Source organism: Bradyrhizobium sp. USDA 4510, assembly GCF_054059095.1.
Map to the genome: position 1 here is coordinate 6692595 of NZ_JBSSBT010000001.1, position 55393 is coordinate 6747987.

Here is a 55393-nt window from a genome sequence, read left to right on the forward strand (position 1 = left end):
CTGCCGCGCCGTCGCTCACGGGCGAGCACATGGGCAGCGTCAAAGGCCAGGAGATCAGGGTCGCGGCGAGAACTTCCTCGACCGTCATGTCCGTCTGATACTGCGACAGCGGGTTCATCGTGGAATGATGATGGTTCTTAGCGGCGACCGCCGCGATTTGACGCTCCGTCGTACCGAATCGAGCCATATGACCGCGAGTCATCGATGCATAAAGTTCCATGAAAGGACTCTTCACGCCCTGCTCTTTCCCAGGAGGCGGCGGCATTCGGTCGCCAATCCGAGCCAAAGACCGGATGACCGCGTCGACGTCGTGCACATCCCATGCGCCGTCAAAGATGGCCGAGGATTTGCGCTTGTCCTGCAAGTCCACCATCTTCTCGACGCCGACCGCCAGCGCCACGTCCGTGACTCCCGCCTTGAGATAGGCCGCGGCCTGGTTCAAGGCGGTGGAGCCTCCGGCGCATGCGTTTTCGACGTTCACGATGGGTATGCCAGCGAAGCCAAGTGGCCGCAGCGCCATCTGCCCTCGCACTGCGTGCTGACCATCCATGATCGCCTGGGTGCTGTTCGCAAAGAAAGCCGCGCCGACGTCTGATACCTTGGCGCCGGCATCCTGCAGCGTCTGGTCGACGGCTGTTGCTACCAAGTTTTTCAGCGACTGATCGGTGAGCTTACCGAATCGGGTCATCCCCACGCCCACGATGTAGATTTCGGTCATCTGTTCGCTCCTGCACCTAGTGGGGGACGCCCTAGCGGCCCTGAAATTGCGGTTTGCGTTTCTCGGAAAAGGCGGCGATGCCCTCGTTGCGGTCGAAGCTGTGCGCGTGCAACTCGCTCATCATCAGCTCGTAAGCGATCCCGTTCGGCGTCGACTTGTCGAAACTTTCAAGAGCCATGTTCTTCATGCGTGCCAAGCCGAGCGGGCTCTTGGTCGCGATCTTGCCGACGAAATCGTCGACCGCGTCGTAGAGAGCGTCATCTTCGACCACGCGATTGACGAGCCCCGCAGAAGCCATCTCTTCGGCCGAAAGCAATTCGCCGCTGATGAAGAGATACATCGCTCGGTTGAAGCCGACCTTCCGCGGCAAGCGCACGGACGCTCCCGCGCCGGGGACGAGACCGTAATTCGAATGACCGTCCCCGATCCTCGCCGAGCGGGCCGCGAAGACGATATCGCATCCCAAGAGCAGCTCCATGCCTCCGGCCGTCGCAACGCCGTTGACCGCGGCGATGACGGGCTTCGGAAAGTCCTCGACCTTGTCGATCATCGACGCGGCCTTCGCGATGAAATCGCAAGTTTCGGCGATCCGTCTTTCCGGCGGAAGTTCGTTCACGAATTTGAGGTCGGCGCCGGCGCAAAAGGCCCGGCCGGCCCCGGTGATCACGATCGCCTTGACGTCGCGGTCATGTTCCGCGGCATCGAGCGCGATCGGCATTTCCCGGACGATCGCGAGACTCAGCGCGTTGAGCTCGGCCGGTCGGTTGAGCGTGATCCACGCCGCAGCGCCGCGCCGTTCGTACTTGATATCGGAGTAGTTCATGAGGTCACCTCTTTTTGCTCCTTAACGCAAGCTCCCGACCGAGCGGATGCCGCCGCGGCCATTGCTCGTGTTCCTCGACCCGCAAGCGGCCGACCGGTTAGCTGTTCGGCTACGCTCTCAGCTTCCGGGCGATGATGAGCCGTTGGATATCGTTCGTGCCCTCGTAGATCTGGCAGACGCGGACGTCGCGGTAGATCCGCTCCACCTGATAGTCCGCGAGGTACCCGTAGCCACCGTGGATCTGGATGGCGTCGGAGCACACGCGCTCCGCCATCTCGCCTGCGAAAAGCTTCGCGATCGACGCCTCTTTGACGCAGTCCGCGCCGGCATCGAGCAGACGGGCAGCATGATGAGTGTATGCGCGCGCGACCTCGATTTGGGTCGCCATGTCCGCGAGCCGGAACGCCACAGCCTGGTGATCGATGATCGCCTTGCCGAAAGCCTGACGCTCTCGCGCGTAATCGAGGGCGGCTTCGAAGGCGGCTCGCGCCATGCCTACCGCCTGAGCCGCGATCGAGATTCGGCCGTCCGACAATAGTCCCATGGTTGCCGGCAAGGCCTGCCCGTGCTCGCCCATCATTGCGGCTTCGGGAACGAAGCAGTCTTCGAGAACGATTGGAACCGTGTCCGATGTCGTCTGCCCGAGCTTCTCTTCAGGATTTCCGACCCTGAAACCCGGCGTGTCGGTCGGCACGAGGAAGAACGACATGCCCCGACTGCCCGCGTCCGGGTCGGTCACCGCGAGAATGACGGCGACGCTGGCGTGACGACCGTTGGAAATGAATTGCTTGGCCCCGTCGAGCCGCCAGCCACCGTCGACTTTGCGCGCCCGCGTCTTGATCCTGGAGACGTCGGAACCCGCATGGGGCTCCGTCAGCGCGACACATCCGATCGCTTCGCCTGCTATCATGCGAGGCAGCCATTGCGCCTTCTGTTCGGCATTTCCCAGATTGGCGATAACACCGGCAGTTCCGAGCGCATGAACATGCATTAGGGTGGAGATCCCGCCATTCCCTGCCGCGATCTCTTCGAGCGCCACCGCCCAGGTGAGATAACCACCGCCCAAACCGCCGTATTCCTGCGGCGCTAGAATGCCGAACAATCCCAGTTTCCCCATTTCGGGCAGAAGGCTGCGCGGAAACGCGCCGGTGCGATCCCATTCGCGGCCGAACGGCAGCAACCGTTCTCGCGCGAAGCGCCGCGCCACATCTCTGATCATCAGATCGTCTTCGCTAAGCACGGCGCCTCTCTGATGCGGCCGAACTGCAAACAATCGTTCGGCGTATTTTGATTACGTCGTCATTATATTGACTTTGTATTCAGTCCTGTCAAGGATGTATTGCGCCCTGGACCAGGCGCTTCCTCGATCGCGGGGTACAGGAGCGGGACATGAAAGCCATCTTCGAGAACGTAAGGATCTTGTCCCTGGCGGAGCAGTATCCAGGGCCATACGCGACGCTGCTTCTTGCCGACTTGGGCGCCGACGTCATCCTGGTCGAGCGCCCGAACGGCGGCGACCCTGCCAGGGCGTATCCTCCGTTCTTCCGCGCCCTGGCGCGAAACAAGCGCAGCATCTGCCTCGATCTAAAGAGCATCGAAGGCCGGGAGCGACTGCTGGCGCTCGCCGCGGAGTCCGACGTCGTTCTCGAGGGATTTCGACCGGGCACCATGGATCGCCTCGGCGTCGGATACGACGCGATGAAGGGGGTCAACGAACGTCTGATCTACGTGTCAATATCGGGTTTCGGACAATCCGGCCCTCTTCGCGGCCGAACCGCCCATGACCTCTCCTATCTCGCTTTCGCCGGTCATCTGTTCGACCGCGCGAGAGGCGAGCGCGCGGAGTTTCCGTATATCTCGTACGGCGATCTATGCAGCGCGATGTTCGCCGCGTTTTCAATCGCTTCGGCGCTGTTCGGTCGCGAACGCAGCGGACGCGGCACGAACATCGACGTTTCCATGACCGACGGCCTGATCTCGTGGATGTCCACGTATCTCTCGCCCGCTATGGAAGGTATGGCGCCCTTCGAAATTCTGGGAGAGCCCGGATACGGCATATTCAACGTGAAGGGTGGCCGCCGCATCACGCTCAGCATCGCTCACGAGGACCATTTTTGGCGTGCGTTGTGTCAGCTCCTCGATCTTGCCGACGCGGCCGAACTGCGTCAGGCGGAACGGCTTCGTCACAGAGATGCGCTTCGGGTCCGCATCGCGACTGCTCTTTCGTCGCAAACGCTCGATCACTGGCAGCCCCTGCTGGACGCCCACGCTATTCCATGGTCGCCGGTCAACGACCTCGGCAACGTCCTCGACGACCCTCACGTGCGCTCCCGCGAATTATTCCGCACGGTGCCGCGGGCGAACGGCACGAGCGAAGCTCACGTCATCCAACCGGTGCGCTTCAGCGGCTGGTCGAGCGGCATCCACCGGCCGGCGCCGGCTCTCGGCGAGCACACGGACGATGTCCTTCGCAGTGTTCGTGACCGAAAAGCTCCGGATCCCTATTGACATATGTCATGACTTTATCGTCATTTAGTTGACGTGAAATTTTTTTTGGCGATACAGTTTGCGAAACAATAAACGCCCCGCGGCGCCGTCCTATCGGATCGCGATTGGCGAGGGAGAGGACGGGCGCCGGGACACCGAGCGCCCGGCGCAAAAGGAAGGAAACCATGCGCAGGTCGATTCATCGCCTAAACGCGGGGACCATCGAGGTCGATTCCGGGGACTTCGTGCAATACCGTGATTTAGGAACAAGGATCCGGGTTCCTATATACGCGTACCTGATCGAGGATGACGGAGCCACAGGCGCAGTGCTCGTCGATACGGGCGCAGAGGACACGGACGAGATCGTTACCGAGCTCAAGCGATTGGGACTCGCTCCGGCGGATATCCGCACCGTCATCTTTACCCATCTGCACTTCGATCACGTCGGAGGAGCCGCGATTTTCCCATTGTCGACCATCTTCGCGGTGAATCGACGAGAGCTCGAGTTCGCTGCCGGCGGCATGACGCGGCAGGAGTATCGATTGGCCGATATCGAACTGCTTCTCGATCGCACGCACATCCCGGGCGCGATGTGGTTCTTCGACCTCCAGGGGTACGAACGTCAGCAAATCCTGCCCGGTGTTTTCGTAGCGCGGGCCGGCGGCCACACCGAAGGATCGATCAACGTATTCGTCGAGACCTCGGACGGAATAGCCTGCCTCTGCGGCGACGTCATTCAGGACGTGGAGGCGCAAGTCGTCGCGCCGCCGTTTCAAGTGAACCACCGAGAACCGCGCATGGCTGGCAACAGCGCAGTGAGCCAAGCCGACGACCGGTGTGCGATGAAGGCATTGCTCGGCCACGCATCCTGGTTGCTGCCGGCGCACGAGAAGGGCTTCAAAATCGAGCAGGGACGAGTGGTGGGCCGACTTTCGGGCGCAAGAGCACCGGGCCCGGTTGAACCGCTCAAGTGACTGGAAGGAGCATGAAGGAATGGCGCTAGACATCGAAATACTGAATTCCGGGGACGTCACCGTCGATACCTCATTCCTGGCGAAATACCGCACTCCCGGTACGCCGGCGCCGGTATGCGTCAATACCTTCCTGATCCGCGGACTGAGCATCGGGCCGGTTCTCGTCGATACCGGCTTCCGTTCGCCGGAAATCATGGCGGCCGTCGGTATGGCGGCGACCTATGCCGTCGACGGTACGCTCGACGTCCAGCTTCAAGCGCGAGGCATCAAACCCTCCGACGTTGCTATGATCGTCCACACCCATCTTCACATCGATCACGCGGGCAAGACCGATCTTTTCCCCGATTCCACCCGCGTCGTCGTGTCGCGCCGCGAGTTGGAGGTCAGTTGCGGCGGGTCCGGCGGGCCCGGCTATCCGGCGCCCGACATCAAGCATATTCTCGGCAGGGTATGGCGACGCGATGCCGTCCAGCTGCTCGACGCTGAAGACGGAGACATCGTCGAACTGCTGCCGGGATTGGCTGTCGAACGCTCGGGAGGTCATACCGAAGGTTCGCTCAGCGTCCTCGTCGAGACTCACGATGGACTCGCTCGCATCTGTGGGGATGTCTTCTACAACCTGGAGCATCAACTCGGGAATCCCTTCGACGAAGTCCTTTTTGCCGAACCACATCTGTCTGGGAATACGGCCGTGAGCGAGAGGCAGGAGCGGCGGGCGATGAAGCGGGCCACTCAGGGCTGCAAATGGCTACTTCCCTCTCACGATGCACCAGGACGTCTGGAAGGAGGTCGGCTGATCGCTCGGACGGTAGGATCCACAGTGCCCGACCGTCCCTCGGCGAGCTAAATCGCCCCGACAGCCACGACTGGAACTGACAGGAGCACGCATGCGGTCGGGCGTCCATCGCTTCCCACGACAGGATAGGGTTGTTTTCGGTCGACCGGCTGCGAGCGCACTCGTCGAGGAAGCCGATCGCCTGGGCTGCTCGCGCCTCTTGCTCGTGTGCTCGCCCTCGGCGCGGGCATCCTCTTATGTCGACAAGATCGCGGGTGCGTTAGGTGCTCGCCTCGCCGGAAAGCATTTCGAGATGCTTCCGCACTCGCCGCGCGAATGCGTGATCGGCGCGGCCGATGCAGCTCGTGCCGCATCTGCCGACCTCATCGTGGCGATCGGCGGCGGGTCAGTGATCGATGCTTGCAAATTGGCGCAACAAGTTCTCAGGCTGGATCTCGATCGCGAAGAAGATCTGGATCGACTCCCCAAGGGTATCGATCCCGATAGATCCGCCGATCTCGCGAACGCATCGGGAGCGCTCGTTCGCTCAATCGCCATACCGACCACCTTCTCGGGCGCGGAATTCACGAGCTTCGCTGGAGTGACCGTAAGCTCGACGCGCGTCAAAGAGGTTTTCGACCATCCGCTGCAAGTTCCCTGCACCGTCATTCTCGACCCTGAAGCGACGATAGGCGTCCCGGACTGGGTGCTGATGTCGACCGGCATCAGGGCCGTCGATCACTGCGTAGAGACGTTCTGTTCGCCGGCGTCTCTACCCTATGCCGACGCGATGGCCGTCGAAGCGCTTCGTATCCTTCTTGAAACGCTGCCGAAACTGAAGGCGCATCCGCTCGACCTCGATCTCCGCCTCCAAGCACAGCTCGCCATGTGGCTCGCCATACTCGGGCCGTCGGGCGGTGTCCCGGTCGGGGCGAGCCACGGCATCGGCCGCGTGCTGGGCGGAGCCTTCGGTGTTCCTCACGGCCGCACCTCTTGCATGCTGCTGCCGTCGGTACTTCGATGGAATGCGGAGACGAACGCGGAACGGCAGCGCGAACTGGGCGAGCGCGTCGGCTACCCCGATCGGCCACTCGCGCAAGTCCTCGAAGAGCTCGTCGAGGCTCTCGAAGAACCTACACGGCTCCGTCAAGCGGGTCTCGGCGAAAGCGACTTGATCGAACTCGCTGAACGGTCCGTTGCCTCCGGCTTCTTGTTGGGCAATCCCCGACCCGTCCGCGGAACGGGAGACGTAATGGAGATCCTTCGGCTCGCTTGGTAGTTCGGCCGGCAAGGTACCGGTCTTAACACTGGAGTCGTGCGCGGCAGAGCCGCTCGGCGAGACCCCACGGATCACCGGCCAACAGTTCGAAGTCGTCGGCGCGCAGATGACCACAACACCACTAAGGAGACCCGCGACATGCGTGCTGCATTCTACAATCGGCTTGGCGCTGCCCGTACAGTGTTGGAGATCGGCGACAGAGAGATGCCCACCCCGGGGCCGGGAGAGGTACGGGTGCGAGTTGTTGCTTCCGGCGTCAATCCCTCCGACGTCAAAAGTCGGGCCGGAATAGTCCCGCGCCCCTCTTTCTCCGAGCCGATCATTCCGCATAGCGATGGCGCAGGAATCATCGACGAGGTAGGCGAGGGCGTCTCTCGGCAGCGGATTGGCGAACGAGTATGGATATGGAACGGTCAGTGGAAGCGCGTCAACGGCACCTGCGCCGAGTTCGTCGCACTCCCCTCGCAGCAGGCCGTGAAACTGCCGGACAATACGTCATTCGAGGCGGGCGCCTGTCTCGGCATTCCCGCCACGACGGCGCACCGCGCGGTCCACATCGGACCGCCGATGGAAGGACAGAGCGTCTTGATATCGGGCGGCGCGGGTGCGGTCGGCGCCTATGCCGTGCAGTTCGCGAAGGCAATGCGGGCGACGGTGATCACGACCGTGAGCTCTCCCGAAAAGGCCGCGTACGTCCGAAAGCTAGGCGCCGACCATATCATCGACTATCGAACCGAAGACGTCGTAGAACGGGTTCGCGAAATCACGGCTGGCGCCGGCGTACACCGCGTGATCGAGGTTGATTACGCGGCAAACTTCGAAATCGTGCGGCGTTCGCTCCGCTCGCATGGCGTCGCAGTCGTCTACGGATCCCGGTCGGACGAATCGCCCATTTCGATCATGGCGTATTCACGGAAGAATCAGACGATACATGGGATCCTCTGTTACGAACTTCTCGACGGCGATCGTCGAAGCGCGATCGAAGACTTGACCACAGCTATGGAAGCTGGCGTTCTCACGCATACGATAGCGGCTCGCTTTCCGCTCGAACTCGTCGCAGACGGACATGAGGCCGTCGAGTGTGGGCGCGTCATCGGTAACATCGTAATCGACATCGCACATCCATCCACCAGATGAATGCTTTGCACGCTTGTGTATCGCGTAGGGCGCTTGATGCGTAGAGGCCTCTGACATTTGCTCTTTAGCGCGAAAACGCGCGCTCGCGCGCGACGGTCGGCCGCCAGACCGGCGTGCTCTTCATGTCTGACATCGATCACGCTTCGATTGAGCAGATCGTCAAGACCAGCAAGCGCCACAAGACCGAGGACCGGATGCTGGGGGACATCTTTGCTGGGATCCCCTCCGAAAAAAGCACTTTGGCGACAGGGTCAGTTTCCTCCACCGTTTCCAGTACCGGAGCGAAACAAAAGGCCGGAGAAATGCGTGAAGGCCAGCGTCTGTCGATCCGGAGGCAACTCGAAACACGATACTGAAGCATGCAGCGGCTGCGCTCCCTTAAACACCGCGGAACTAGCCGCAACAACGTTTGTCGCGTTACTCATTGTTTTGCTGCCCGTTCGAACAATCGGATACAAAGGAGAACGTGAATCGGCGGAGAGAGTGTCAGTCAATCCCCTCTGAAAGATAAGGCGTTTTACCTCTCTCGAGATCAAAACCTACCAATTAAGCTACCGTAGAAAAGGCATTTTGGCCATCCAAGTACAAAGGAGTAATCGCGCGGCTTCGAAGGGCGGCGCACCATAGAGTAGGCGGATTGGGGTGCGCGCTCGTCGGGCTCCCCCGTGCTCACGATTAGCTAATTGCGTATCCGAATTCCGAGGCCGCAGTGTTGCCCTCCGAAGGCAACGATCTGGCTGACGCGCATTTCGCACTGTTCTCTTGTGGTGGCCACCCGACTCTAGACGCGTCTGGCAAATCTAGCCGGCAGCTAAGACGGTCGCTCCTCAACAGGAGTCAAAAAAGTCTCACCGCTCGCTACCACGGTCGCTTGGCCGTCGCGCTCCGCAAACAGTTCCGCCGAGAGCGGAATCCAGCCGCGTGTCGCCCGATGGTTACACCCTCGATATCGCGTATATGGAGAGTCCGGGCGCAGATGAGGTACAGCTAGACTTGATATTGGATTACAGGACTGACGGCTCGCGATGTCCTTCTGTTAGGATCGATCACGCTTCTCGTCTGCGCAGCCGGCGGCTCAGAGGTTTCATTGTGGCGTTCAGCAGCGCAACAAAACGCTCAAGTGCCGGCGAGTTATTCTGCGAACTCCACGCGAAGTCGATGCGGATGTCCATGTCGCAGTCGTCGATCTCCACCAGTGTGACATCCGGTGGCGTACGGAAAGTTGCCGCTTGAGGGACAAGCGCGCAACCGAGCCCTGCGGCGACGAGAGCGATGATCGCCGAGTGGTTGCTGCCCTCGAGCATGACACGCGGAACCACGCCATGACTATGCAGCAAACGGATCAGACCATCATAGAGCCATGGCGTTTGCTCCCGCGGGACAAGAATAAGATCGGTGCCGTGAATCATCGAAAGCTTGAATGGTCGTCGTCGCGCGACATCCGACGTCGAGCTGGCCGCAAGCACCAGCCTATCCTTGAGGAGTGGCAGGGAACGAAGTGTCGAAGCTGGTGACGGCATGCCGAAAATGAAGCCGCCGTCGAGCAGTCCGGCATCTATCTGCCTGACGATGTCGCCAGAAAGGAGCGGCGAGAGCCGAAGGCGAACGCCCGGATAACGGGATCTGTAGCCGCGTATCAAGGTCAGCACATCCGGATGAAACGCATAGACCTCCGATACGCCCAGCGCGAGATTTCCGAATTCTCCACGGCTGGCATGGATCGCGTTCTCCACCATTCTTGCGCTCTCTTTGAGCAGATGGCGCGCACCATTCAAGAATTCCTCGCCGCCGGGCGTCAGCCTTACCCCGCGCGGTAACCGCTCGAAGAGCACCAGCCCGACCTCCTCCTCGAGCAGTTGCATCTGCCGGGACAATGCCGGTTGCGCGATGTGAAGGATCGTGGCCGCCCGGCCGATGCTGCCCGCTTCAACCACAGTAATGAAGTTCTTCAGTCGGTTGAGATCCATCGAGATCCGACCCATCTAATCTTGGCATGGGACACCCCATAATTATTATATTTGTTGCATGGTTCGCTGGCCACTAGTTTGCCGCCCACGTCACTGACGGGACGGCGATCTGCCGCACCAAATTCACGCGCTGGACAACCGCCGTCGAATAACCGGGAGGAAGACATGGTTGTTTGGGAAGCGCGCTGGCAGTCCGCGCTGGATCACCTCTGTGGCAGGGTTCGTACGATTCACGATCGCGTCGGCGAAGCGTGGCCATACCATTGCTCGCCCGGTGAACGCCAATGGGATACGACAGCCGACGGCGACTGGTGTGGCGGCCATTGGGTCGAATGCCTCCGCATCGTCGGAGAGCTGACCGGCGACAGCGCGCTGCTGGAGGAGGCCCTGCGGCGCACGGAGCGCCTTCGATCCTATCTCGAGCGAGACGACATGTTCAGGGGGCACCGCTTCTATTATTCGGCCGCGCGTCAGTATGCTTGGACCGGCCAGGAGCGCTATCGCACGCTCGCACTAGCTGCTGCCTATGCCGTGCGTTCGATGGCCATGCCTGGTTCAGGAATCATGCCGATCGGCACGCAGGTTCAGGTCCGCTCGACCAACCTGTCAGGCCGCGACAAGGCCTGCATCGACAATGTTCATCCGAGCTTGATTCTCGATTGGTGGGCGTATGCCCGGACGGGGGACGAAACATTCGTTGCCGGCGCGCGTCGCCACCTGGACGCCACCATCGACGATTTTGTTCTGCCCGACGGCTCCACGATCGAATTCGCCGACTACGACACCGTTTCCGGTCGGAAGGTGCATCATTTCACTCTTCTCGGCGCGCATGACGACAGTTGCTGGTCGCGTGGCCAGGCCTGGGCAATTGCCGGGTATCTGCGCGCGTATGAAGCCCTGAACGACGCGCGCTATCTCGCGACGGGCAAGAAGCTCCTGAACTACTGGGTCGGGCACTGCGATGAAACGCTGGTGCCGCCGTATGACTTCAAGGATCCGCAGCTCGCTGACAATCCCGGCGCGGTGCCGGTGGATACGTCAGCGGCAGCAGTCGTGGTTGAGCAATTGGCACGGCTGGCGCTCAAGCGTGATCTCGGGCCTCCGGCCACAGATGCCCTGAACTATCTCGTTCCGATGATCGACGGTTTGTTGACGCATCTCACGCCTCGTCACGTTGGCGATCTTGGTGAGCCCGGCATACTGCTCAACGGGTGCTTCAATTATCCCAAACGATACGCAACGCAAAGCGAGCTGATTTGGGGGACGGCATATCTGCTGTTCGCTTTGTATTATCTGAAGACCGGCCGGATTGTCGAATAGACCCCTGCTCGTCTCATCGACACAATCATTGGCGTCCAGCGCGGCCCGACGATTCGTGGGGCATGGCGAAGTCGAACACGCTTAGAGGTCATGTATGCAATCCACTCGTCAGGGCGATGGGACCAGTCTCGCACGCGTCGGCTTTGCCGTTATCGTCGGCAGCGCCCTCGAATGGTACGATTTCTTCCTCTTCGGGGTCGCCGCGGCCACGATCTTCAACAAGGTCTTCTTTCCGTCGGGGGCGCCGCTGTTGGGCACGCTCGCGGCCTTTTCCACATTCTCGGTTGGCTTCATCGCGCGGCCGCTCGGTGGCATTCTCCTGGCAGCCTGGAGCGACAGATACGGTCGCCAGTCGGTTCTGGTGCTCTCGCTTATTCTGATGGGCCTAACAAGCTCGTTGATCGGGCTCGTTCCATCCTACGAACAGGCTGGCATTGTCGCCCCGGTCCTGCTGGTCATTTTACGTATTGTGCAGGGGATTGGCGCCGGCGTGGAGTATGCGATCGCGGCGATCTATGCGCTCGAGCATCACGATGAACGGCGCCGTGGTCTGGCCGGCTCGTTCCCCGGGATCGGTGTATATCTTGGAATGGCACTCGCGACGCTCGCCCTTCAGATGACCGCTTCGGTGACCGGTGAGCACTTCTTGACCTGGGGATGGCGCCTGCCATTTTTCGCAAGCGCGATACTGCTCGTGTTCGGCGTGTACATCCGGCGTTCTCTGAAGGAGAGCCCTGAGTTCGAGCAGGCCAAAGCCAGGGGAAAGATCAGCGAACATCCCCTTGCCGATCTGCTGCGTCATCAGCGACGTGGCGTGCTGACGGTCTTCGGCGCTCAGTTGGCACAGACTGGGCTCGGCTATCTGTTCTCAGTGTTCGGGCTGTTCTATCTGACTGATGTCCTGGAGTTGCCGCGCAGCATGGCGCTGCAGACCAACCTAATCGCGTCGATCGTTGGGATATTCATGGTCCCCGTCGCGGGTTGGTGCGGGAGCAAGATAGGCTCCAGGCGCGGCTATCTGATCGCGTTGGTGCTGAGCATCGTGATATCGATCGGCTTCTTTCCGATGCAGGCCACCCGCGAACCGGCATGGATCTACACGTCGGGCATCCTGGCAGTTGGTGTGGGCGTCGCGTCTCTCGTCGCCATCCAGGGAGCGTATTTTGCGTCCTGCTTCTCCACTGCTGTTCGCACCAGCGGATTTGTCCTTGGACGCGAGTTATCGGTCGCCATGGTCGGAGGCTTCACACCGTTAATTGCAACGTTGTTGTACGGATGGGGCGGTACACCGGCGGTCACGATGTTCGCCGTCGTGCTTGGCGTAGCCTCACTGCTGACGGTGCTGCTATCTCGCGCGGAACTACACCGCTGACGATTCTTTGAGTGTACCCCGGCTCCAGGGCGTGACACGCATGACATCGGGCTGGGTGCCCTCGGTCGTCGTCCGATGGAGGAGCAGCGCACGTAATGCAGCTTGTTTCCGGTCATCGTGGTGGTGGCTCGAGGGGCGCGCCGAGACCGGGGTGTTCGGGGAGCAAGCGCTTATTTCGGCGCCGGCGTCCGCCGGCGTGCATCCGATGATGCGCAATGCGGTTGCACCGAGCGACCCAACGCGGCGTGCAACGAATGCCTACGGCGTGGGCCGCCTTGTCTGACGCGACGGGGCGGTGAAGACATAGGCGTATGACTGGTCATACGCCTATGTTGAAGGTCGCGCGGCTCGACGTAATTTCGTCGGGTGCGCGGCGCCGTTAGACGCTGGACGAGAAGCAACGGGTCGTGGCGGAGAGTTACGCCGCGCCGCGGCAGGTGTCGGCGACAACGCGGAGCAACGGGCTGTCTGCGAGCCAGCTGTTCACATGGCGTCGGCTGGCCCGGGATGATCGGCTTGCGGAAGCGGACGGGGGGACGACATTTGCACCGATAGTTATATCGCCGGAACAGCCTGAAGCTGCGGATCGGAGCCTGTCACCTCAGGCATTTGCGCCGGCGGTGGCGGGTCGGATCGAGATCGTGCTGATGCGCGGACATCGGGTGATCGTCGACAATGGCGTCGATGCGGCCGTGCTGGCGCGGGTTGTGGCGGTGCTGGAGCGGCGATGATTCCGGTGCCGAGCAATGTTCGGCTGGGCGATCTAGCCACCGCGCCCAAGTTGCCACCACCTTCGTCCGCGATCTCGCAGGTCGGAAGACGCCGGCGGACCGGCAAAGGGGGCGCCAGCTCACAGCCCCAGCCCGCGCTTCCGACCGAATCCCCATTCGATGCCACCGCTGTCGCGCATCACACCGCTGATGTGCTGGCCGATGCGCTTGTCGAGCACAGGCTGCCAGGGCACGAGCTGGAAGCCGAGGCCATCCTCGATCATGGCGAAGCGCCCGCTGGCGAGCGTGGCGACGCCCGCAAGCTTGCCGGCGACGAACTCGCCCGGCCTGCCCGGCAGGTAAGTCAGCCCCCGCTCGGCCGCCATCTGCCGCCCGACGCGACCGATCTCGGTCGCCTCAAGGCGAGCGATGAGGTCTTTCGGCGCGCGAACACGGCCATCGTCGAGCCGGGTGGCGTGCCCCTGATCGACGAGGGCCTGGCGGCGACGCTCCATCGCGTCCGTGACCTCCCGCCCGAAGCCTGCCGCCGAGAGCGGCGTCCGGTTGGGTGAGGCCAGTTCGCGGTCGAGCCAGGTCGCGCCGTCGCTGCCGATCTGGCGTTCAAGATCGAGGGTGGAGAGCGTGCGAATGGCGAAGTCCTTCGGCCGGCCGGGGGCGTCATAGGCCATGCCGCGTTCGGCGATGTCGTGGGGGATTTTCCAGTGGTCGGCGTCGATGCGCTCGACATGGCCGGCGCGGCGCAGGGCTTCGAGCCGGCGAACGTGAGAGCGGATGAACGCGTCCGGATCGCCCTTGAAGCGTTCGATCTGCGGGCGCGCGGCCTCCAGATGCTCGCTCGGCCGGTAGAGGCCACCGTTCATGGCCGCCATGTCGCGGATGTTCTGGTCCGCGGCCCGTGGCTCTGCTGTGGTCAGCACCGGATCGAGCGCGACGATGTGGCCGCGCTTGATCTCGTCCAGCCTGGTCGGATCGGCCGTCTCGACATAATGGGTGCGCCCGTCCACGCCGTCGATGACGAGATGCAGCCGGTCGCTCATCTCGTCGCCGGCCAGTCCCTTGGCCAGCACCCGGCCGACGACCGGCTCGGCGATCTGCCTGCCGTGGGTGACGTACTGGCTGGGCCCGCGCTCGTCGGCGATGCCATGCTCGGCGAGCGCCCGGTGCATGGTCTTGATGACGTCGCCGCGCTCGCCCAGCTCCCGCAAGGTCCGCTCGGCCTTGTCCGAGAGCGTCCAGCGTCCCGACTCGATCTCGCTGGCGAGCCCGTACCGCCCAAGCTGGCGGACGCGCCCGATCAGGTTGGCGCGGTTCTCGCGGACGAGATAGCTCGCCCCCTCGCCGGGCCTGAGATCGATGACACCCTGGTCGCGCTGCTCGGAGGCCAGCATCCTGTCGAGCCGGGTCCAGCGCTCGGCCTGCACCTCGTTGTGGAGCTTGTTCTGAAGCTCGATCTCGGTCTGTGGGCCAAGTTCGAGCGTGACCAGTTCACTCGCCCGATGGCGAACGCCATGAGCGATATAATCACCGGCAATGTTGAGGATGCGGCCATCATCGAGCACCCCGCGGACGATGACATGGGTATGCGGATGGCCGGTATTGTGATGATCGACGGCGATCCAGTCGAGCCTGGTGCCGAGGTCGGTTTCCATCTGGCGCATGAGGTCGCGGGTAAAGCCGCGCAAGTCAGCCATCTCGAGGGAATCCTCCGGCGCGACAATGAACCGGAACTGGTGCTGGTCCTCACGTCCGCGTTCGATGAACGCCTTGCCGTCCGCTTCGTTCTCACTGGCTGAATAGGCGCGGCCTTGCTCGCCGTCGCGGGTGACCCCGTCGCGCTCGAGGTAGCGCAGATGCGGGTCGGCGGCCTTGCTCGCCGCGCCGCGCATCTTTGGCCCGCGCGAACCTCGTTGCGGGTTGAGCTTCACCACCCGCGCCTTGACCACGACCCGACGCGCGCGGAAGCGACCGCTGGAGTCCTGCTGCCAGCCGCCACCGTCCCGGGCAAAGGACGCCACAACCCTGGCACCCCGGCCCCGCGCGTTGAAACGGCCGCTGCCCTGCCCGTTCCGGCTGCCCGCCGATTCCGGGCCGCGGCCGATCTGCCTGGGGTTGCCGCCCGCCTTGCGCACGGCGATCTGCACCTCGGTCAGGAAGGGCAGATCGCGCACGACGCGCGAGCCCCGGTTGCGCGCGCGGCCCGGCCTGATGCGGAAATCGTCGCGCTCATCGCTTGCCATGACGCGACGATCCGCGCGGGAATCACGCCGCGCAAGACCTGAGCATCATCGATCGGAGAGCGTCGCAGAATGGGTTGCGGCAGTGGAGAGATGGCGGGGCCAACCACGGTGCACATTGCAGGCGGCAACCGTCTTGGGCTTGAAAACAAAGGAGAACGTCCTTGAGGCCGCCGCATGCGCACATTGCACAACGCCGTCAGGCCGCCCTCGCAAGGTGCTAAAAACAATGTGCAGACAATCACTTGCCGAGCCCGCGAGGTGCGAACGACAGTTCGCTTTATCTTGCCATCGCTCGGTCGTCTTTAAGCGTCCGGTCCCTGCACAACTCTTCCACAGTGTGTTCTCGTTCCATTTCGGGTTCTTTGCTGCAGTGGAGGATGTCAGACGGCGCTTCGCCGTTCGTGGGCAAAGGCCAACACCCACGCACGTTGAGAGCCGGTACCGCAGCGACCAGGATGCGGAGGAATATTGCGGCCGGCGCATGCTTTCGATGGCAACGTTTGAGCGTGGGTGTGCCATCTGATGAGTCCGGAAGACTTACGCAAACATGCGGAAAAGCTGCGGAATTTGTACCAAGCAACGGCAGAACGTCAGCGCAAGAAGCGGCAGCCGAAGCGACGCAAGAGGTCACGCGCTATCGCCATAGCGTGCGCACGAACTGCGGTCCGATCGCGCTTCGAGCGTTCTGGAGCATGCATGTCGAGGCGACGAACTGGAGCTGCATCGGGCATGCCAAGCATGCCGCGGCGCTCGGCCTTTCGCCCGATTCGTTGCGGATCTGGCGCGATCGTCTCGAAGACTCCGACGACGAGACGGAGTGGCGATTGTTGCTTCATCCGAGTGCCTGGGCTCAAACAAGCAGCGCTGCCAGTTGCGCGCCATGCAAATGCCGCTTGACGCCGGAAGCGGTGGACGGGCGGTCGAGGCGGCGTCGGTTCAGCAACGGGCAGAAGCGGGTGATCGTGCGGGAGACGGAGAAACCCCGCGTCAGCGTGGCGCAGGTTTGCTGCCGCCATGGCGTCGCCACCAGCATGGTGGTCCGCCGGCGGGTCAAGTTCGGCCTGACCGTTCGCAAGGCACCGCAACTCGCGATGGTTACGCTCGCCGACAGCGCGGCCAATGAGCTCCCAGCGCTCGCTATCTTGCGCGATCTGGTGCAGCCGCCGGACGGCACGGTCGCGATCGAGTTGGCCGATGGACCGCGTGTCTTTGCGCCGGCCGGCAGCACTCCGGCCGCGGTGATGCGGCAGCTCGCCGCCGGCTGCGACGCCGTTTCTTCGCAAGAGCAGACCGCTGCAGAGCCTCAAAGCGAAGAGCAGCGGCACAACAGCCCAAACGCGCGCATCTCGACGGAGCCAAGCATGCCGTCGTGCTCGCGCCCTTCCAGGGTAAAGCTGCTGCACGCCGGTGGAGTGGCCGCCCTGGACCACTACCGCGCTCGCCGGCCCCGTAAATATTGGTCTGGAGGGAGGAATGGTCCCGCAATCTCGCGGCCATCCAGCGCATCATCGGACTGCCAGTTTATGAGAGAAAGTTCGCGCTCGCCGACCACGCGACAGCCATCCCATTTGAGCAACGGCCGGCTGCGCCCTAAGCGTTGCCTCTGCGTCAGACGGACGGTTCGGCTGCGCAGGTCGTGCGTTTTCCAGGCACGATCCGGGATAAGCTTCTCAGCGAACCGCGCTTCTGTGATGGCGCGATATGTGCTGCCGGCACTCTGCATCGCGCGCGCAAGGAGCCGCGCTCAACCGCTCGCGTCGCTGATAACTCGTAAACGGATGGACCTGGCGCACGCCCGTGCATGCCGCGCCAAGGTCGTCGGGCCGCGCACGCCCACGCGTCACATTCGCCGTCGAACGCCAACTTGACTACTTAATGAGCGTCACGGCTGGGCGATTCTCTTGACCAGACACGGTGATCAACTGCGCCGATGCGCAGCACTACCTGGCAGCCGTCGCCTCCGCGGCGGACCTGGCCAGCCGCGAGATCGAGCAACGGACGAGACTCTGAGCCACTCCGGACGAGGGACGCGGTCACCGCGACCGGCACGGTAGTTGGCAGCCCATCGAGCGCCCAAAAGATCGTCCGTTGCTTGAACAATCTCTCCGGGCCATGGGCGAAAGCAGATACCGCGTCTCCTCCTGAATACGGATGTCACTTCGCCACCTGGGCTGCCGCCGACCATCGCTTCATAGTCGCGCCGATGTCCGCGTTACGACGAAGACATTCCCGAGCGATGTCGGAGATCTCAGCGTCCTGAAGGCGCTAGCAGAATTCCAGCAGCCGTCAGTCGAACCCAGGTATGGCTTCCACCCGCATGCACGCAATCCAACAAGGATTGCGGTGCAACAATTGTGAACGAGCGAGTTGTAGGACGCCCCTGGTCTGGCACCACGTGGTGCTTCTCGATGACCATGTTTTTGGCGGGAAAGGATGATTTCCAAGCCGGCGCGTTGGTCGACAAACTCTTCTAACTTGCCTCCGCGCCGCGCAAGAGACGGCCCTCCTCGGTCATCCACTTCGCGCGCGCAAGGTGACTCTGGTATGCGTTGCGCGCGCGGTCAGGGTCAACCTCGGGGTCGATATGCAACACGATTCGAACGACTTCCCTCCAGTCGGCGCCTTCACTTTCGGCCTGCAGCAGACGCAAATACGTGATGGCATGCTGATGGTCATAGGATGTTGCGGTTTGATCGCTGGGTGCAGCGTCCGCTACATCGGGGTTGAGCGGCGGTTTGGACATCGGAGGCTACGCCTTACGAGGAAGAGACATGGGATGTGCGGTGTTCAAATAAGCATCTTTGGCATGCCACGTGCTCTCGACTTCGTTGAAAGTGCATTTTCTGACTCGGGAACTCAGGCAGCCTAGTTACCTCTGCGATTAGGTCTAAAATACACCTAGTTGCATCTATAATTACCCTACTACTGGCGAATTTGCTAGAGCTGGCAATGGTGATCTGCATGATCACCGCAAGACAGATTAGGGCGGCCAGAGCCCTTCTAGGTTGGACCCAGCAGGACTTGGCAGACAAGGCGATCGTTGCCATTAACGCGATCGCACGGATTGAGAGGGGAAGTTCGGACCCTCGTGCGAGCACCACCAATGCAATCGAGGCTGCTCTTAGGAAAGCCGGGATTGAATTTATTTCCGCTGACTTAAAAGGCGAAGGGGTCCGACTTAGAAGTCCCAAGCTCTAATTTACTCTTGGTATCAGAAGGAGCCGACGGTCTTCGCCGCTTGGCTCCTCGATTTGGGGACGAGCATCATTGCGCAGTTACTGTCACGAACTGATGGAAGGAAAATGCTCTTTTCGCTTCCTTCAGAGCGCGCAAGAAGCGCAAAAAGCCCCGCCTCCGGGGAGGCGGAGCCGATGATCGCCAGCGATCAGTCGCCGCTGCGGCGCGACCAGATCAGGGTGAAGCCCTCGTCGCCGTCGACCTTCACCAGCGAGGCGTAGATCGGGGCCGGAAAGCTCGGGTCGTCGAGCTTGACCGAGAGGTATTCGCGATCGCTGTCGCGGGCGGTCTTCTTCCAGGCGGCGCCGAACTCGGTCACACCGGCGAAGATGCGGTAGTCGGGCGCCTTGTCGTTGTCCTTCTCGGATGCGGCGAAACGTGCCTTGATGTTCAGCGTCAGCGTCTTGATCGAGCCGACGTAGCCGTTGTCCGAAGCTGTGAAGGTGCCGATGGTAGCCATGATAGTCTCCGTTTGTTGCTCGGGCCGCGCCCATCGCAGCCTCGATGGCGATCCTTGGCCCGGGGAGCGATCGGCCCGCAGCCTTTTGGGCCCGCAGCGCAGCGGAGGACGGCGATAGCCTGCCTTTTTTGTCTTCCCGCGAGGAATGCCGCTCCTTCGCGGCAGGGGAAAAAAGCAGGCGCAGCCGTTGTGGGAAGGCGATCGAGGCCTTGGCCGCCCCTCGGGCCTGATCAGCCCATTCGAGGTTGCGTTGGACGCGCCATGAACGAACCGACGGAGACCACCGTGGCGGCCGACACCAGCGCAGTACAAGGACTTGAGCCAAATCGATCGGGCACATGCTGACATTTGGTGTATCAACAGCTAGGAGACGTATGCCGGCAAACACCAGCGTCCCTCGTCGCAGTCCCGCGTGCCGAGGCGAAGCTACGCCTGGAGCGATGCGACAGACCGCAATCTCAATGCTCCAGGCATTACACGAGCAGCGCGTTCGGCCTTCTCGCTCGATGCTGAATGACGAGCACGACATAACGATCCCTTGGCAGCCGCAGACGGCGTAGATCAAGGTCATCGAGGTCTCGATCATGACGGGGCCTCCACGCAGCGGTCGCCGCCGCTGTACGCAAACTAGATCGGCCGCGCGCCGGTCAGGCGCGCGGCCGAAATTTTGGCACTTGCCGGGGGACGCTCGCGCGGCTCCGCTACGTAGTCCGGTCATGTCTGCATCGAGACGCCGCGGCTCAGGCCGCGGCGGAATTTTCTGTCTGCAACGCGTGAAGATAATCCGCCGCGTGCTGCGCATGCGATGAGGCGGTGAAGATGGCGCGCTTGTCGTTCTTCAGGACCTTGATCCAGGACGCTATATAGGCGGCGTGGTCCTCCCTCACCTCCGGCGTGAGGCCCAGATCGGCAGACAGGAAGGCCCCACCCAGTTCGGCGACCAGTTCTTCCACCGCATAGCCTTCATCCCCAAAACGTTTGCGGCCGAAGTCACGATTCAACCGGCTTTCATGGCCTGTCCAGTGCGTGCATTCATGCGCAAGCGTTGCGTAGTAACTGATCGCATCGCGGAAGAAGTCGATGCAGGGCATATGAATGTTGTCGGTCGAGGGAACATAGCAGGCGCGGCTGCCGCCATGGACGATATTAGCTCCGGTTGCCGCAAAGAACGCGTCGGCATGGGTGGTGCGCTGAATGGGGGCGGTCGGCTGCTCTAGCTGGCCGTAGTAGTGCGAGGGAAGCCCGCCGATCTGCTCGACATTGAAGACCGTGTAGCCCTTCATGAAGGGGATCGCGCGTCCGGCCTCGTCGCCTGTTTCGGACTTGGTCTCTTTTCGAATGATCCTGTCAGCATAAACGACAAGCGTCCCGGTCTCCCCTTTGCGGACTTTGCCGTCAAGCGTGCTGGCCTGCTTGTAAGTCATCCAGATGGGTGCGGTGTAACCGTTCGCGACGGCCGCCGACCACAGCATGAGAATGTTGATGCCATTGTAAGGAATGCCGTTGCCGCGCAGAGGTCGCGAGATGCGCCCCGTGCCATGTTCCACTTTCCACGGCTGGTGCCAAGGCCTTACGCCTTGCTCCAGCTTCTGAACGATCTGATCCGTGATCTTCTGGTAAACGTTGGCTTTCATGAGCTTCTCCTAGTTTGCCGGTTGCGCATGCAACCGGAACTAGGCCAGCGCCAATGAGCGGGGGGTTGGCCGTTACAGGCCGGAAAACGAGCGGGGCTGGTGGGGGCCGGAGCCAAGCGAAGCGAGGTGACTACACGGCCCCCGTTTTCCGCCCCCATTCTTCATGGGGGCTTGGCCTTGACGGCCTGGGGGCCGCAGGCCCCAGAACATACCTACGAGCGTGGTCGGGCCTCGCGGGCAACGTCTGAAAATGAAAACGCGCTAGGTGATTTCGTACCAGACCACCCGCTTCAAAAGCATGGCGGTCGCGCCGAGCGAGGCTAGCTTTCTCGGAAAGCTATGGAAGTAATCGACAAGAGTCTGCTCGCAAGCGCAAGGCTCCCGCAGATAGGAGCAAAGCTCAAGAATGCACGACAGCCACAACCGCGAGCCGCATTGGCCCCGTACCGCCTCGAAGCTTCGTGCCGCCGCTTACTGCAGCGTAAGGCCGTAAGCTGGCGGAGCGCGTCAACGACGCGCCCCCTCTTCTATTCGTTATCGCTGATGTCCGAGCCCGATCCCGAGATGTAGCGCCTTCTGGCGCAGCGCGCCGACAGTGCGCTTGGTGATCTTGGCTATTTTAACGACCGGAGTGCGTGCCTTCGAGTGCGCCTTCAATTCCTTGACATCGGCCTTGGTCCATTCGCGACGCTTGGCACGTTTCTTTGTTGCTTTCTTCGCCATGACAGCTCCTTAGATTTAGGAGCGGCTTGTAACACAGCTTCTTAGCGAAACAATGTCTGGTCATCGGCATTCAAGATGGATCATCGTTGAGCGTCCAACTTTTCCTGTCTGGCGCCCCTCTCGCCGACAGGTAGCGCCCATTGCTCATTAAGCAGCCAACAAAACGGATGTCCGCAGACGGTTTGCTCTCGACAACGTCCTCAGACTTTCGCGATGTGTGCAGGGATGCAAATTCTTCGTCCGAGATTTCGCAGTCGGGGTATTTCTCGCGGTCGAAGAACGCCACTCCAGCTTCGACGAAGTCGACCGCAGTATGGCCCCGACCTTCGGACAGGATGGCAGGTAAGACTCCTTGATGGATGAGTCGACGTGCGGCCGATTAGCTATTCGACACGCTCGAAAGCTATGGCGTGTTTGTCACTCGGGGCGGCGAACTTGACAACTGGCTGACTAGTTTGACGGTCGCTGGCAAGAAGACGATCCGTGGGCAGCTCGGCACGTTCCTTGAAAGATCCGTCGGATCCGACCGGGCGCCTGAGCACGACGCCAGGCTTTTCCATGGTTGCGGCGATGACGTCCGGATCCTCGCTTTCCTTCGCCGCGCCCTGATGAAAGAGATTGCTGTCTGCGCCCCACGCTTCCAGAGCCGCTTTCATGGAAGGAGCGGCTATCGCCAGATCGAAGAAGCCCAGCGAAGTCTGGTAGGTTCTCAGTTTTCTGGCCATCGGTCTGATCAGACCTTCCCGTTCGATAGTTAACGTCGCGCACCCTGCGATATGCCGCGGCGTCTGACGGAACATGCCATGGCTTTCAGCGTTCCCTCATTCTTGAAGGACGTCCGTGCCTTACGCAACACGCGCTGAAGGATTGGCCATTGAATGAGCCGGACGTCGACCCTGCCCAAACGCCTACAGCCGATGCTCGCTACGCTCACCGACGCGCCGTTCGATGACCGCGGCTGGGTTTTCGAGGATAAGTACGATGGCTTCCGGATGATTGCGGAAATCCGCCGGGGTAAGGTTGCGCTCTACAGCCGCAACGGCAAGATCATCAGCCGCAGCTATATCGAGGTCGCCAAAGCGCTGGAGGGCGTGAAGGGCGACGCCGTGATCGATGGCGAGCTCGTGGCAATCGGAAAGGACGGCGTTTCGCATTTCCAGCTGCTGCAGAACGCGCTGCGCCATGAAGCGAAGCTCCTGTATTGCGCCTTCGATCTCATGTTTCAGAACGCAATTGACTTGCGCAAACGGCCTCTTCTCGAGCGCAAGGAGCGGCTGAAAGCGATCCTGCCGAGCCACCGGTTGATCGCCTTCAGCCGTCACCGCAAAGCGAACGGCACGAAATTCTTCGCCGAGGCCGAGCGGAAAGGTCTGGAAGGCGTCATGGCGAAGCGCGCCGACAGCGCCTATGCGTCCGGAAGCCGGACGGCGGATTGGCTGAAGATCAAGACAGCAAAGCGGCAGGAAGTGGTGATCGCGGGATTCACAGCGCCTAAGCGCACCAGGCCGTTCTTCGGCGCCCTGGTCCTCGCCGTGCGGGAAGACGAAACATGGCGCTATATCGGTCATGTCGGCACTGGCTTCAGCCACAAGGTCCTGGAAGACCTCCATGCCAAGCTCGTGAAGCTGACGACCCCTAAATCACCCTTCCCTGCCAAAGGACGAGGCCGCCACGACCTGGGTCAGGCCCTCGTTGGTTGCCGAGGTCAAATTCGCGGAGTGGACGAGCAAGGGCGAACTGCGCCAGCCCGTCTATCTCGGGCTCAGGTCCGACAAGCGGGCGAAGGAGGTCGTGCGCGAGCGAGAACGTCCGCGCAAATAGCGCTTCCCCCCGGGGGCGTAACCCGGCAAACGGAAGGATTGACGCACTCGCCTCCTCCGGCCCTCCGCGGTGGCACTCAGTCGCCTTCAAGGTCGTGGATTTCCGGTCGCATGCCGTCAGGCGTGAGTTCGAGCGTCGCAAACGTGATCGGCAGCTTGAAACGCCGAGGTCCCGCGCTGCCGGGATTCAGGTAGAGAATGCCACCGACCGTGTCGATCTTCGGCACGTGGGAATGCCCGGAGACGATGACGTCGATGCCGCCACCGGGATCGGCCTTCAGCGTCTTCAAGTCGTGCAGAACGTAGATCGACTTTCCCGCCAGGCGCACAAGGTTCGTGTCGGGGTAGTCGCGAGCCCACTCGCCACTGTCCACGTTTCCACGAATGGCCGTGACGGGCGCGATCCGGCGAAGCGCGTCGACGATCTCGGGGCGCCCGATGTCCCCGGCATGGATGATGTGATCGACGCCCGTCAGGCCTCGTTCCGCCTCGGGCCTCAACAGGCCGTGCGTGTCCGAAATTATTCCAATCCGGAAGCTCATTTCCCGGCGCTCTCAACTGCGATTGCCAAAAGACGATCGAGAAACTCTACCTGGGCGGACAGCATCTTGGTCCGCGCGAGCTCGATATCAAACCATTCCGCTCGGTCGACTTCGGGAAAGCTCTGCCGTCGACCGCTTCGGGGCGGCCATTCGATATCGAAGCTATTGCTGGTCAGCGCCCCCGGGTCAAAGTGGCCCTTGCCGGCGAACGCGATGACGCGCTTCCCTCCTCGCTGTCGGACTTCCCCCAGCGCCTGGAGTAGACCAATCGAAGCGCTCGGGCCGAGTTCTTCGGCAAATTCGCGTCGAGCGACGTTCTCCGGAGCATCATTGGCATCGATTTCGCCCTTAGGAATGGACCAGGCGCCATCATCCTTGTTGCGCCAGAACGGACCGCCGGGATGAACGAGCAGTACCTCGAGCCCACGAGCGCCCTTGCGGTATGCGAGAATGCCGGCGCTCAAGGTCGATCTCCTGGAAGTTTTTTTCACCGCAGCCATATCGCTCCTACTTTGCAGAGCAATCGAGAGCCGGCGAGCCGTCGTCCCGCCATACCGGACCGCGCTCGCCCAGCGCCTGCTTAGCCTCGTCCACGGTCCTATGCACCGTTACTTCGGCCTCGCGCTCGGTCGCCTTCCTGGCGCGCGCACCGCCCCGCCGGGCCGCCAGTAGACGGCCGACGAGATGATCTCGCGTGACTTGGTCGAGATGGGATTTGCCATTCGCCAGAGCCTGCCGCGGAACGACGAAGGAGTGGCCGTCCGGCGTCACCGGATGCTTCACGACACCTAAGCCGACTTCCGCTGCGGCTTGGCCGCCGGCTTCTTCGCCGCGGTCTCCTTCGCCGGCTTCTTGCCTGCGATCGGCATCAGCATTTCCTTCTGCCCGGGCGCCGCCTTGCGCGGCTTTTTTCCTGATTTCTTGGGTGCCTCTGTCGCGGCCGCGCCCTCTCTGCCGATGCTCTTTCGCAGCGCGTCCATCAGGTCCACCACGTTCTCGCCGCGAGGACGCGCTTTCGCGGTGATGGGCTTGCCGGCGCGCTTCTGGTTGATCAGATCGATGAGCGCGGTCTCGTACTGGTCTTCGAACTTGTCCGGCTCGAAATGCCCTGCCTTCTGATTGACGATGTGCTTTGCGAGATCGAGCATGTACTTGGTGACTTTGACATCCTGGATATCGTCGAAATACTCGTCCGCGGAACGCACTTCGTAAGGATAGCGCAGCAGCGTCCCCATCAGCCCCTTGTCCAGAGGCTCAAGCGCAATGATGTGCTCGCGGTTCGTCAGCACGACGCGTCCGATGGCGACCTTGTTCATCTCGCGGATGGTTTCGCGGATGACTGCGAAGGCGTCGTGCCCAACCTTGCCATCCGGGCACAGATAGTAGGGGCGGATCAGATACCGTGGGTCGATCTCACTCCGGTCGACGAACTCGTCGATTTCGATCGTTCGCGTTGATTCCAGCGCGACGTTCTCAAGCCCTTCCTTCGTCACCTCGATGAAGGTGTCCGTGTCGACCTTGTAGCCTTTGACGATGTCCTCGTTGTCGACCTCCTCGCCAGTGTCGGCATCCACCTTGGCGTACTTGATCCGATGGCCGGTCTTTCGATTCAGCTGGTTGAATGAGACCTTTTCGGATTCGGACGTGGCCGGATACAGCGCGACCGGACAGGTGACGAGGGAAAGACGCAGAAAGCCTTTCCAGTTAGCGCGGGGGGCCATGCCGGGGGAACTCCGATACTGATACCGGATTCAAGACGAACGAACCGGCTTGGTTCCGACATCGCGGCACGTCCTACAGGAGGATTTTTCTCACCGGCTGCTAGGTCGGACTCGACATTTGTTCTTGATATGTTCTAATTCGGGCATGACCGACCGACCCGCGAGCTGGCGCATGCCGACCCCGAAGCAGATGGAAAAACTGACCGCTGAAGCCGACCGTAGACGAGCGCCGCCCGCTGCGGGTCCAGATGCCCCCCTTCCGGCCGAATATTGGGAATCGGTCCTCAAAGATCCTCGCGCCGGCGCGACCGTGGCCCAGGCCGGCAGCGACGCCTTTCGGAAATCAAGGCCCACGTGCTGCGCGTCTCCTGCCGCCGGTGCGAGCGGACCGTGGAAATCCAGACCGCCGATGCCGTCCGCTTGTATGGCGCCAACGCTGTCTGGAGGGACGTCGCGCAGCGGCTGCTCGACAACACCTGCCAGCAGCGCACCGGCAGGCATGAAGAAGACGGGTGCTGGCCCGCGTTCGAGACACCGTAGTCGCTCTGGATTTGCCGATCCGATCTCTTTGCGCCTGGATGTCCGGATGGCCCCGAAGTATTACCCTACGCCGCTGTCGGGCGGCGATCGCAAGGCTCTGACGAAAGAGCTCGGCAAGGCACGCGCGATGGCTAGCATCCTGGCAACCCAATCGGCGGAGATGCGGGCCAAAGGCGAGGCGATGATCCAGCAAGCGGACAGGCTGCTTTGCGAAAGCTGGAACGAGCGGATGTGGAGCGACGGCGAACCGATCGATCCGTCGCCGACCATCGATCAGGCCGTGAATGGAGGCTTCCCCTGGCTGGAGATCAGGTGCGCGCGCTGCAAGACGCCGAGCGACGTGGACCTCGCGGCGATGAAGTTCCCGCCGACCACCTTCGTGCACGATCTCGTCGATCGTATCTCACGTGGCCCTCCTATCCGCATAAAGCTCGACAGGACGAGAGTTGGCTCTGTGTGACGAGCAACGTCAATGCGAACATCCGAGGGCGCTCGCGTACGACAGCGCACGTCAGCGGCGGTTCGAATACTTCCGGACACTAAGGGCGACGAGAAAATTTTTCGCGAATGCGCCAGCCACAGTGAGGCATCGCGCCGAGGTTAAGCTGCTCCGCAACGCTCTGGAAGATTGCCTCCGATCCAGTTCCCTCTTGGCGCTCCTCTTCGTCGTTCGCCAACGTGCTGGCGTAGAAGCTTTCGGCCATGCGCTTGATCTGGCCATCGGTCAGTGAGGGAATGACAGGACGCTTCTTGAGCAGCTCCTCGGCAGCGGCAAATGTTCGGTCGAAATCAGCCAAGACGTGCGTGGCAGCTACGTTTGCGTCCTTGAGCTTCTTGGTGCCGAGCGATTTCTTGAGGAAGACTTGGCGGTCGCGGCCGGAATTGAGCACACGCGCAACCGCCTCCTGCAGGCGTTCCGGCACCTTGCGCTGAGCGTGGTAAGTCCCGTGTCTGTCCTTGATCAGTCCCATCAGCGCGCGCGTCAAAGCTACTACTCTCTGCTACCACCCGACAGCAGACAAAGCCATGATTTGCAGGATGTTTTTGATCTATCAGCGCTTCTAGAGCCGCTGGCGCTCCCTAGGGGAATCGAACCCCTGTTTCAGCCTTGAGAGGGTAAAGTCGATCCGCCTGATGATCATCGTGAGGAGAGTCCTGCGATGGAGACCTTACGGATCTCTGGCCCGGCTCGTCTGCATGAGCAGGGGTGCCTAGCAGCACGCACTTCGGCGGTGAAGGCCTTCTGAACTCTATCCCTTTTTCTTCGCCGCGGCATCCAATTGCACGACGAGCTCATAGCGGCCATTCCGCTTAGGCACCGCCCAAGCATGATGCTCTGGATGATCTCCGACGCCGACATTTTGTGGTGTGGCGCCAGCGCAGGTGTGTGCACCTCGTTGAGTTGCGCGATCACCTAGAGGTTCGATCGTGCGTGAAGCGCCTCGCAAATTGTCCTTGCAGACGAATCCAGACAAGGCGATCTTACGCCTTGCGCGCGTACTTGCTCGTCTGGCCGCGAGGGAAGATCATGAAAGAGAGCTCGCCGATCGAAGAGAAAAGGAAGAGAGCGACGATCTATGCTCGATTCTCAACCGATCTTCAGAACGAGCGCTCGATTGAAGATCAGCTTTCACTTTGTCAAGCCTATGCAGAGCGCGAAGGTTTAACGGTTATCAGCAGCCATGAAGATCGGGCTCGTTCAGGTGGCTCGGTCATGGGACGCGAAGGCCTTCTGCGGATGTTAGACCAAGCGCGGGAGAGATCCTTTGACGTGGTGATCGTCGAAGCGCTCGATCGCCTCTCTCGCGATATGGAAGATCTAGCAGGTATCCATAAGCGACTATCTTTTCTCGGCATCGAGATCCGGGCAGTCCACGAAGGCGTCGTGAATACCGTGCTGGTCGGTCTTCGCGGCCTCGTTGGACAACTCTATCGCGAGGACAACGCGCACAAGGTGCGGCGTGGCCAAGCAGGCCGGGTCAAGCAGGGTTTGGCGGGAGGTGGCCTAACATACGGATACGCTGCGGTCGCTGGAAAGAGTGGCGAACGGGTCATCGTCGAGGCCGAGGCACAAGTGATCCGGCGCATCTTCCAGGAATACGTGGACGGTCGGACGCCTCGCGAAATCGCGCACGATCTCAACAAAGAGAGGGTATCACCTCCGCGAGGGCGGGCATGGAATGCCTCAACTATCAATGGCAATCTCGAAAGAGGTGCCGGCATTCTGCAGAACGAGCTTTATGTAGGGCGCCTCGTCTGGAACAAAGTCAGGATGGTGAAAGATCCCGACTCGGGAAAGCGCCTGTCACGACCAAATCCTAAGAGTGACTGGCAGGTGGCTGAAGTGCCGCATCTTGCAATTGTCAATCCAGAGCTATTTAGAGCAGCTCAGCAGCGCAAAGAGGAACGCGGTCACACCCACCCCAGCCATCAACGCCGGCCTCGTCGGATGCTGTCTGGCCTGCTCCGTTGCGGCTCGTGCGGCTCGGGCATGGCAACCAATGGGCGGGACAAATCAGGGCGCGTTCGCATTCGCTGCTCGGCGGCGACGGAGAGCGGCACGTGTCCGGACGCCAAGACTTTTTATTTAGACACTGTCGAGAGCGCAGTCCTCAACGGACTAAAGGCCGAATTGCGCGCACCGAAGGTTATCTCAGAATACGTACGCACGTATCTTGAGGAGCGGAAGCGCCTCGCGGCCACCTCACATGCAAAACGGCAGCGCCTTGAGCAGCAGCTTGGGCAAATAAACCGGGAAATCGAACGACTGGTGGATGCGATCGCGAAAGGACATGGCGATCCATCCGTTTTCGGACCGCGATCGACTGCCTTAGATGCCGAACGAAAGCGGATATCTGAGGAGTTGCAGAGTGAACCACCCGCCCTGAAGGAAGTCGCACTGCATCCGGCCATCCTCAAACGATATGAGGAGCAACTCGGTCGGCTTGAAGAAGCACTTGGTAAAGGTGTCAGTGCGGGCGACGGAGAGGCCGCAGAAGCGATCAGAGACTTGGTTGAGTCGGTCACCGTGTTCCGCGATCCAGGCCGCCCAGGTGGTGTAGCCGTGGAGATAGCAGGCCGGCTAAACGCCCTGCTCGGGGAAAAGGCCTATCCAAACCAAGTCAAAGGAGTGTGGGGAAAGATGGTAGCGGGGGAGGGACTCGAACCCCCGACCCCAGGATTATGATTCCCGTGCTCTAACCAGCTGAGCTACCCCGCCATGGGCTCGCCATCGGCGGCTGGTGAGCCGCGGGTGCGAACGCGCGGCATATAAAGAGTGGCATGCGCGCCTGTCAAGCAAACCCGGACGGGGCAGCAACTTATTGCAGGCAGAGGCTATTTCGGCCTCACCGATGGGTCGCCACCGGGGCTGCCGGGCGGCGGAATCACCGGCGTGTTGCCGCCTTGCGGGGTCGGCGCACGCATTTCGGGATCGACCCCGGCCGGCGGGCACAACACCCCGTCGGATTTGGCGAGCTTGTCGCCCAGCGGCTGGCTGCTCTGCCCGGTGGTGGTTCCCTCGGGAGCCGGCGCGCCGGGATGCGACGGCTGCTGCTGCGGCGCGCAATTCGCGGCGGCGCGCTGCGGCGCCGGCGGCGCGGTCTGTGCCGGCGGCGTGGCTGATGTCGGCGGCGCCTGCGCCGCGGCAACAGCGGGTGCCAGCATCAGCACACAGGATAAAGCGAGTGTTCGACTGATCCTCATGACGAGAAAACCGTGACGACGCGTCGATGTTCCCTCGCAAAATCGCCGCAACCTCACGATTTGCGGAAGCGGATCAGCGAGAAATGCCCCATCGGCGGCATCGGCCGGCGCTCCGCAAGGCTGACCCCGCCATGCTTCGCCGCCCAATTGGTCAGCCGTTCCCACGGAAACTCCGGACGCCAGCCGAGCCGCCGTGCCAGCGGCGCGAAGGCAAGCTCGAAGACGCGGCGGGGGCCGCTCTCGGCGCCGATGTGATTGACCAGGATCAGCTCGCCGCCGGGCTTCAGCACGCGGATGAAATCGTCGAGCGTCGCCTCGGGATCCGGCACCGCGGTGATGACATATTGCGCGACCACCGCGTCGAAGAACGCATCCGGAAATGCGAGATTCTTGGCGTCCATCACCGCCAGCGCCTCGACATTGGTCAGGCCCTGCGTGCGCACGCGCTTGAGCGCCCGCCGCAGCATCGGCTCGGAAATATCGACGCCGCATAGTTTTGTGGTGCGCTTGTATTCCGACAGCGAGAGCCCGGTGCCGACGCCGACATCGAGCACGCGGCCGCCGATCCGGTCGGCTTCCGCGATCGTCGACTGACGGCCCTGATCGAACACCTTGCCGAACACCAGATCGTAGATCGGTGCCCAGCGGCCATACGCCTTTTCGACCCCTTCGCGGTCGATGTCCCCAGCCATTCCCCTGCCCCGACGTTTCTTCTGTCTATCCGCGAACCGCTTCCGCAAGCGGCGCCAACGCGTCCTGCGTCGCGGCCCGTATTGCGCGGCTTGCGCTTGCACTCCTGATGAAGCCGCCGCCGAGCACACGCGCCTGCCCGGAGGCGGCGTCGTAGAACACGCAGGCCTGGCCGGGCGACACGCCCTCCTCGCCGGCGACGAGCTCGACCTCATAGCCGCCATCGACGGCGCGCAACCACGCCGGCTGCGGCGCGCGCGTCGAACGCACGCGGACATAGATCTCGATGCCCTCGCCGATCACCCGATCCAGCGCGCCGTCGCCGATCCAGTTGACGTCGCGCAGCGCGATGCGATCCATCCGCAGTGCCTCGCGCGGCCCGACCACGACACGGCGCGTCGCCGCATCGAGCTTGACCACATAGAGCGGGCTGCCGGAGGCAATGCCGAGCCCCTTGCGCTGGCCGACGGTGAAATGAACGATGCCCTGGTGCTGGCCGATCACATGACCGTCGAGATCGACGATGTCGCCCGGCGCGATCGCATTCGGCTTCAGCCGTCCGATGATGTCGGTGTAGCGGCCGGTCGGCACAAAGCAGATGTCCTGGCTGTCCTGCTTGTCGGCGACCTCGAGATCGAAGCGCCGCGCCAACTCGCGGGTCTGCGGCTTGGTCATGTCACCGAGCGGGAAGCGCAGGAAGTCGAGCTGCTCGCGCGTGGTCGCGAACAGGAAATAGCTCTGGTCGCGATCGGCATCCGCGGCACAGACCAGCGAGCGCGATCCGTCGGCAAGCCGCCGCGAGGCGACATAGTGGCCGGTAGCGAGCGCCTGCGCCCCGAGCTCGCGCGCGGTCGCGAGCAGGTCGCGAAACTTGACCGAACGGTTGCACTCGATGCACGGCACCGGCGTCTCGCCGAGCGCGTAGCTGTCGGCGAAATTGTCGATCACCGATTGCTTGAAGCGGCTTTCGTAGTCGAGCACGTAATGCGGGATGCCGATCCGCTCGGCGACATTGCGCGCGTCATGGATGTCGCGGCCGGCGCAGCAGGCGCCCTTGCGATGGGTCGCGGCGCCATGGTCGTAGAGCTGCAGCGTGATCCCGACCACGTCGTAACCCTGCGACTTCAACAGCGCAGCCGTCACCGACGAGTCGACGCCGCCGGACATGGCAACGACGATCCGTGTGTCTTCAGGGCGGCCTTCGAGATCCAGACTGTTGAGCATCTTTAAGCGGTCATTGGTCACTGTCGCGGCGAGCTTAGACGCTCCGCGACGATATTGAAAAAAGCCTTTTGTCCAGAGAGCCTTAGAACACATCCAAGGCCGCTTCGGTCGGTTCGGACGCGTTGGAGGCCACCTTTAATATAGGCCGTATTCCGGTGAGGCAATCCGCGGAAGCCGTGCGGTGCCGCGCGCGGACGGCAAATCTTGCCGCCGGGCAAAAAGGAGACCTGTCGGGACCCCGCTTCAGCCGACCAAGACGGTCCGTAACCAACTGAAATAACTAACTATTTATTGCCGCCCCCTTGTTGGCCCACTCCTTGCTGACAAAACGCCGGAAGTCTCATTTGCGAGGGTTGGCAGTGGTCAGCGTCACGTCGGAAGCATTGGCAGGCCGGTCTTTTCAGGGCGCGACGCAGCGGTCGGCGCGGCCCGATCCCGCTTCGCAGGCGGGGAACGACGGCTTTGCCGCGCTGGTCGACAGCAACACTGCGTCCACCAACGACAGCAGCCGCTATGACTCCCAGCCGGCGCCCTCGCGGCGGTCCGACGATCCGCCCTCGACGACCGACGCACGCCGCCGCGACACCCGCACGGGCCCCGACCGGACGTCGCGGGATTCCGGCAGTTCTCGGGACGACAACAAGGTCGACAGCGACAGCGACGCGCCGTCCAAGACCAAGTCGAAATCGAAATCGGACGACTCGACATCGAGCTCCGATGCGAAATCGACCAGTGACAAGCCGGACGCGACGCAGGCTACTGCGCAGCAGGATCCCGGTGCGGCAACCGTGAATGCCGTGATTGCTCCTGTTGCCGCGACACCGGCGACCGCCCCGACACCGGCGGCCACCGCGCCGTCCGACCAGCCGGCCGCACCACTCGCGATCGCGGCGGCGGCCATCGCGGCAAGCTCGGCCATCGCCGGCACCGGTGCGGCGGCCGGCAGCGGCGCGCCTGCCGGCGCCGACACCGCAGCGGCGGCGGCCACCACAGCGAACGCCGACAAGGTCGCGAAGGCAGCCGGCGTCAAAACCGACGCGCAGATCATCACCACCGCCGATGCGACGACGGTTCCGGGCGCCGCGACGGCGACCGGCGATGCGGCACTCGCCGCCACGCTTGCCGCCGGAACGCCCGCCGCGAAGACGACGACGCAGGCCAAGGCGCAGGTCGCCACGACGGACGCGGCCGCGACGGCGCCTGCCGATCAGGACGGCGCAGCCCAGGGCAACGCCAACACCGCGCAGGCCGCTCCGACCAACATCGTCCCCGCGGTCGCGCAATCGGCCGCCGCCGCCGGCAAGGCGAAGGCCGCCGCGGACGGTGCAGCCGATGCCATCAAGTCCGATGCGAAGGGCGACGGCAACGCCGCGCCGACGGTCGGCGGCCAGGCGGCTGTGCAATCCCCGCTCGCGACGCCCGATTCCAGCGCTCAGGCGCCCAATACGTTCCAGACCCAATTGGCGACCACCCAGACGACGCCGTCTGCGACCGCACAATTGACCGTGACCAACGCCGCGCAGAGCGCCGCCGTGCCGCTCAGCGGGCTTGCGATGCAGATCGCCGCCTCCGCCAAGAGCGGCAAGAGTCGCTTCGAGATCCGGCTCGACCCCGCCGAGCTCGGCCGCATCGATGTCCGCATCGATGTCGATCGCAACGGCCAGGTCACCTCGCATCTCACCGTCGAACGCCCTGAAACGCTGTCGATGCTGCGCCAGGACGCCAACCAGCTGCAGCGCGCGCTCGACAATGCCGGCCTCTCGACCGGCAATGGCGGATTGCAGTTCAGCCTGCGCGACCAGTCGCAGTCGGGCCAGAACAACAATGGCCAGTCCAATCCGAACGCCCATCGTTTGATCGTCACCGAGGAGGACAGCGTTCCCGCCGCAGCGGCGGGCCGCTCCTACGGCCGTGCAACCGGCGCCCTCGGCGGCGTCGATATCAGAGTGTAAGGAGTTCACCATGGCAGTCGATGCAACCATGCCGACGCCCGTCGTCTCAGCACCGGGCACCAGCAACGGAACGAACTCTGGAAGCAGCAGCGGCAGCGGCCTGACGACCTCCTCGCAGGGCATCGCCGACAATTTCCAGACCTTCTTGACGCTGCTGACCACGCAATTGCAGAACCAGAACCCGCTCGACCCGCTCGACACCAACCAGTTCACCCAGCAGCTGGTGCAGTTCGCGGGCGTCGAGCAGCAACTGAAATCCAACGATCAGCTGAAGTCGCTGATCGAGATCGAGAAGAGCGCGCAGTCGACCCAGGCGCTGGTCTATGTCGGCAACACAGTCGCGGTCGACGGCAGCAAGACCCAGTTCGACAAATCCGCGACCTGGAATCTAGTGTCCCCGCAAGCCACCAGCGCCACCATCACGATCACCAGCGCGACCGGCCAGACCGCCTATTCCGGCAATTTCAGCCTGAAGCAGGGCAACGCCAGCTTCGTCTGGGACGGCAAGGGCAATGACGGCACGCAATGGCCGGCCGGCTCCTACACGCTGACCGCCACCGGCAAGGATTCCAAGGGCAACCCGATCGCCATCTCGACCGAGGTGCAGGGCGTTGTCGACTCCGTCGACCTGACCGCCTCCCCGCCGCTGCTCTCGATCGGCGGGCAGACCTATACCACCGACAAGATCAAGCGCGTGGTGCGCGGGGCGACTGGCTCGAGCTGAGCACATTGCCACGATCCGTAGCTGCGCTTTGAGCGGGCGACCGCGCACACCACACTTTATCGTCGTCCTGGCGAAAGCCAGGACCCATAACCACTGCATTTGGTAATGAACGGGATCGTGGCCCCAGCGTCGCGCAACAATTGAGAGTTGGGGTAATGGGTCCGGCTTTCGCAGGGACGACACTGAGTGTGTGGCGCGGTTTTTGTGGTCACACGATCGCATTCTCGCGACATGATTTGCCCGAGCTTTGCTGTTCGTTCCGCCTTCACTGTTGTAGGGCGCGCAGGGAAAAGCCGGGTGCCGATCGCGACGGTTCCATGCTATAGCCACATCACTTGGCTGCTTGCTGTGGGGCTCGACAATGCCGATCAATCGCTTGCTGAAGACGGGCGAATACACGCCGGAGCAAATCGAGCTCTTCAACAGGGCGTTCAGCTTGGCGCTGCATTCGATGGGTCTGGTCGATCGCAACGATCCGCTTTGCGAGATCGTGGCCCGCAAGGTCATCGAGATCGGCAAGACCGGCGCCCTCGACGCGAAGGGCGTCGCGGAAGCGGCTGTGGCCAGCATCGGTCTCTGACGGCCGACGCGGTCGATGGCCGCTGACGGAACGGCGCTTGCCCGCGGATCGGACGTTCCGGCTGAGCGCGGGCCGCCGCCGTTGCAGGCGGCCCGCCATCAGAGCGGCCTCACTCGACTTCCTGCACGACCGTACGGGTGTCGGGATCGACCAGCATCACGCGCTGGCCGGTATAGACATAGCGATATCTGGTGAGCGACGGACCCCAATCGGCAGGCACCGCTTCAAGCTCGACCTCGCGCGGCACAGGCGAGCCGACGACGATCCTCTCCCGCGTCTCGACGGGACGGATCTTGTGTTCGGTCACATAGCTGTGGATTCGCGTGCGATATTGCGGCTCGATCTGCACTGTGGCGGCATGTCCGGCACCGGTCGTGCCGACAATCGTGCTCTGGGCAAAAGCGCCCGTCGACGCCAATACGGCGGCAACAGAAATCAGAACCAGCTTCTTCATAACGTCCTCCTCACCGCTCCATGCGGCGTTTCGAGAACCGCGACAGAATGGCAATGTTCCTAACGGAGGATCCCGATCAATCGCGTTGCCGGCGCGCTCCTCGCGCCAAGGCGTTCATCCGGGAATCGACGTCTTGTTCGGCTGGTCCAGTGTTGGCGCGTCCGGACTTTCGCTCTCCGCATTCAGCTCGACCTCGGCCGCGTGCCGGAATTCCTCGTCCCTGCCGTCGGGCTTTCCGGCCTTCTCCCAGAGCTGCCGCGCGTAGTCCCGGATCTGCTGTTCGGTGGCCATGTCATTCCTCGGGAATTCCGAGCTCCTTGCGAACCGTCACGGCCGAGTCACCGACCTTCTCGACGGCTTTACGCAGCTGTTCGCGCGACACGCCGAGGGCATGTGTCCAGCATCTCACCTGAAGCAGATCGTGCATGTTGATCTTCGATCGATCGAACTGCTCTTTCCTGGTCAGGCGCTTCGTCACTGAACTTCTCGCGTCAACCGCTCGGCCTGAGCCTCGGCCGTTGCTGGCGATCCAATCTTCCGGACAGCCATTTGTTCCTTTCTTGGATGGATCGGTCGTCACCCCTCGGAGGAACATTCTCCGCGAGCGATACTTCAGTCGTGAGAGGCAGCGGGCGGCAGCACGAACAAAGGTAAGCCATGACAGGCATTGCAGACAGGATCGGCGGACGGGTCAAGCAGCTCATCGCCGAGATCATCAACGATGGCAGGCTTGCCGAGGAAGGCGCGCAGCAGATCAAGAAGGCCGAGAACGCGCCGCCCGCGAAGCCGTTCGGCAATTTGGACAAGCTGACCTAGATGCCCAGATACTTCTTCCATCTCGCGGGCGACATCCCCGCACACGACGTCGTCGGTCACGACTGTGCCGACGACAAGGACGCCCAGGATCACGGCAGCTTCATCGCTCACCGGATCGGGACTGAAAAGCCGGAGATGGTTCGCGACGGCAATTTCATTTCGGTTCGCGATGCGGGCGATAGCGAGCTCTTCCGCATCCCGCTGGCTTCGACGAGCGTCTGACGGGGAGTGATCGTTCTCATCTCGGCTCGGCTCGCTTCCCGCAGACCGACGCTGCCGGCCGATGTCCGGCATTCCTTGGCCGGCCCGCCGCATGGTGCTCTCAAGGACGCGACCAGGACAGGCCACGCCCCGCCGTTCAATAGGAACAAACGACGACGAGCGCGGTTCGGACCTACATCAGGGTTGAAAACACCAATTGCACACATGAAACGCCGTAATCGCTTCAAGCAAACCACGACGCTCGCATACCGCCTCATTCAGCTGGAGGAAGCGGCCCGCGCGAGGGCTTCGCATCTGCCTCCCGGCACCGAGCGGGAACGACTTCTCAAGAAGGCCCGCGAGGCCGAGCGCGCCGTCCAGATCGACCAATGGCTCGCCACTCCGGGAGCAGAGCCGCCACCATAGCGCTTCGATTCACATAAGTTGTGTCGATTCACATAAGCTAATGCGCGCACAGCCGCGAGAGGCGTTCGAGGCTCGGGCCCGCCCCAACGTCGGGTTTTGCCCCAACGAGACTTGCAGCCGGCCTCAACCCACCTCGCCCTTCGCTCCGGAGCGCCCCCAGGCAGCATCTCGCGCACATGCCGATCAGGGGCGGCGGCTCAGTGAGAGCCCTTTCGTGCGAGCCGCACACCGCGTGGCGAATCGCCGAAGCGGGCTCGGAACAGACGGTTGAAATGCGAAACATCCGAGAAACCGACCTCGAGCGCGATATCGGAAATTCGCCGACGGCCGGCATCTGGCTCGGTGAGCAATTTGAGCGCCCGCTGGAGGCGCAATTCATTCAAGCGCTCGGTGAACGACGGGCCTGATGACGCCATCAGGCGCTGCAGATAGCGCGGCGAGATGCCCTGGCCACGCGCAACCGTTTGAACGTTGAGCCCGGGCTCCTCAAAGTGTGCGGCGATGTAGTCGAGCATAGCACGATGCCGCGCAGCGACGACGGCGCTCGCGCTGCTCTCGCCCAACGCAGCACACTCGCCGATCGCGAGCGCGATGAGATCGTGGATATGGGTCACGACTGTATCGCGAAGCTTCGGCGCGCTCAGCGCTTTCGTCTTAAGCACCGATTTCAGATATGAGATGAACAGTCGGAATGCTTCTGTCCGGTGGCAAATCGGCCGCATGACCAGACCTTCGACGTCGGTCACGCGCTGCGCAAGCGCCTCGCGCGGCACGGCCAGGCCGAATTGCAACCCGTCGATATAGGTGACGCTGGCGGGCTCGGAATGCAGAATTGCAATTGCGTCGCCGGCGCGAAAATCGGCGTCCCGGCCGCGCTGCGATAGCTGACATCTGCCCGGAGAGCAGAAGATGACCCCGATGGAGTCATCGCCATCGGCAAGGTTCGCCTGCAAACGCTTGAACCGCATCGACGTGCCCTTCAGCGCCAGCATGCGCAAACCCTGAACCGCTCGCAGCGACGCATCGGCCTGGAATGAAACGTTCGATAGAGGCTCGATATCGGCGTGCACGATGCATCGGCCAAAGTGCTCGCGCCAGAGCGGGATACGAATGCGTTCCGGAAGCTCGCACGTCGAAAATCGATACGATGCGAAATTGGCTGCGTCCATCGGCATGGGGACCTCCAGCCTTCACAAAACGTCGGAATGAAATGTTGCGGCACTCCACAATCGGTATCTGCATTTTGCGATTCACGCACCGGTCTTCGCCCGATCCGTGCGCATGAGTCCAAGAAGCCACGTTACCGGTCTGCTAGTCTTGTTCGCCTGTGATTGATGCTGATGTGAACTAATTCACTTGGTGGTCAAAATATTACGTATATAATGACATCATGAAAATCGCGGCAAATTTCCCTTTTAAGAAGAAGCAGTCGCGATCGCTCTATTTGTAATTGCTGCCATCGGATCCGTTTCAAACATTCCTGGCAGAGTATAGCGCAAATCAGTGTCATGCCCCTGTACGCGGTCTCCTGGCTAAGTCGCCACGCGCAGGTCATTCAGTAGGACGACTGATATCGATTTTGGTTGCGTCGGACTGCCTGCGGCACTGTCGGTTATCGCCGCCGGTTGAAATGGTCGAAATCTGTCACGTGGGAAAGTCAACCTGGTGATCAAGAAGGCGTTCGATCATGTCCATCATATTCGACATGCTTTATCGTGAATACTGTCGTGCCCGCCTCGCCGAAATGCGAAAGCAGCATTTGTTGCCGGACATCGGCGACGTCGCGCAGGCGGCGCCGTCGGAGGATAGCGATCCACCCGGCCCCCGTGATTGCGGATGGCCGGCGGAAGCGCCGCCAACCCTCGGGTAGCCGCAACGCATAATCATACAGGTTGACCGGAGGCTAGTCCGGCACGCGCACGCCTCGGAGCACCCGAGCGTCTCATGGACCTGGGTCCGATGAGGCCGCGCGCGCCCGCCAGACAGATCGACAGATGCACGATCGAACCCGCAGCTCGAAGCGATTGCTCGGCGAGACCCCGCCGGAGTTCAGATCGACCGGCCGCGACCCGCGCATCGATGTCTGTCGCGGAATCGCGTTGTGGTGGATCTTTCTCGATCACATTCCAGACAACGTCGGAAGCTGGCTGACCCTGCGCAACTACGGCTTCTGCGATGCCGCCGAAATCTTCATGTTCATCTCGGGCGTCACCTGCGCCCTGGCCTACGGCAGAGCGCGTCAGCGCGACGGCTGGCGCGGCATGATCGGCCGTTCGCTGCGGCGAGGATGGGATATTTATGCCGCCTTTCTGCTGCTGACGCTCGCCTGCGCGATCGTCGTCTACCTCGCGGGCAGCGATCGCCTCGCCGACGACAGCAATACGCGGGTTCTGTTCGAACGTCCGGGCGCAGCGCTTGCGCACGCCGCGGTGCTGCAATTCCACCCTGTCAATACCGACGTGCTGCCGGTCTTTGTGATCTGTCACGTGTTGTTCGCACCGCTGCTGTGGCTGCTGCTGCGAGCGCCGAACCTGGCGCTTGGTCTTTCGATGTCGCTTTACGCGCTGGTGCACGTCTTCGGCTGGAGCATTCCTGCCTGGCCCGACGGCGTCTGGTTCTTCAACCCGCTGGCCTGGCAGCTTCCGGTCGTGCTGGGCGCATGGTACGTCATCGAGGGAAGGACCATCCAGGGATGGCTGAAGTCGCGCCCTGCGCTTGTTCTGTCTGCGCTCTATCTTGTGTTCGGCCTCGTCGTTGCGCTGGGCCACGGCATCAAGCCGCCGCTGCTGCCGCAGGCGCTGACGGATCTGCTGTTTCCGATGGACAAGTCGAATTTGAGCCCGTTGCGGCTGCTGCATTTTCTGGCACTTGCCATCGTGGTGTCATGGCTCGTTCCAGCGGGCTGGCAGGGACTGACGACGCCGATGCTGCGCAGCGCGAGGCGTTGTGGCGAGAACTCGCTGCCGATCTATTGTCTCGGCGTCCTGCTGGCGCTCGCCAGCCAATGCGACCTGTTCGACATCTCGAACCGGCTCTCGATGCAGATCGGACTCAGTCTTGCCGGTGTCCTTGTGATGGTCGCGGTCGCGGCGCTGCTGAACACGCTCGGCACCAAGCGCGCCCGGCCGCCGGATGTCGATGCCGCCGGACATGATCTTGTGCCGCGCGCCGGCGATCGCGGCATCTTCGACGGTCATGGCGCGCATATCCTTTAAATCGCGTGATCGTGCGCGGGAGAAGCGGATGCTCTTCCACGCACGGCTGGCGCCGACGCTCAGCTCGACTGCCGCGCGGCGTCGAGGATCAGCCGCGCGATCGCGTCGGGCTGCGAGATCAGCGCGAGATGGCTGGCCTTCACCTCGATCGTGGTGGCGCCCATCCGCTTGGCCATGAAACGCTCGAGATCCGGATTGATGGTGCGGTCTTCGGTCGAGACGGCGTAGTAGCTCGGCTTGCTGCGCCAGGCCGCATGGCTGGTCTTGCCGGCCAGCAGTTGCTTTTGGAACGGCTGCTGCACGGCATAGAGCACCTTCGCCTTCGCCTCCGGCAGGTCGCCGGCGAAATCGCGCAGGAACGCTTCTTCGCCGAGCCGACCCTCGTCGCCGTCGAACACGATGCCGGCGCTCGCTGGCGGCGTCGGATAGGTCTTGGCCAGCGCGGTGTAATCCTCGTCCGCATCGGGTGCGCGCGCCGCGACATAGACCAGCGCCGAGACATTCGGATGCACGCCGGCCTCGGTGACGATCATGCCGGAGAAGGAATGACCGACCAGCACGGTCGGACCATCCTGGCGATCGAGCACCCGCTGCGCGGAGGCAACCGCTTCAGGCAGCGTGGTCAACGGATTCTGCACCGACGTGACGTTGAGCCCGGCGGCCTGCAGCCGCGGAATGACCTCGGACCAGCAGGAGCCATCGGCGAACAGGCCGTGCACCAGCACGACGTTGCGCGCCTTGACCGGCGGCGTGGTGGCGGCCATGCCGCGCGTGGACACCAATGAAGCCGCGGCTCCAGCGAGCAAGGCGGTCGAGAAGGCGCGTCTGTTCATCATCATGTTACTGCTCCGTTGTTGTATGCTGAGTTGAAAATCAGAGAAGCGCGTCCACCTGCGGTGAACGGACAATCTCTCCTACGCGCGCAAAGGCCTCATGGTTACGCTCGATGCTGTCGTGATCGTAAAGATAGTTGACCATGATGCCGAAGGATTCCGCCATCGCGCGGTCGGCCGTGTTGCCGAGCCAATTGATCCGCTCCAGCCGGGCACCGTTGCCGAGATGGAAGCGCGCCACCGGATCGATGCGATTTCCTGACGCCGGCGAGCGCGTGAGATATTGCGCGCACAGCTTCATCAGGACCGGACGCCAGGTCTCGCAGGTCGCCGCGTCGTGCCACCAGCCCTCGCGCTCCAGCTCGCGCAGCATCGCGACCTCGTTGCCGCCGGATTGCGGCTGCTGGCTGAGCCAGCGCCGGAAGCCCGGGATCGGCGACAGCGTGGAGAAGTGCTTCAGCTGCGGGAATTCCGTTTGCAGCTCCTCGACCACCTGCTTGATCAGGAAATTGCCGAACGACACGCCGCGCAGTCCGTCCTGGCAGTTGGAGATCGAATAGAAGATCGCGGTGTCGGCATGCGCGGCCCTGAGGCCTGCGCTGTCTTGATCCGCATCCTGCACCAGCAGCGGTGGCACGGCGGTGGCCAATCCCTGCACCAGCGCGACCTCGACGAAAATCAGCGGCTCGCCGGGCAGCGCGGGGTGGAAGAAGGCAAAGCAGCGGCGGTCGGGCGCAAGGCGGCGGCGCAGATCGTCCCAGCCCTTGATCTCGTGCACCGCCTCATGGGCGATCAGCTTCTCGAGCACGGCGGCCGGCGACTGCCAGTCGATGCGGCGAAGCTCGAGGAAGCCGCGATTGAACCATGAGACGAACAGATGCTTGAGATCGGCATCGAGCAGCTTCAGCTCCGGTTCGGAGCCGAAACGGCCGGCGATCTCGCTGCGCATCGCGATCAGGCTCGCCGTGCCGCCGGGCGCCATGTTCATCCGCCGCAACACCTCCTGGCGCGGCGGATCCGCGGCGTCGGCCAAATCGGCCGCGGCCGCCGCGGTGCCGTCGGCAAGATAACGCTTCGCCGCATCCTGCAGCGCCGCCGCGTCGGGCTGAAACGCGCTCGCCAGATAACGTTGAAAGCCGTGCCGGCCGGTGGCATCGAGCGCGCGCATGGTCTGCTGCAATTGGCGCGCGATCAGGGCGCCCGACGCTTCGCCGCGCTCGGACAACAATGCCGCGGCGAGTTGCCTCGCTTTGTCGAGTGAGGCCGGTGGACCGCCTGGGATGTGCTCGGCGTGGGTCATGGGAGCCTCCTTCTAGCGGCGGAATTTGGCAGGCGGCACGTAGAGGCCGCCCGATGCAGTGACGAGGTCGTCGATCGATTTCGCGGCGAGCCAGTCGCGCGTCGCCGTCTCGACGTCGAGGCCGAGATCGGACGGCAGCATCACGATGCCGCGGCGGCGCAGGCCGTCGGTCGTCCCGGCGTCCTGCCGCCGGCCGAACTCGGTGTCGCCGGCGACCGCGCGCAGGGCGGCCTCGCGCTCCTGCGGCGAGCGGCAACGCAACAGGTTGCAAACGCCGCGTTCGGTGATCACGTGGCTGACATCGTCGCCATGGATCATGACCGGCGGCAGCGCAAAGCCGGCCGAGGCCGCGAGGTCGAACGCGTCGAGGCGCTCGACGAAGCTCGGCGCGCCGTTCGGCTGCCAGGTCTGGACCATCTGCACCACGAGCTTGCGGCCGCGCAGACGCTCGCCTGCTTCCTCGCCGGCACGCAACCAGGCAACGCTGTCGTGGCGTCGGCCGCGCGGATCGGCGCCCATGTTCGGCGCGCCGCCGAAGCCCGTGATGCGGTCCTTGGTGGCGGTCGAGCTGTTGCCCTCGGGATCGATCTGCAAGGTGCCGCCGACGAACAGGTCGCAGGCATATTGTCCGGCGACCTGCGCCAGCGCGCGGTTGGAGCGCAGATTGCCGTCGGCGCCGACCGGAAACACGTCGGGACGGCTGGCGACAAATCGCTCCATGCCGAGCTCCGAGCCGAAGCAATAGACGTTGTCGACGAAGCCGGCTTCGATGGCGGGGATCAGCGTCGGATGCGGGTTGAGCACGAAATTCCGCGCGACCTTGCCCTTCAGCCCGCGCTTGGCGGCAAAGGTCGGCAGGATCAGCTCGATCGCCGCGGTGGCATAGCCGATGCCGTGATTGAGCCGTGTCACCTGATAAGGCTCATACACCGCCGATATCGCCATCATCGCCATCAGGACGTTCTCGTCCCTGACCTTGGCGGGATCGCGCGTGAACAGCGGATCGATCGCATACGGCTTCGGACCGGGCACCACGACATCGACCCAGTCGCCGGGGATGTCGACGCGCGGCAGACGATCGACGATCTCGTTGACCTGCGCCACGACGACGCCACCGCGGAACGCCGCGGCCTCGGCGATGGTCGGCGTGTCCTCGGTGTTCGGACCGGTGTACAGATTGCCGTCGCGATCGGCCTTGTCGGCCACGATGAGCGCAACCTGCGGCGTCAGGTCCACCAGCATCCGCGCGTAAAGCTCGAGATAGGTATGGATCGCACCGATCCGCAGCGCCTTGGCGGCAACGAGCTCGGCAAGGCGGCGGCTCTGCGGGCCGGCAAAGGCGAAGTCCAGGCGGTTGGCGATGCCGCGCTCGAACACCGCGAGATGATCGGGAAGCGCCAGCACCGACTGCACCATGTGCAGATCATGCACCCGCGACGGGTCCACCCCGGCGAGGCACGCGGCCAGGAAGTCCGCCTGCTTCTGGTTGTCGCCCTCGAGCGCCACCCGGTCGCCGGATGCGATGACCGCCTCGAGCAGCTCGACCGCGCGGTCGGTCGGGCAGACCTTTCCGTTTGTGCCGCAGACAGTTCGCGCGCGCGCCAGGCGCGCCGTGCGATCGGTTCGTGGTGTCGTCTCCGACATGATGGCCTCTCCTTGCTTGATCATCTGAAGCGAAGGTAGGCGGGGCGGAATTGATAATAGAAACGATATTCTATAATATGATTGATTACAGATATGGATTAATCGATGCTCGACCTCGAACTTTTGCGGGCCTTCGTCGCGGTCGCCGATTGCGGCGGCTTCCACCGCGCCGCCGAGCAATTGCATCTGACCCAGTCGACCATCAGCCAGCAGATCAAGCGGCTCGAGCTCGAGACCCGGCGGCCGCTGTTCCGGCGCACGACGCGCAGCGTCGCGCTGACCGACGAAGGCGAGATGCTGCTCGGCGATGCGCGGCGTTTGCTGCAGCTCGAGGAAGCGGCGCGGCAGCGGCTGGTGGCGCCGCGGCTGTCCGGCTCGGTTCGTCTCGGCGTGGTCGAGGAAGTCGCCGGCGGCTCATTGCCGTCGGCGCTGGGCCGCTTCGCCGCGCTGCATCGCGGGGTCAAGCTCGAGGTGCAGATCGGTGTCAGCGCCGAACTGATCGAGCAGCTCGATGCGGGCCGGCTCGACCTGGTGTTCGCCAAGCGGCCGCTCGGAACGTCGAAAGGCCGTCTGGTGTGGCGCGAACCGCTGGTGTGGACCGCGGCGGAAACGTTCGATCTCGTTCCCGGCGCGCCGCTGCCGCTGGCGCTGTACCGCGAACGATCGGTGTCGCGCGACGCCGCACTCTCCGCGCTGCGCGACGGCGAGCTCGGCTGGGAGATCGTCTATACCAGCCCGAGCCTGACCGGCGTCCGTGCCGCCGCCGTCGCGGGACTTGCCGTCACCCCGCTGCCGCTCAGCGCGGTCACCACGGGCCTGCGCGTTCTCGGAATTGGCGACGGCCTGCCGCCGCTTCCCGATCTGGAATTCGCCATCTACGAGAAAGGACGGCCGGACAAGGCCGCGGAGGCGCTCGCCGACGCCTTGCTGACGCTGGCGCGCGGTCCCCTGCGCCCCACGATCTGAGCGCGCCGAACCGCGAATTGCGCCGCGCGCCGGTGTGCCTGCCGGCGGGCAGACCCGCCTGTTCCCGGCCGTTCCAACGAGATTCGTATTGAACGCTTGGGCTTAGGCAAATTTTAAACCGGGAGGCGTAGCTTACCCCTTGCGAGTTCAGTGGTTGAGAGTTTGTGAGTACGCCATGACAGAACCCCATCGCCCGAGGGTGAAATACGTCATCGGGCCTGACGGCAGCCCGTTAACGATTGCGGATTTGCCGGCCCCCGGTACCAAACGGTGGGTCATCCGCCGCAAGGCCGAAGTCGTCGCTGCGGTCCGCGGCGGCCTGCTCTCCCTCGAGGAGGCCTGCAGCCGCTACACATTGACCGTCGATGAATTCCTTTCCTGGCAGTTCTCGATCGACCAGCACGGTCTGGCCGGGCTGCGCACCACCCGAATCCAGCAATATCGGCAGTAATTCGGCGCCGATCCTGTGGCATTTGACGAAAACCGGCCTCGCCTTGCGAAGCCGGTTTTTTTCATGTCCGCGATTTTGCCGCGGTCCTTAACCTTCGTTAACCATATGGAAACCATACCCTAGGCAATATTTGCCCAGTCGGACCCGCGCGGGCCGAATCCCTGGGGGCCGTTGGTGCAAAGTCTGGTTGCTTTCCTGAGAGGTCTTGGTGCGGCCCGCCTCGCGGCCATGGTTGCGGTCACCGCGGCTCTGATCGGCTTCTTCGCCTTCGTCATCATGCGCGTCACGACGCCACAGATGACCACCCTCTTCACCGACCTGTCGACCGAGGATTCTTCTGGAATCATCAAGGAGCTGGAGCGCCAGGCGATCCCGTTCGAGCTGCGCAATGACGGCGCTGCGATCATGGTGCCGAAGGACAAGGTGACGCGGCTCAGGATGAAGCTCGCCGAGGGCGGCATGCCCAAGGGCGGCGGCGTCGGCTACGAGATCTTCGACAAGTCGGATGCCCTGGGCACCACGAGCTTCGTCCAGAACATCAATCATCTGCGGGCGCTGGAGGGCGAGCTCGCCCGCACCATCCGCGCCATCGACCGCGTCCAGGCCGCGCGCGTCCATCTGGTACTGCCGGAGAAGCCGCTGTTCTCGCGCGAGACGCCTGAACCATCAGCTTCGATCGTGCTCAGGGTGCGCGGCGCGCTGGAGCCGCAGCAGATCCGGGCGATCCGCCACGTCGTCGCCTCCGCGGTCAACGGGCTGAAGCCGCAGCGGGTCTCGATCGTCGACGAGGCCGGGCAACTGCTCGCCGACGGCGCCCAGTCCGATGCCGACGCCGCGGTCGGCGACGAGCGCCGCGCCGCCTTCGAGAAGCGGATGCGCAAGCAGGTCGAGGACATCGTCTCCTCGGTGGTCGGCGCCGGCCGCGCCCGCGTCCAGCTCTCCGCCGACTTCGACTACAACAAGATCACCCAGACCTCGGACAAGTTCGATCCCGAAGGACGGGTGCTGCGCTCGACCCAGACCCGCGAGGAAAGTAGCCTCACCGCCGACAATTCCGGCCAGGTCACCGTCGCCAACGAGCTGCCGGGCAGCCAGAACCAGGACAACGCCGCCCGCGCCCGCGACCAGAGCAAGAAGAGCGAAGAGACCAACAATTACGAGATTTCCCGCACCACCAAGACCGAGGTGACCGAGGCCGGCCGCGTCAACCGCATCTCGGTCGCGGTGCTGGTCGACGGCAGCTACTCCAAGAACGAAAAAGGCGAGCTGGTCTATCAGGACCGCACCAAGGAGCAGCTCGACCGCATCGCCGCTTTGGTCCGCTCCGCGATCGGCTTCGACCAGAAGCGCGGCGACCAGGTCGAGGTCGTCAACCTGCGCTTCGCCGAGCCGCCCGCCGCGCAGCCGATCGCCGAGCCGACCGGCCTGCTCGGCATGCTGCAGTTCACCAAGGATGACGTGATGTACGTCATCGAGCTCGGCGTCATGATGATGCTCGGCCTCGTCGTGCTGTTCATGGTGGTCCGCCCGCTGGTCAAGCGCATCGTGGCGGCCGACGTCATTCCGGCGCTGACCGGCGCGGGCATGCCCGCGCTGGCGCAAGCCCATGCCGAGAGCGCCGCAACGCCGGGTCAGGCGCTGATCCCGAGCGGCAGCGGCGCAGCGCAATTGATCGACGTCGCCCAGATCCAGGGCCAGGTCCACGCCCAGGCCGTGCACCGGGTCGGCGAGCTCGCCGAACGCAATCCGAACGAAACCGTCTCCATCGTCCGTCAATGGCTGAGCGAGCCGGTAGAGAACTGACATGGCCGCCGTACCCCAGACCACCAACGCCAACGACATCGCCACCGTCCTCTCGACGCTGGCGAACCGGCAAAGCGCCCGGCCCAAGGGCAAGCCGCTACCCGGCCCCAAGCGCGCGGCAATCCTGATGCTCGCACTCGGCGAGCAGTATGGCGGCAAGATCTGGTCGATGCTCGACGACGAGGAAGTCCGCGAGCTGTCGGTCCACATGTCGACCCTCGGCACCGTCGAAGCCGACGTGGTCGAGGACTTGATGCTGGAATTCGTCTCGCGGATGTCGGCCTCCGGCGCGCTGATGGGCAATTTCGACGCCACCGAACGGCTGCTTCAGCAATACCTGCCGGCCGAGCGCGTCTCCGGCATCATGGACGAGATCCGCGGCCCGGCCGGCCGCAACATGTGGGAGAAGCTCTCCAACGTGCAGGAAGAGGTGCTCGCCAACTACCTCAAGAACGAATACCCGCAGACCATCGCCGTGGTGCTGTCGAAGCTGAAGCCGGAGCACGCCGCGCGCGTGCTCGCGATCCTGCCCGAGGACATCGCCCTCGACGTGGTCGGCCGCATGCTGCGGATGGAAGCCGTGCAGAAGGAAGTCATCGAGCGCGTCGAGCAGACGCTGCGCACCGAGTTCATGTCGAACCTGTCGCAGACCCGCCGCCGCGACGCCCATGAGGTGATGGCCGAGATCTTCAACAATTTCGACCGCCAGACCGAGACCCGCTTCATCACCTCGCTGGAAGAGGAAAACCGCGAATCCGCCGAGCGCATCAAGGCGCTGATGTTCACCTTCGACGATTTGATCAAGCTCGATACCGCCTCGGCCCAGACGCTGATGCGCAACATCGACAAGGACAAGCTCGGCGTCGCGCTGAAGAGCGCCAACGAGGAGGTACGCAGCTTCTTCCTCGGCAACATGTCCTCGCGCGCCGGCAAGATGCTGATGGACGACATGGCCGCGATGGGCCCGGTGCGGCTGCGCGACGTCGACGAGGCGCAGGCGCTTCTGGTCAACCTCGCCAAGGATCTCGCCGCCCGCGGCGAGATCACGCTGACCAAGAACCGCGCCGACGACGAGCTGGTGTATTGATGGCCGCGCCCGCAAAATTCCTGTTCGACACGGATTTCTCGGCGCCGGACCGCGCACGCGAACGCGCGCCGACGCCGGCCGAGGTCGCGCAGAAGGTCGCCGACGCCGAGGCGCGGGCCTATCGCGCCGGCTACGAGGCCGCGCTGCGCGAGGCCAAGGTCGAGAGCGACCGCCGCGCCGCGCAGGCGTTGGAGGAGATCGGCACCGCGATCAAGGGCATCGCGGCGCGCTTCGCCGGCATCGAGACGCGGATGGAGACCGAGGCGGTGGACGTCGCGGTGGCGGTCGCCCGCAAGCTTTGTTCCGAGCTGATCGCGCGCGAGCCGCTCGGCGAGATCACCGCGCTGGTCTCCGACTGCTTCTCGCATCTGGTGGCGACGCCGCATCTCGTGGTCCGCATCAACGACGCGCTCTACGAGGCGGCGCATGACAATATCGAGCGGATGGCGGCGCATTCCGGCTTTCAGGGCCGGCTGGTGATCCTGGCCGAGCCGACGATTGCGACCGGCGACTGCCGGATCGAATGGGCCGATGGCGGCGTCGTGCTGGAACGCGCCGCGATCGAAGGCAAGATCAACGAACTCGTCGGGCGCTATCTGGCGTCCCGCGGCCAGGCCGGCTGAAGGCGATTGAGGGCTGAACCATGACCGACACCGACACCCAAGTCCCGCTTCCCGATCTCAACTCCGCCGACGCGCCCACCATCGACGACATCGGCTACAACGAAGACGAACATGCCGCGCGCATCGCGGCCGATCTCGAGGCCGTGTTCGACGTGCCGGTGCAGGTCTCGGCGGTGCTTGGCCGCTCCAAGATGGACGTCGGCGACCTCTTGAAGCTCGGACCGGGCACCGTGCTTGAGCTCGACCGCCGCGTCGGCGAGGCGATCGACATCTACGTCAACAACCGCCTGGTGGCACGTGGCGAAGTGGTGCTGGTGGAAGACAAGCTCGGCGTGACCATGACCGAAATCATCAAGGCAGAACGCTCTTAACAACTCAGGCGGTCACGCGCGGGACCTGCGCGACCAGACGAACAGGAGATCATCATGCGGCTTCTCATCGTTGGCACCCTGAAGGGCCAGCTCACGACCGCGACCAAGATCGCGATGGACAACGGCGCCTCGGTGACCCACGCCGAGGCCGCCGAACAGGCGATGAACGTGCTGCGCGGCGGCAAGGGCGCCGACCTCCTGCTGGTCGATGTCGGCCTCGACATCCGCGACCTCGTGATGCGGCTCGAAGCCGAGCACATCCACGTGCCGATCGTCGCCTGCGGCATCTCCAACGACGCCCGCGCCGCGGTCGCCGCGATCCATGCCGGCGCCAAGGAATACATCCCGCTGCCGCCGGACCCCGAGTTGATCGCAGCGGTGCTGGCCGCGGTCGCCAATGACGCGCGCGATTTGATCTACCGCGACGAGGCGATGGGCCGGGTGATCAAGCTGGCGCAGCAGATCGCGGGCTCGGACGCCTCCGTCATGATCACCGGCGAGTCCGGCACCGGCAAGGAAGTGCTGGCGCGCTACGTCCATTCCCGCTCGGCCCGCGCCAAGCGGCCGTTCATCTCGATCAACTGCGCCGCGATCCCCGAGCACCTCCTTGAATCCGAGCTGTTCGGCCATGAGAAGGGCGCCTTCACCGGCGCGGTCGCCCGCCGCATCGGCAAGTTCGAGGAAGCGACCGGCGGCACGCTGCTGCTCGACGAAATCTCCGAGATGGACGTGCGGCTGCAGTCCAAGCTGCTGCGCGCGATCCAGGAGCGCGTGATCGACCGCGTCGGCGGCACCAAGCCGGTCCCGGTCGACATCCGCATCATCGCGACCTCGAACCGCAACCTCTCGGAGGCGGTGCGCGAAGGCACCTTCCGCGAGGACCTGCTGTTCCGCCTCAACGTCGTCAACCTGAAGATTCCGCCGCTGCGCGACCGCCCGGCCGACATCCTCGAGCTGGCGCAGCACTTCGCCAGGAAATATGCCGAGGCCAACGGCATGCCGGTGCGTCCGATCTCGACTGATGCCCGCCGCGTCCTGACCGCGAACCGCTGGCAGGGCAACGTCCGCGAGCTCGAGAACACTATCCATCGCTCGGTCCTGATGGCGCAGGGCGACGAGATCGGCGCTGACGCGATCCTGACCCCCGACGGCGACCGCCTCGACCTTGCCAAGACCGCGCCCGCGGTCGCGCACGCTACGCTGGCCGCCGAGCAGGTCACCCGCGCGCTGGTCGGCCGCACCGTCGCCGATGTCGAGCGCGACCTGATCCTGGAAACGCTGAAGCACTGCCTCGGCAACCGCACCCATGCCGCCAACATCCTCGGCATCTCGATCCGCACGCTGCGCAACAAGCTGAACGAATATGCCGACGGCGGCATCCCGATCACCCCGGCCGGCAATGGCGCGCCCGACTATCAGCGCATGGCGAACGCCGGCTGAGAAACCCTGGTGGCGGCAAGTCCCGCCGCTTGCCTCGCCTCACGAATAGCTGGGCGCGTCGGGCTTGCGGAAGATCCGGATCGGATCGCCCGGCGTGATGTCGCGGCCCGTGAACGTCACATAGGCATAGAGCGCGAGATAGGCGACGGCGATCGCACCGACGATGTAGAACAGCCAGGTTCCCACGCGCTTCATCCAACGATCACCTCTCCGAAACATCCGCGCCATTTAATGCGCCGATTGGGAAAGCGCCACGGCCAACGTGCCGCGCCGGCCTCGGCGCCGTTCATCCCTTGAATCTTGCGGCAGGTTGCCTTATTCAATCTCCTATTGCGTTTACATTATTAGACAACTGGAGAGTGATATGGCCCTTTATGCGCAGACCAGCGGCACCCTGTCCACGACCTCCGCGACTTTAACGCCGATGCAAGGCCTCAGCCTGACGATTCCGGAGGGCGTCGGCACCACCGCGATCATCACCCTTAACGTTCCGAATCCCTACGCCACGGGCAACGATATTCCGGGCGGCGTGTTCGGAGTCACCGTCAATGGCACGGTCTCGCCGGTCGTCGCAAGCTTCACCTATAACGAGACCCCGTCGAGCTTTGGCCGTATCCCGACCACACTCGTCGTTGGCATTCCGCTGGCCAATGCAGCTCAGACCGTCCAGGCTGTATGGGCTGGCGTCCGCGGCAGCAATGTGATCATCGACAGCCCGGCATCGCTGAGCGCAGTTTTCTAAAGTCCGATCCGGATAAGCACGGCGCGCTAACGCGGCCCTCGCACATGAACATGACGCGACGGCAGGCTGACCTCAGCCAGCCGTGCGGCGTCTTCCTCATGGTCGATCGCGACATACTCGCCGTGCCAATACGCCAGCGCGGCGGTACGCTCGGACGCAATCACGTCGAGCACGCGGCCGATGACGATCACGTGCGAATGCCGTTCGATGGTCTCCTCGACCTCGCAATCAACCGCGGCAAGCGCGCCGACCAGCAGCGGGACGCCTGACGCACGCGTCGTCCACTCGGCTCCGGTGAAGCGGTCCGCGCCCTTCAGGCCGCCCTTGCCGGTGAAGCGCTCGGCGATGTCGCGCTGATCCGCGGCCAGGATGTTGACGCCGAACACGCCGTGGCGCGCGATCAGCGGCCATGACGAGGCCGCCCGGTTGATGCTGACGATCAAGGACGGCGGCTCGACCGACAGCGACGACACCGAGGTCACCGTCATTCCCGAGATATCCTTGGCCCGGCCGGCCGTGATCACGCTGACGCCGCCGGTGAGGTGACGCATCGCGCCGCGGAATTCGGCGGCCGCAACCGCGGGCTCGATCGAAACATTGCGGACGACGGAATTCATGGCGACCTCACAGACTGTCTTCGCTGCCTTCGAGCAGATGCTTCAGGATCTCGCCCTCCAGCGCAGCGAGTTCGGCCGACCCGCGCCGGCGCGGCCGCGGCAGGTCGATCGCGACGTCCTCGGCGATGCGGCCGTCCTCGATGACCAGCACGCGGTCGGCGAGCGCGACCGCCTCGGCGACGTCGTGCGTCACCAGGATCGCGGTGAAGCCCTGATCGCGCCAAACCCGTTCCAGCAATTGCTGCATCGAGATCCGGGTCAGCGCGTCGAGTGCGCCGAGCGGTTCGTCGAATGCCAGCACGCGGGGCTGGCTGACCAGCGCCCGCGCCAGGGCGACGCGCTGCTTCTGCCCGCCCGAGAGCACCGACGGCCACTGCGTGCGCTTGTCGCCGAGTCCGACCTCGACCAGCGCGCGCTCGGCGCGCGCCTGTGCGTCGGCGGAGGCACGCTCGCGCCCCAGCCCGACCTCGACATTGGACAGCACCCGCGCCCAGGGCAGCAGCCGCGGCTCCTGGAACATGACGCGGACGTCCTGCGCCCGCGGCGGCTCGCCGAACGCGATGCTTCCCGCCGTCGGCGCGTCGAGGCCGGCGATCAGACGCAGCAGCGTGCTCTTGCCGCAGCCGCTGCGGCCGACGATCGCGACGAACTGGCCGGCCGGGATGTGCAGGTCGATGCCGCGCAGCACCTCGTTGTCGCCGAACGCCTTGCGCAGGCCGCGGATGGTCAGCGACAGGCCGCGGGCCGCGCCTTCCGGCACGCGCCGCAACTGTCTCGCCTTCACGACGATCTCGGTGCGGTCGACCGGCTCGGCTTCAGCGGTTTCGAAACGAAGCGCTTCTTGCATTCTCATTCTCACTTCTTCTGGAAGGCGGGATGCCACGACAGGGTCAGCCGCTCCAGCGCCCGCGAGGCGCTGTCGGCGAGCTTGCCGAGCAAGGCGTAGATCAGGATCGAGAGCACGACGACGTCGATCAACATGAACTCGCGCGCCTGCATCGCCATGTAGCCGAGGCCCGACGAGGCCGCGATGGTCTCGGCGACGATCAACGTCAGCCACATGATGCCGAGCGCGAAGCGCAGCCCGACGAAGATCGAGGGCAGCGCGCCCGGGAAGATCACCCGGCGGAACAGCTCACCGTCGGTCATACCGTAGATGCGGCCCATCTCGATCAGCTGCGGATCGACGGTGCGGATGCCGTGCAGCGTGTTGAGATAGATCGGAAAGAACACGCCGAGCGCAACCAGGAACAGCTTTGCCGACTCGTCGATGCCGAACCACAGGATGACGAGCGGGATCAGCGCCAAATGCGGAATATTGCGCACCATCTGCAAGGTGGTGTCGGTGAGTTTTGCCGACAGCTGCGACAGCCCGTTGGCGAGACCGAACGCAAAGCCGATGCCGCCGCCGATCAAGAAGCCGATCGAGGCGCGCCAGAAGCTGACCCAGATGTTGCGGACCAGTTCGCCGGACAGCAGCAGCTTCCATCCCGCCACCGCCACGTCAGTCGGCGCCGGCAACACCCGCGAGGGCACGTAGCCGGTGACGCAGGCAAGCTGCCACACCAGCACGATCGCCAGCGGCACGATCCAGGGGATCAAGCCATCGACCTTCGGGAGTTTCGGCGCGCTGGAGCTGTTTCCGTTCCGATGGGATCGGAACGGAGCTCCAGATTTTTGTTTTGACGCGTTTTCTTCACGCGAACCGGCATCCACTTCGCTCGAAAACGCTTTGCGGCGCGGGAGACTGTCGATGAGACTCATGATTGCGATGCCTGCTTCTGCGGACGGTAGTCGTTGCCGATAGTCTCGCCGAACGGCCCGGTGTTGACGCGGATCGGCGTCACGTTGCCGCCCTGCGCCAGCGACAACAGCGGGAACACCAATTCGGCGAAGCGATAGGCTTCCTCGAGATGCGGGTAGCCCGACATGATGAAGGTATCGACGCCGATCTCCTGATACTCCTTGATCCGCGCGGCGACGGTCTCGGGATCGCCGACCAGCGCGGTGCCGGCCCCGCCGCGCACCAGGCCGACGCCGGCCCACAGGTTCGGGCTGATCTCGAGCTGGTCGCGGCGGCCGCCATGGAGCTGCGCCATGCGCTGCTGGCCGACCGAATCCATCCGCGCAAAGATCTTTTGCGCGGCGGCCACCGTGTCGTCGGTGACGTACTGGATCAGCTCGTCGGCGGCGCGCCACGCCTCCGCGTTGGTCTCGCGCACGATCACATGCAGGCGGATGCCGAACGAGAGCTTGCGGCCGCGCTGCGCCGCTACCGCCTTCACCTTGGCGATCTTCTCGGCGACCTGCGCCGGCGGCTCGCCCCAGGTCAGATATTTGTCGACGGTGTCGACCGCGACGTCGATGCCGGCATCCGAGGAGCCGCCGAAATACAGCGGCGGCCGCGGCGACTGCACCGGATTGAACAGCAGGCGGCCGTCCTCGATCCTTATGTGCTTGCCTTCGACATTGACGGTCTTGCCCGCCAGCAGATCGCTGTAGACGTTGAGGAACTCGCGGGTCACCGCGTAGCGTTCGTCATGATCGAGGAAAATGCCGTCGCCCTTGTTCTCGATCGGATCGCCGCCGGTGACGACGTTGATCAGAAGGCGGCCGTTCGACAGCCGGTCCAGCGTCGCGGTCATCCGTGCGGCGACGCTCGGCGACTGCAGGCCGGGCCTCACCGCCACGAGATAGCGCAGGCGTTCGGTCCAGGGCGCAACAGCCGACGCCACCACCCAGGAATCCTCGCAGCTCCGCCCGGTCGGCAGCAGCACGCCGTAATAGCCGAGCTGGTCCGCGGCCTGCGCGATCTGGCGCAGATAATTGAAGTTCACCTCGCGGCCGCCGATCGACGTGCCGAGATAGCGGCTGTCGCCGTGGGTCGGCAGGAACCAGAGGATGTTGGCGTTGGTTGGGTTGCTCACGTGCCCGGCCTCCATGCGACGTCGGAAATCTTGATTTGTTTCGGGATCAGGCCGAGCGCGAAGAACGTGTCGGCGACCTGCTGCTGGTCCGCGACCACTGCATCG

54 protein-coding genes, 2 tRNA genes and 5 pseudogenes (2 of these 61 only partly in view) are annotated in these 55393 nt (G+C 63.4%); 28 read left to right on the forward strand and 33 right to left on the reverse strand.

Going from position 1 to position 55393, the window contains the following annotated elements:
- The 3 genes from ACVMDN_RS31165 to ACVMDN_RS31175 form a co-directional block, all read right to left on the reverse strand.
- Positions 1-718, reverse strand: the 5' portion of a protein-coding gene (locus ACVMDN_RS31165) for a thiolase family protein (RefSeq protein WP_456834721.1). 515 nt of this gene lie to the left of the window's left edge; 718 of the gene's 1233 nt are visible here — the first part of the coding sequence; the start codon lies at positions 716-718; its stop codon lies beyond the left edge, outside the window.
- Positions 719-749: 31 nt separating this feature from the next.
- Positions 750-1541, reverse strand: coding sequence for an enoyl-CoA hydratase/isomerase family protein (locus ACVMDN_RS31170; protein WP_076830854.1), 792 nt, complete (start codon positions 1539-1541; stop codon positions 750-752).
- Positions 1542-1650: 109 nt separating this feature from the next.
- A complete protein-coding gene (locus tag ACVMDN_RS31175; RefSeq protein ID WP_283805974.1) occupies positions 1651-2781 on the reverse strand; it encodes an acyl-CoA dehydrogenase family protein in 1131 nt (376 codons plus the stop codon).
- Between the two features lie 149 nt (positions 2782-2930).
- On the opposite strand from ACVMDN_RS31175, the gene ACVMDN_RS31180 reads away from it, so the two are divergent.
- The 6 genes from ACVMDN_RS31180 to ACVMDN_RS31205 all read left to right on the forward strand — a co-directional run bounded on the left by ACVMDN_RS31180 (position 2931) and on the right by ACVMDN_RS31205 (position 8549).
- Positions 2931-4049, forward strand: a complete 1119-nt coding sequence (locus ACVMDN_RS31180) for a CaiB/BaiF CoA transferase family protein (RefSeq protein ID WP_076830857.1) — start codon at positions 2931-2933, stop codon at positions 4047-4049.
- Positions 4050-4213: 164 nt separating this feature from the next.
- Entirely contained in the window at positions 4214-5002 is a 789-nt protein-coding gene (locus ACVMDN_RS31185) for an MBL fold metallo-hydrolase (RefSeq protein ID WP_456834720.1), read from the forward strand.
- Between the two features lie 19 nt (positions 5003-5021).
- Entirely contained in the window at positions 5022-5849 is an 828-nt protein-coding gene (locus ACVMDN_RS31190) for an MBL fold metallo-hydrolase (RefSeq protein ID WP_076830859.1), read from the forward strand.
- Between the two features lie 40 nt (positions 5850-5889).
- Entirely contained in the window at positions 5890-7056 is a 1167-nt protein-coding gene (locus ACVMDN_RS31195) for an iron-containing alcohol dehydrogenase (RefSeq protein ID WP_076830862.1), read from the forward strand.
- A 138-nt stretch (positions 7057-7194) separates the two neighbouring features.
- Positions 7195-8193: an NADPH:quinone reductase gene (locus ACVMDN_RS31200; RefSeq protein WP_456834719.1), complete on the forward strand. Its 999-nt coding sequence runs from the start codon at positions 7195-7197 to the stop codon at positions 8191-8193.
- A 122-nt stretch (positions 8194-8315) separates the two neighbouring features.
- Positions 8316-8549 carry a hypothetical protein gene (locus ACVMDN_RS31205; protein ID WP_143271098.1) on the forward strand — a complete coding sequence of 78 codons (234 nt, stop codon included), beginning with the start codon at positions 8316-8318 and terminating at the stop codon, positions 8547-8549.
- Positions 8550-9239: 690 nt separating this feature from the next.
- Here the strand turns inward: ACVMDN_RS31205 and ACVMDN_RS31210 are convergent.
- Positions 9240-10160 (reverse strand): LysR family transcriptional regulator, encoded by a 921-nt coding sequence (locus ACVMDN_RS31210; protein ID WP_158074222.1) that lies wholly within the window; start codon positions 10158-10160, stop codon positions 9240-9242.
- A gap of 165 nt (positions 10161-10325) precedes the next feature.
- Here ACVMDN_RS31210 and ACVMDN_RS31215 point away from each other — a divergent pair, with 165 nt between their 5' ends.
- The 3 genes from ACVMDN_RS31215 (at position 10326) to tnpA (ending at position 13583) form a co-directional block, all read left to right on the forward strand.
- Positions 10326-11480, forward strand: a complete 1155-nt coding sequence (locus ACVMDN_RS31215; protein WP_456834718.1) for a hypothetical protein — start codon at positions 10326-10328, stop codon at positions 11478-11480.
- Between the two features lie 94 nt (positions 11481-11574).
- Positions 11575-12852, forward strand: coding sequence for an MFS transporter (locus ACVMDN_RS31220; RefSeq protein ID WP_456814943.1), 1278 nt, complete (start codon positions 11575-11577; stop codon positions 12850-12852).
- Between the two features lie 386 nt (positions 12853-13238).
- Positions 13239-13583 (forward strand): IS66-like element accessory protein TnpA, encoded by a 345-nt coding sequence (gene tnpA, locus ACVMDN_RS31225; RefSeq protein ID WP_456835851.1) that lies wholly within the window; start codon positions 13239-13241, stop codon positions 13581-13583.
- Positions 13584-13702: 119 nt separating this feature from the next.
- Here tnpA and ACVMDN_RS31230 read toward each other — a convergent pair whose 3' ends face one another.
- The gene (locus ACVMDN_RS31230) at positions 13703-15820 is read right to left on the reverse strand and encodes a DUF3363 domain-containing protein (RefSeq protein WP_456834717.1); all 2118 of its coding nucleotides are present in this window, start codon (positions 15818-15820) and stop codon (positions 13703-13705) included.
- A 692-nt stretch (positions 15821-16512) separates the two neighbouring features.
- On the opposite strand from ACVMDN_RS31230, the gene ACVMDN_RS31235 reads away from it, so the two are divergent.
- Positions 16513-17688 carry a transposase gene (locus ACVMDN_RS31235; protein WP_309143753.1) on the forward strand — a complete coding sequence of 392 codons (1176 nt, stop codon included), beginning with the start codon at positions 16513-16515 and terminating at the stop codon, positions 17686-17688.
- A gap of 602 nt (positions 17689-18290) precedes the next feature.
- Here ACVMDN_RS31235 and ACVMDN_RS31240 read toward each other — a convergent pair.
- Positions 18291-18563: a DUF2285 domain-containing protein gene (locus ACVMDN_RS31240; protein WP_076830883.1), complete on the reverse strand. Its 273-nt coding sequence runs from the start codon at positions 18561-18563 to the stop codon at positions 18291-18293.
- A 218-nt stretch (positions 18564-18781) separates the two neighbouring features.
- Here ACVMDN_RS31240 and ACVMDN_RS31245 point away from each other — a divergent pair, with 218 nt between their 5' ends.
- On the forward strand, positions 18782-19018 hold the full coding sequence (locus tag ACVMDN_RS31245; RefSeq protein WP_076830916.1) for a helix-turn-helix domain-containing protein: 237 nt from the start codon (positions 18782-18784) through the stop codon (positions 19016-19018).
- Positions 19019-19205: 187 nt separating this feature from the next.
- Here the strand turns inward: ACVMDN_RS31245 and ACVMDN_RS31250 are convergent, their stop codons facing one another.
- From ACVMDN_RS31250 to ACVMDN_RS31265, 4 genes and pseudogenes are all read right to left on the reverse strand, one after another.
- Positions 19206-19517: a DUF736 domain-containing protein gene (locus ACVMDN_RS31250; protein WP_253638704.1), complete on the reverse strand. Its 312-nt coding sequence runs from the start codon at positions 19515-19517 to the stop codon at positions 19206-19208.
- Positions 19518-20257: 740 nt separating this feature from the next.
- The gene (locus ACVMDN_RS31255) at positions 20258-21151 is read right to left on the reverse strand and encodes an ArdC family protein (protein ID WP_456834716.1); all 894 of its coding nucleotides are present in this window, start codon (positions 21149-21151) and stop codon (positions 20258-20260) included.
- A gap of 534 nt (positions 21152-21685) precedes the next feature.
- Complete coding sequence (locus ACVMDN_RS31260; protein ID WP_076830891.1) at positions 21686-21874, reverse strand: hypothetical protein; 189 nt, start codon at positions 21872-21874, stop codon at positions 21686-21688.
- A gap of 479 nt (positions 21875-22353) precedes the next feature.
- Positions 22354-22599: pseudogene (locus ACVMDN_RS31265) on the reverse strand (cell envelope biogenesis protein TolA); the annotation flags it as partial.
- A 153-nt stretch (positions 22600-22752) separates the two neighbouring features.
- Here ACVMDN_RS31265 and ligD point away from each other — a divergent pair.
- Positions 22753-23695, forward strand: a pseudogene (ligD, locus tag ACVMDN_RS31270) (non-homologous end-joining DNA ligase).
- A 76-nt stretch (positions 23696-23771) separates the two neighbouring features.
- Here ligD and ACVMDN_RS31275 read toward each other — a convergent pair.
- From ACVMDN_RS31275 to ku, 3 genes are all read right to left on the reverse strand, one after another.
- Positions 23772-24236 (reverse strand): metallophosphoesterase family protein, encoded by a 465-nt coding sequence (locus ACVMDN_RS31275; RefSeq protein ID WP_253638701.1) that lies wholly within the window; start codon positions 24234-24236, stop codon positions 23772-23774.
- Positions 24233-24736 carry an NUDIX domain-containing protein gene (locus tag ACVMDN_RS31280; RefSeq protein ID WP_456834715.1) on the reverse strand — a complete coding sequence of 168 codons (504 nt, stop codon included), beginning with the start codon at positions 24734-24736 and terminating at the stop codon, positions 24233-24235. Before ACVMDN_RS31280 ends, ACVMDN_RS31275 begins: the two co-directional genes overlap by 4 nt.
- Positions 24737-25024: 288 nt before the next feature.
- A complete protein-coding gene (gene ku, locus ACVMDN_RS31285; protein WP_456834714.1) occupies positions 25025-25957 on the reverse strand; it encodes a non-homologous end joining protein Ku in 933 nt (310 codons plus the stop codon).
- A gap of 145 nt (positions 25958-26102) precedes the next feature.
- Here ku and ACVMDN_RS31290 point away from each other — a divergent pair.
- Positions 26103-26497: pseudogene (locus ACVMDN_RS31290) on the forward strand (hypothetical protein).
- 46 nt (positions 26498-26543) lie between these two features.
- Positions 26544-26900 (forward strand): annotated as a pseudogene (locus ACVMDN_RS31295) (hypothetical protein); the annotation flags it as partial.
- Between the two features lie 136 nt (positions 26901-27036).
- On the opposite strand, the gene ACVMDN_RS31300 reads toward ACVMDN_RS31295, so the two are convergent.
- On the reverse strand, positions 27037-27468 hold the full coding sequence (locus ACVMDN_RS31300; RefSeq protein WP_076830034.1) for a DUF6538 domain-containing protein: 432 nt from the start codon (positions 27466-27468) through the stop codon (positions 27037-27039).
- A gap of 100 nt (positions 27469-27568) precedes the next feature.
- Positions 27569-27638: transfer RNA gene (locus tag ACVMDN_RS31305), tRNA-Glu, on the reverse strand.
- A 387-nt stretch (positions 27639-28025) separates the two neighbouring features.
- Between ACVMDN_RS31305 and ACVMDN_RS31310 the strand changes: the two are divergent.
- A pseudogene (locus ACVMDN_RS31310) lies at positions 28026-29108 on the forward strand (recombinase family protein); the annotation flags it as partial.
- A gap of 532 nt (positions 29109-29640) precedes the next feature.
- On the opposite strand, the gene ACVMDN_RS31315 reads toward ACVMDN_RS31310, so the two are convergent.
- From ACVMDN_RS31315 to mnmA, 4 genes are all read right to left on the reverse strand, one after another.
- Positions 29641-29717 (reverse strand) — tRNA-Met (locus tag ACVMDN_RS31315).
- 116 nt (positions 29718-29833) lie between these two features.
- Positions 29834-30202, reverse strand: a complete 369-nt coding sequence (locus ACVMDN_RS31320; protein ID WP_076830031.1) for a hypothetical protein — start codon at positions 30200-30202, stop codon at positions 29834-29836.
- Positions 30203-30255: 53 nt separating this feature from the next.
- Entirely contained in the window at positions 30256-31023 is a 768-nt protein-coding gene (locus ACVMDN_RS31325) for a class I SAM-dependent methyltransferase (protein WP_456814915.1), read from the reverse strand.
- Entirely contained in the window at positions 30920-32116 is a 1197-nt protein-coding gene (gene mnmA / locus ACVMDN_RS31330; protein ID WP_076830025.1) for a tRNA 2-thiouridine(34) synthase MnmA, read from the reverse strand. The genes ACVMDN_RS31325 and mnmA overlap by 104 nt, the downstream gene beginning before the upstream one ends.
- 359 nt (positions 32117-32475) lie before the next feature.
- Between mnmA and ACVMDN_RS31335 the strand changes: the two genes are divergently transcribed.
- From ACVMDN_RS31335 to ACVMDN_RS31345, 3 genes are all read left to right on the forward strand, one after another.
- On the forward strand, positions 32476-34068 hold the full coding sequence (locus ACVMDN_RS31335) for a flagellar hook-length control protein FliK (RefSeq protein WP_076830022.1): 1593 nt from the start codon (positions 32476-32478) through the stop codon (positions 34066-34068).
- Between the two features lie 10 nt (positions 34069-34078).
- The gene (locus ACVMDN_RS31340; RefSeq protein WP_076830019.1) at positions 34079-34792 is read left to right on the forward strand and encodes a flagellar hook assembly protein FlgD; all 714 of its coding nucleotides are present in this window, start codon (positions 34079-34081) and stop codon (positions 34790-34792) included.
- A gap of 376 nt (positions 34793-35168) precedes the next feature.
- Entirely contained in the window at positions 35169-35372 is a 204-nt protein-coding gene (locus tag ACVMDN_RS31345; RefSeq protein WP_125459363.1) for a hypothetical protein, read from the forward strand.
- A 109-nt stretch (positions 35373-35481) separates the two neighbouring features.
- Here ACVMDN_RS31345 and ACVMDN_RS31350 read toward each other — a convergent pair whose 3' ends face one another.
- From ACVMDN_RS31350 to ACVMDN_RS31365, 4 genes are all read right to left on the reverse strand, one after another.
- A complete protein-coding gene (locus ACVMDN_RS31350) occupies positions 35482-35826 on the reverse strand; it encodes a DUF1236 domain-containing protein (RefSeq protein WP_028333446.1) in 345 nt (114 codons plus the stop codon).
- A gap of 114 nt (positions 35827-35940) precedes the next feature.
- A complete protein-coding gene (locus ACVMDN_RS31355) occupies positions 35941-36117 on the reverse strand; it encodes a DUF2934 domain-containing protein (protein WP_076830016.1) in 177 nt (58 codons plus the stop codon).
- Position 36118: 1 nt separating this feature from the next.
- Positions 36119-36304, reverse strand: coding sequence for a DUF3606 domain-containing protein (locus ACVMDN_RS31360; RefSeq protein ID WP_028333447.1), 186 nt, complete (start codon positions 36302-36304; stop codon positions 36119-36121).
- A gap of 134 nt (positions 36305-36438) precedes the next feature.
- Positions 36439-36957, reverse strand: a complete 519-nt coding sequence (locus ACVMDN_RS31365) for a hypothetical protein (RefSeq protein ID WP_456843664.1) — start codon at positions 36955-36957, stop codon at positions 36439-36441.
- 90 nt (positions 36958-37047) lie between these two features.
- Here ACVMDN_RS31365 and ACVMDN_RS31370 point away from each other — a divergent pair, with 90 nt between their 5' ends.
- Entirely contained in the window at positions 37048-37269 is a 222-nt protein-coding gene (locus tag ACVMDN_RS31370) for a hypothetical protein (protein ID WP_456843665.1), read from the forward strand.
- 197 nt (positions 37270-37466) lie between these two features.
- Here the strand turns inward: ACVMDN_RS31370 and ACVMDN_RS31375 are convergent, their stop codons facing one another.
- Positions 37467-38444, reverse strand: coding sequence for a helix-turn-helix transcriptional regulator (locus tag ACVMDN_RS31375; protein ID WP_057017331.1), 978 nt, complete (start codon positions 38442-38444; stop codon positions 37467-37469).
- A gap of 819 nt (positions 38445-39263) precedes the next feature.
- Between ACVMDN_RS31375 and ACVMDN_RS31380 the strand changes: the two genes are divergently transcribed.
- A complete protein-coding gene (locus ACVMDN_RS31380; protein WP_076830014.1) occupies positions 39264-40484 on the forward strand; it encodes an OpgC family protein in 1221 nt (406 codons plus the stop codon).
- 59 nt (positions 40485-40543) lie between these two features.
- Here ACVMDN_RS31380 and ACVMDN_RS31385 read toward each other — a convergent pair whose 3' ends face one another.
- The 3 genes from ACVMDN_RS31385 to mdcA are packed head-to-tail and all read right to left on the reverse strand — an operon-like array spanning position 40544 to position 44285.
- A complete protein-coding gene (locus ACVMDN_RS31385) occupies positions 40544-41323 on the reverse strand; it encodes an alpha/beta fold hydrolase (RefSeq protein ID WP_076830013.1) in 780 nt (259 codons plus the stop codon).
- A 34-nt stretch (positions 41324-41357) separates the two neighbouring features.
- Positions 41358-42617 (reverse strand): malonyl-CoA decarboxylase, encoded by a 1260-nt coding sequence (locus ACVMDN_RS31390; RefSeq protein ID WP_083715111.1) that lies wholly within the window; start codon positions 42615-42617, stop codon positions 41358-41360.
- A 12-nt stretch (positions 42618-42629) separates the two neighbouring features.
- Entirely contained in the window at positions 42630-44285 is a 1656-nt protein-coding gene (mdcA, locus tag ACVMDN_RS31395; protein WP_141342574.1) for a malonate decarboxylase subunit alpha, read from the reverse strand.
- An 81-nt stretch (positions 44286-44366) separates the two neighbouring features.
- Between mdcA and ACVMDN_RS31400 the strand changes: the two genes are divergently transcribed.
- The 7 genes from ACVMDN_RS31400 to flbD all read left to right on the forward strand — a co-directional run bounded on the left by ACVMDN_RS31400 (position 44367) and on the right by flbD (position 51002).
- Positions 44367-45227, forward strand: a complete 861-nt coding sequence (locus ACVMDN_RS31400) for a LysR substrate-binding domain-containing protein (protein WP_076830010.1) — start codon at positions 44367-44369, stop codon at positions 45225-45227.
- Between the two features lie 175 nt (positions 45228-45402).
- The gene (gene sciP, locus ACVMDN_RS31405; protein ID WP_002714638.1) at positions 45403-45678 is read left to right on the forward strand and encodes a CtrA inhibitor SciP; all 276 of its coding nucleotides are present in this window, start codon (positions 45403-45405) and stop codon (positions 45676-45678) included.
- Positions 45679-45852: 174 nt separating this feature from the next.
- Positions 45853-47481: a flagellar basal-body MS-ring/collar protein FliF gene (gene fliF / locus ACVMDN_RS31410; protein ID WP_076830107.1), complete on the forward strand. Its 1629-nt coding sequence runs from the start codon at positions 45853-45855 to the stop codon at positions 47479-47481.
- 1 nt (position 47482) lies between these two features.
- Entirely contained in the window at positions 47483-48568 is a 1086-nt protein-coding gene (gene fliG / locus ACVMDN_RS31415; RefSeq protein WP_018273552.1) for a flagellar motor switch protein FliG, read from the forward strand.
- On the forward strand, positions 48568-49191 hold the full coding sequence (locus tag ACVMDN_RS31420) for a FliH/SctL family protein (RefSeq protein WP_018273553.1): 624 nt from the start codon (positions 48568-48570) through the stop codon (positions 49189-49191). Before fliG ends, ACVMDN_RS31420 begins: the two co-directional genes overlap by 1 nt.
- A 20-nt stretch (positions 49192-49211) precedes the next feature.
- Entirely contained in the window at positions 49212-49562 is a 351-nt protein-coding gene (gene fliN, locus ACVMDN_RS31425) for a flagellar motor switch protein FliN (RefSeq protein ID WP_028333458.1), read from the forward strand.
- Between the two features lie 54 nt (positions 49563-49616).
- Entirely contained in the window at positions 49617-51002 is a 1386-nt protein-coding gene (gene flbD, locus ACVMDN_RS31430; protein WP_076830007.1) for a sigma-54-dependent transcriptional regulator FlbD, read from the forward strand.
- A gap of 39 nt (positions 51003-51041) precedes the next feature.
- Here the strand turns inward: flbD and ACVMDN_RS31435 are convergent, their stop codons facing one another.
- Entirely contained in the window at positions 51042-51197 is a 156-nt protein-coding gene (locus tag ACVMDN_RS31435; RefSeq protein WP_028333460.1) for a hypothetical protein, read from the reverse strand.
- 169 nt (positions 51198-51366) lie between these two features.
- Here ACVMDN_RS31435 and ACVMDN_RS31440 point away from each other — a divergent pair, with 169 nt between their 5' ends.
- A complete protein-coding gene (locus ACVMDN_RS31440; protein WP_016844337.1) occupies positions 51367-51744 on the forward strand; it encodes a hypothetical protein in 378 nt (125 codons plus the stop codon).
- 26 nt (positions 51745-51770) lie between these two features.
- On the opposite strand, the gene ACVMDN_RS31445 is transcribed toward ACVMDN_RS31440, so the two are convergent.
- The 5 genes from ACVMDN_RS31445 to ACVMDN_RS31465 form a co-directional block, all read right to left on the reverse strand.
- A complete protein-coding gene (locus ACVMDN_RS31445) occupies positions 51771-52361 on the reverse strand; it encodes a flavin reductase family protein (RefSeq protein ID WP_016844336.1) in 591 nt (196 codons plus the stop codon).
- A 7-nt stretch (positions 52362-52368) separates the two neighbouring features.
- The gene (locus ACVMDN_RS31450) at positions 52369-53208 is read right to left on the reverse strand and encodes an ATP-binding cassette domain-containing protein (RefSeq protein ID WP_076830004.1); all 840 of its coding nucleotides are present in this window, start codon (positions 53206-53208) and stop codon (positions 52369-52371) included.
- An 8-nt stretch (positions 53209-53216) separates the two neighbouring features.
- Entirely contained in the window at positions 53217-53963 is a 747-nt protein-coding gene (locus tag ACVMDN_RS31455; RefSeq protein WP_057017321.1) for an ABC transporter permease subunit, read from the reverse strand.
- Between the two features lie 158 nt (positions 53964-54121).
- Positions 54122-55303 (reverse strand): FMNH2-dependent alkanesulfonate monooxygenase, encoded by a 1182-nt coding sequence (ssuD, locus tag ACVMDN_RS31460; RefSeq protein ID WP_141342576.1) that lies wholly within the window; start codon positions 55301-55303, stop codon positions 54122-54124.
- A protein-coding gene (locus tag ACVMDN_RS31465; protein WP_076830001.1) for a sulfonate ABC transporter substrate-binding protein crosses the window boundary here: on the reverse strand, positions 55285-55393 show its end. The gene runs 845 nt beyond the window's last position; the window shows 109 of its 954 coding nt (coding positions 846-954); its start codon lies beyond the right edge, outside the window; it ends in the stop codon at positions 55285-55287. Before ACVMDN_RS31465 ends, ssuD begins: the two co-directional genes overlap by 19 nt.

What these genes read in the sequence shown, in the direction of transcription:
- ACVMDN_RS31170 (WP_076830854.1), bottom strand. Translation starts at nt 1,541, where the DNA reads ATGAACTACTCCGATATCAAGTACGAACGGCGCGGCGCTGCGGCGTGG.
- ACVMDN_RS31180 (WP_076830857.1), top strand. Translation starts at nt 2,931, where the DNA reads ATGAAAGCCATCTTCGAGAACGTAAGGATCTTGTCCCTGGCGGAGCAG.
- ACVMDN_RS31185 (WP_456834720.1), top strand. Translation starts at nt 4,214, where the DNA reads ATGCGCAGGTCGATTCATCGCCTAAACGCGGGGACCATCGAGGTCGAT.
- ACVMDN_RS31190 (WP_076830859.1), top strand. Translation starts at nt 5,022, where the DNA reads ATGGCGCTAGACATCGAAATACTGAATTCCGGGGACGTCACCGTCGAT.
- ACVMDN_RS31195 (WP_076830862.1), top strand. Translation starts at nt 5,890, where the DNA reads ATGCGGTCGGGCGTCCATCGCTTCCCACGACAGGATAGGGTTGTTTTC.
- ACVMDN_RS31200 (WP_456834719.1), top strand. Translation starts at nt 7,195, where the DNA reads ATGCGTGCTGCATTCTACAATCGGCTTGGCGCTGCCCGTACAGTGTTG.
- ACVMDN_RS31205 (WP_143271098.1), top strand. Translation starts at nt 8,316, where the DNA reads ATGTCTGACATCGATCACGCTTCGATTGAGCAGATCGTCAAGACCAGC.
- ACVMDN_RS31210 (WP_158074222.1), bottom strand. Translation starts at nt 10,160, where the DNA reads ATGGATCTCAACCGACTGAAGAACTTCATTACTGTGGTTGAAGCGGGC.
- ACVMDN_RS31215 (WP_456834718.1), top strand. Translation starts at nt 10,326, where the DNA reads ATGGTTGTTTGGGAAGCGCGCTGGCAGTCCGCGCTGGATCACCTCTGT.
- ACVMDN_RS31220 (WP_456814943.1), top strand. Translation starts at nt 11,575, where the DNA reads ATGCAATCCACTCGTCAGGGCGATGGGACCAGTCTCGCACGCGTCGGC.
- ACVMDN_RS31230 (WP_456834717.1), bottom strand. Translation starts at nt 15,820, where the DNA reads ATGGCAAGCGATGAGCGCGACGATTTCCGCATCAGGCCGGGCCGCGCG.
- ACVMDN_RS31235 (WP_309143753.1), top strand. Translation starts at nt 16,513, where the DNA reads ATGCATGTCGAGGCGACGAACTGGAGCTGCATCGGGCATGCCAAGCAT.
- ACVMDN_RS31240 (WP_076830883.1), bottom strand. Translation starts at nt 18,563, where the DNA reads ATGTCCAAACCGCCGCTCAACCCCGATGTAGCGGACGCTGCACCCAGC.
- ACVMDN_RS31245 (WP_076830916.1), top strand. Translation starts at nt 18,782, where the DNA reads ATGATCACCGCAAGACAGATTAGGGCGGCCAGAGCCCTTCTAGGTTGG.
- ACVMDN_RS31250 (WP_253638704.1), bottom strand. Translation starts at nt 19,517, where the DNA reads ATGGCTACCATCGGCACCTTCACAGCTTCGGACAACGGCTACGTCGGC.
- ACVMDN_RS31255 (WP_456834716.1), bottom strand. Translation starts at nt 21,151, where the DNA reads ATGAAAGCCAACGTTTACCAGAAGATCACGGATCAGATCGTTCAGAAG.
- ACVMDN_RS31260 (WP_076830891.1), bottom strand. Translation starts at nt 21,874, where the DNA reads ATGGCGAAGAAAGCAACAAAGAAACGTGCCAAGCGTCGCGAATGGACC.
- ACVMDN_RS31275 (WP_253638701.1), bottom strand. Translation starts at nt 24,236, where the DNA reads ATGAGCTTCCGGATTGGAATAATTTCGGACACGCACGGCCTGTTGAGG.
- ACVMDN_RS31280 (WP_456834715.1), bottom strand. Translation starts at nt 24,736, where the DNA reads ATGGCTGCGGTGAAAAAAACTTCCAGGAGATCGACCTTGAGCGCCGGC.
- ku (WP_456834714.1), bottom strand. Translation starts at nt 25,957, where the DNA reads ATGGCCCCCCGCGCTAACTGGAAAGGCTTTCTGCGTCTTTCCCTCGTC.
- ACVMDN_RS31300 (WP_076830034.1), bottom strand. Translation starts at nt 27,468, where the DNA reads ATGGGACTGATCAAGGACAGACACGGGACTTACCACGCTCAGCGCAAG.
- ACVMDN_RS31320 (WP_076830031.1), bottom strand. Translation starts at nt 30,202, where the DNA reads ATGAGGATCAGTCGAACACTCGCTTTATCCTGTGTGCTGATGCTGGCA.
- mnmA (WP_076830025.1), bottom strand. Translation starts at nt 32,116, where the DNA reads ATGCTCAACAGTCTGGATCTCGAAGGCCGCCCTGAAGACACACGGATC.
- ACVMDN_RS31340 (WP_076830019.1), top strand. Translation starts at nt 34,079, where the DNA reads ATGGCAGTCGATGCAACCATGCCGACGCCCGTCGTCTCAGCACCGGGC.
- ACVMDN_RS31350 (WP_028333446.1), bottom strand. Translation starts at nt 35,826, where the DNA reads ATGAAGAAGCTGGTTCTGATTTCTGTTGCCGCCGTATTGGCGTCGACG.
- ACVMDN_RS31355 (WP_076830016.1), bottom strand. Translation starts at nt 36,117, where the DNA reads ATGGCCACCGAACAGCAGATCCGGGACTACGCGCGGCAGCTCTGGGAG.
- ACVMDN_RS31365 (WP_456843664.1), bottom strand. Translation starts at nt 36,957, where the DNA reads ATGCGGCGGGCCGGCCAAGGAATGCCGGACATCGGCCGGCAGCGTCGG.
- ACVMDN_RS31375 (WP_057017331.1), bottom strand. Translation starts at nt 38,444, where the DNA reads ATGCCGATGGACGCAGCCAATTTCGCATCGTATCGATTTTCGACGTGC.
- ACVMDN_RS31380 (WP_076830014.1), top strand. Translation starts at nt 39,264, where the DNA reads ATGCACGATCGAACCCGCAGCTCGAAGCGATTGCTCGGCGAGACCCCG.
- ACVMDN_RS31385 (WP_076830013.1), bottom strand. Translation starts at nt 41,323, where the DNA reads ATGATGATGAACAGACGCGCCTTCTCGACCGCCTTGCTCGCTGGAGCC.
- ACVMDN_RS31390 (WP_083715111.1), bottom strand. Translation starts at nt 42,617, where the DNA reads ATGACCCACGCCGAGCACATCCCAGGCGGTCCACCGGCCTCACTCGAC.
- mdcA (WP_141342574.1), bottom strand. Translation starts at nt 44,285, where the DNA reads ATGATCAAGCAAGGAGAGGCCATCATGTCGGAGACGACACCACGAACC.
- ACVMDN_RS31400 (WP_076830010.1), top strand. Translation starts at nt 44,367, where the DNA reads ATGCTCGACCTCGAACTTTTGCGGGCCTTCGTCGCGGTCGCCGATTGC.
- sciP (WP_002714638.1), top strand. Translation starts at nt 45,403, where the DNA reads ATGACAGAACCCCATCGCCCGAGGGTGAAATACGTCATCGGGCCTGAC.
- fliG (WP_018273552.1), top strand. Translation starts at nt 47,483, where the DNA reads ATGGCCGCCGTACCCCAGACCACCAACGCCAACGACATCGCCACCGTC.
- ACVMDN_RS31420 (WP_018273553.1), top strand. Translation starts at nt 48,568, where the DNA reads ATGGCCGCGCCCGCAAAATTCCTGTTCGACACGGATTTCTCGGCGCCG.
- fliN (WP_028333458.1), top strand. Translation starts at nt 49,212, where the DNA reads ATGACCGACACCGACACCCAAGTCCCGCTTCCCGATCTCAACTCCGCC.
- flbD (WP_076830007.1), top strand. Translation starts at nt 49,617, where the DNA reads ATGCGGCTTCTCATCGTTGGCACCCTGAAGGGCCAGCTCACGACCGCG.
- ACVMDN_RS31435 (WP_028333460.1), bottom strand. Translation starts at nt 51,197, where the DNA reads ATGAAGCGCGTGGGAACCTGGCTGTTCTACATCGTCGGTGCGATCGCC.
- ACVMDN_RS31440 (WP_016844337.1), top strand. Translation starts at nt 51,367, where the DNA reads ATGGCCCTTTATGCGCAGACCAGCGGCACCCTGTCCACGACCTCCGCG.
- ACVMDN_RS31445 (WP_016844336.1), bottom strand. Translation starts at nt 52,361, where the DNA reads ATGAATTCCGTCGTCCGCAATGTTTCGATCGAGCCCGCGGTTGCGGCC.
- ACVMDN_RS31450 (WP_076830004.1), bottom strand. Translation starts at nt 53,208, where the DNA reads ATGCAAGAAGCGCTTCGTTTCGAAACCGCTGAAGCCGAGCCGGTCGAC.
- ssuD (WP_141342576.1), bottom strand. Translation starts at nt 55,303, where the DNA reads ATGGAGGCCGGGCACGTGAGCAACCCAACCAACGCCAACATCCTCTGG.